Here is a 52110-nt window from a genome sequence, read left to right as displayed (position 1 = left end):
TATTTTCAACGCCCTGCATAGAGTTAAGATATTCGCGCTTATTAACGGGAATGCTGTAGGTAAGCTCTGCATCCTGAGGGATCGCTAGAGCAATCCCGTTGATAGCAAAGTTGGAAATGCCAACTGATGTAGGTGAAGCCATTTATATTTCTCCTTAAAATGTTTTACTTAGAAAACTGAATGCCAACAGTGATCTGACGTAGAACGCCTGCGATCTTTGCTGGGTAGTAGACTTCAACAACGCCCGTACGAACGATTCTTGCCGAAGCTGTTTTGAGGAATGTCGCAAGGTCCTGACACAACAGATTGTCCACGTTCTCGCTGTAGTCAGCGATGATCTCGGACAAGATGATATTCGGGTTAACAGCGTTGCTTCCCGGATAAATCATCGTGTCATTGTCAACGAGCTTCTTGGAGTTTTCACCGAAGAAGCGTGAGTTCAAGCGTGCCTGTAGCTTCGTACGAACATACGCAAGAATGTTGAGCGCTTCGATGTCCTGATAACTGTCGTCAGCCGTGCCTTCTGCGTTCGTCTGATAGGTCATACGAGGACGTTCTAGGTAAACATTACCGGCAGTATCCTGCTTGGTAATACCGATACCAGCGTTAAAGATTGCTTCTCTTGCGCTCTGGCTGAATGCGTTTCCTAGTGGAGCGGCTGCTACGGCTAGGGCGATGCCCTGAATAGGATTTGCAGGGTCTGCACTCGCCTTCACGGCAACGGCTGCACCGACTGCTGCGGCAAGTTCAATGTCAGAATCTGTTCCGCCTGGAGCAAAACCTTCAACGCTCGAATATGGGCTGTTTACCGTGGAGCCAAGGGCAACGAGGTTAGCCATACTGTCTGCAATGGCTGTCACATGGATACCGTCTAGGCCGTTGTTGTAAGCCCAACGTGAAGCCAAGAAAGTATCAAAGGCTTTTACGGCGTCGCTTGTCGCAAACGGAGTGATGAAGAGGTTTGCAGGAATGTCACCGAGACTTGTTAGAGCGGCAGTGATGTCGGTTGCTGAGTCGGATGCTGCGTTTACGAGATAAACAGGCGTCACGGTGTCAACGGAACGATAGCGGGCATAACCCTTATAGATGTCCGAAGTTGAACCGAACGCTGATGCTACGTCCGCAAGCGATCCAGCGAGAACAGGCGTGTTCGTGTTGCCTGTCGAAGATGTTGCAACGAGAACGACCTGATAGGTCGTTGACGCTACACCACCTGTTGATGAAATCGTAATCCATGTCCCCGGTAGCGGAAAGGACTCTGGAATATTTGATATACTCATATGGAATATCTCCTTAAATGATCATAAAAGATGAATGGGTTTAACCTCTTTTATTTAGTTGGATTAATGATGTTGGGGAAAATGGTAGTAGATCCGTTATTGGGCATGGTTGTATCTATTTCGATAAGGTCAGTGCTGCCTTCTTGATATCCGTCTTCTTCTGTAATCGTGTATGTGAGAGTAAAATCGAATGAGTAGACAGCGCGCGAGTTTGAGCTATCGAGAGAACCAACGATCGAGCCGCTTTCAAACTGCATGGGATAGCCATTGCTTCGATCGGGTGTCGGGTCCCAACCCATCAGGCATTTGCGAAGGTCTGTTCTAGCTAGGTCATATGCGTCACTGGCAGACTGATAACCCGTATCGTCGCTTTCCATATTGAGGACGACAACACACTGAAACGTGGTTGTCTCAAGTGCTAGGTATCCCGGCATGTTCTGATTTTCAGTAGCCGTGACGTTCGGTATCCACACGCCGCAAAATGGCATGTCACTCTGTTTAATGTTCTGTTGGTTCATCATTCGGCTGATGTCGCCGATACCAGATACCTTCGTGAAATATCGCGTGTCTGTTCTGATCTGCTTGATAACGTCAACGCATCTTAGGATTGGGTTCATTTATCCACCTTTGTAAGTTTCAGGGCATTTTCTAGGCGCTTCTCGATTTCGGGTTTCATTTGTTCAAAGACGGTCGATAGGTAAGGGCGGGCCTCAAGTTTTGACCCGTTGTTCAGGGCTGCTCCGGCTTCCAGTGCTTTCGCTTGTCGTGCCGTGTCGATGAGTGTGACCCTGTTCCCTTTAATCCTGACCTTGAGCAACAAAGCGAGGCTTCCAGTCCAGCTTGCAGGTGCCTGACCAGGCTTGCTGGCGACGTGTGGGCTCGTGCTCGCATTGGCTAAAATGAGGGCTTGTGTCTTCTTCTTGATATCGTTTCCGATGGCACGAAGCTCTTTCTTGAGAGCTTTCTGATCGACTTGCAGTTGTCCAGGATTGCTTATCTGGAAGGATATCGTGGGCATTATCTCACCGTATCTTGTTTACTTAGGAAACATTCTAAATATCGGTTTTCCTGTTCCACCATCATCAGCCTCACCACCTGATATCGAACAGTGATCACCGAACGATCTGGCTGGCGAACTTCCTGCGTGACGTACTGGAATGAGTTGAGGTCCGGTCTATAACGAGTTCTCAAGATGCTCGTGTAATCCGTCATATTCTCCTGAACGCCGTTCACAACCATGAATGGGTTCACATCGAATAACTGACCATATTCGTAGCGAGCGTTGGTCATCTGGTACGAGTTGCCCCGACCGTCTTCCGTTTCCGTCTGCTCCCAGTCCCAGAAGGTGATCTTCTGGATGAACTGCGTCTCATCTATGCGGCTACTGCTCATGGGCGGCCACCGAAGTTGAATCTCTGATGCGGGGAAATGAGGCTGTCGATAAAGCTATTCGTTAGCTTTATCTCATCAGCACCTCTGTTCTTGTACATGCGCTTCGTCATTTCCTTAATCGCAAGGACCAAGCTAGTCGGAACGCTTGCTGCGTCCGCTGCGATGCCGCCTGTGTACTGAACGACCATATGGGAATGGTTTCGGTAGAGATCGTTGAGGTTGTAAGAGAATGAAAGCTGAATACGAGCAGGATCAGTCGTGAGATCGGGGAAGTAGTCTTGGTTCTCAACAAGAGCCACTTCGCCCTGGCCCCAGAAGGCTGCTGTTACGCTCTCGATACTCTGTGCGCCTGTTGGCAGATTGATCCACTGACCGCCGCCAGAGCCATAGCCAAAGCTACCTGAGCCGTTCGACAGGAAAGAGCGGAAGTAGAAATCATTCTGGGACATTTCATCTTTTGCCATGACCCATGTGATCGGTGTTGCGACGAGGTAGTCACCGATAATGTCTTGGATATAATCTTGAGCCGTCTGGGCGAGGGCTTGAATGAGGCTTGTCTGTGAGGGGTCGAGGACCATGCAATAGTCCATAAGGTCATCAACATCGACTACGAGGTCAGGCTTGTTGCCTCTGAGGTTTGATATCATGCGTCACCTCATTTCGTGATCTTGTCGGGTACTGGCCCGCAAGCGTCGATGAGTTCTGCATATCCTTGTTCAACGAGAAGCAATCCGACATGAGGGCGAACCACGCATGTCATGCCTTCGACGAACTTTGGATTATAGGTTTTGATGATTTTGATCTTCATTAGATACCTCAAATGGTTGTTTGAGGTATTTATTGAAGTTTAATCTCAATGATTATTGGGATTATGTGCTAGGGATTAGTTGGCGCGATTGATAAAAGTATCGAGACCTATTGACTGCCTCTATCCCTTATCCCATCGTACTTTTTTATCATCATTAGAGGTTACAATGATACTCGATATTCTCAAGGTATATGGATATGATGAGCCGTCTTACATGACAGAGACGGATCAGAATGTATATTGGTTTAGTCTAGACCAGTTCTGGGTCATAGACACCTCCGTTGCCCCGGTATTTAGACTTGTAGGTCCCTTTTCTTCCATTGAAGAGGCGCAAAAATGTGCAAAGCGGATCGAGGTGGAATATCAGAAACTTATCAGAAAAGAGATTGATCTTGCTGCCTTCAAGGCTTTTCTGGAGCAGGAAAATACCGAGAGAGAATGCGTGATGCGTGCGAGCCGTCAGGCCGATCTTGCAAGTTATACGCCCACAGCGAGCCCCCAAAAGAAGAGTACTCTTGAACCCTGAGTACACCATATAGCGCCGTCTCTCTGGGGCAGCACACAATGCACCACAGAGACATTATACCGCACTGTACGGGGCTATTAAATAATAGAAAACCCGGCTTGTTGGCCGGGTTTTCTATGTCCATCTTACTCTGCGACTAAGATGGGCCACGCACGCAAGCCATACGCTTTCGCATAGAGCTTATCGCCGGTGATGGGACATGTGCGCCAAGGGCGAAACACATACCGATAACCGGCTGGTGCGGGCGGAAAGGATTTCTTGGACATCCTCTTACTCCCACTAGGGTGGTGTGAGGCATTGAACAATACATGGGGATGTCGTAACGTAGCGGCGTTGAAACACACTGCGCTGGACTACCCGGTGCATTTGACAGCCATGCCTAACATAGTGGCTGCCCCGCAAAACGAGATAGGCCTGCTTTCGACTGGTACTCGAGGGCAGGCCTTTTTCATTTTTAAGGCCGAGATCAGATGTCTCATACTCCCTGATTGATTGCAAGCCTTCATATTCGCGGATTAAGATTTTTATTTGTTCCCGTATTTGTAGGTGCTATTGCTTTTTGTGGAGTGCGTTTGGCGCTTCAAAGGGGGTAAGTATGGCTGAAAATCCGCTTGTGATAGCGATGGAGAATATTGCAAATCGAAGAAGAAAGCTTCAAGCTGAAATGGCTGAGTTGGATAAGATGCTATACGATTTATCTAAGTATAGTGAAGTTTCCATAGAAACTATTTTCAAATATCTTGATGATATATATAATAACGAAATCGATGAAACGCCGTCTGATGGGTTGCAAAGGATTAGCGAAAAAGAACTAGAAGCTTTTGTTATACATTTTATTCAAATGAATGGCCCTATGGATGTTGATAGCATACTGCATTTACTAAGGATTCATGGCTATGATGCTGGTGGGGCTGACAAAAGAAAAAATCTAAATACCAGATTGTGGAGGATAACTAAAGAAAATAATCCTATAAGCAAAAGAGATGATGGGTTCTACATAGTAAATATGCCTAATGGAAATGGTATGATATGATATATAAAATATCATGTAGAATAAAAACCAAGTAATACTATGGTTTGTGGGGTATCCTATTTCATGTTTCTTGTTTGATTTGGTAGGAACCCCTTTTACGTCCCTTCATCGCTGCTACACGATTAGCCTTGCGTTCTTCACTCCAAGGGGCCTTAGGTCTGCGAAGTTTCGCCTTAGCTTTTTCGGTCTTCTTCTCACCTTGCTTCAAGCGGCAATCCCTCTTGGATTCCTCTGCTGATCTGATCCATGCTGTCTTGATGTTCATAGGTGATCCCGTTCTTACGAACTCAGGCTTCCATGTGAGGCAGTATGGGAGTTTGATTGTTTTGTTGATTCGATGTTCGACAGCATAAATGACCGCATTATTCAAATGGGTCAGGGCATCAACGTTCTTGATCCAGAGCTTCTTGTAATCTTCAAAGGTAAGATCGAACTGGATGTTCATTTTGCGTTGGTATGCTTGTGCGGATTGGAACTTCTTCTTCAGAAGTTCAACTGTGTTTTCATGTAAAATCATTGGTTAGTCCTTTCTAAATGCGCAGAACCCCTGATGAGGGGACCAACCACGGACTCATCAGGGGTTCTTTTAGAAAGAAGGTTTAGTGAACTAGGTCTGATGAGAACCAATGCGCGATGGCATTGGTTGGTCCCATCAGCTTTTGTTCTTATGTGTATTTATACTTTGATGCATCTTTGGACGTCATTATTCATCTGGCCCGGTTTACCTGCGCTCAGCGCGAGCGATTAATGCGGCTGCGCCGCAAGCCTTACGGAGCGCAGAGCGTAAGCGAGCGCCCGTAGAGCGACTACACGCCGAAGGCGTCCGTCTTTTAAAGAGCGAAAGCGAATAACCCGGATGACGCGACGCGTCTTTGAGCAAAGCGAAAAGACGTGGGCGTCAAGCCCGGTTTAGATTTGTCGTTATTCATCTAGGGGTGTTTACCGGGCTCTGTTACTACTTACAGTAGTAATAGTGTCTATTAAATATCTCTAGGTGAGTACCGACGGCTCTCCTTATATAATGGCCGAACATCAACCAGCAGAGACATCAAGGCTCAACTGAACCCTCATATGGCGATTGCCCTGATCGACTGACTGACACGACACCACACGGAAGTTCTCACGAATAATCGAGCGATCAGGACACCTAATCATCCGATGACATTTCATATTAGATGAGACAGGTACCCATAGCATGATTACCTGATGCCTAGCTCGACGGTAGATGTGCCATTGACCTTTTGGATTGTATTTTTACATTGCCCACTGATGTTACGGAGAAACCATCTGCTATGAACCGAGACCAAATGGAAAAAAATATCGTTATTATAGCTGCTATCTGCACAGCATCATTTGTTGGGATTTATATATGGCTTTCGATGGGAACTGAGGAAGTGCCTGATCTTATCAAGACAGTATCTCCCCTTATAGTCGTAGCAGTAACGGGATATTTTGCATGGTGTCAGTTAAAGATATCTCGAGCCCAGAAAGAGCTGAGCGAGCGACAAGCGAGCACCGCTCACACTAAGCTAAAGCTGGATCTATTTGATAAAAGATACGAGGCTTATCAAAATATCATTGAGCATTTTGTCTATTGTTATGACCTTCCTATGGGGATCATGGCCTATTACCGTTTAACAGAAGAAGAGAATATAGAATATCATAGGCTTCGTACATTTAGCAGAAGCGGAGACGATAAGATTAGATTTATAAGACCAATCAGGGAACGGGCTCTCGAGAAAATAGATAGTATTTCCGTTTATAATGTTGAAAGCAAAAAGAAGAGAGAACTTGATCTTGAGAGGGTTAGGTTCCTATATAGCGATGACGTTTATCATGTACTCTTTGATTTTTCAAAAGAGTGTCATGAACTTCTAGGGCATCAGCACCGGACTCTGATCGTGTGCTTGAACAGAGAAGTTGATTCCTTTCTCGGTATTCCGGCACTTGCTAATCCCAATATGGCTGATATCGAGAGTAAGAAATCAAAACTTGCAATCGAGTTTAAGACCAATATAGTTGATACTATGCGACCTTACCTGCATGTGCCGGAGAAATAAAAAAATGTTCTCCAACTGCGTTGTAGAGAGCTGGAACTACACAAAAGAGCCCCCTAGCTGATGCTACAGGGCTCTCATGGTATCCGAGTTAGCGACCCAGACGCTTCGATATTTCCTGCGACATCTTGATCAAGATATCATCGAACTCACCAGAATGAGCACTCTCGCGGACCTTTTCATAGAAGGCCAAGAGATTGTCATACCCCGTTCCAATGTTGATCGTCTGAGAGGCCGTCATACCGGGAAGAGCAATGGTCTTGCTACCATAACGCAAGTCGGTTGTGATATTTCCAGCGAAGTCCACTTTGAACCAAAGGCGGGTGGCCTTGCGACCCTTGGGTAGTTCTTCGTTATCACGAAGAGCTTCTACTGCGCTGATCTGCTTATCCAAGGCGTTGATGAAGGCATCTCGCGGAGACTTCTGAACAGTCGTTTTCTTCGTGACGAACTTCACGTCTTTGAGGAATGAAAACTTAGCTGGTGCTCTTCCCATGATATTTGACCTTTGTTTAATGATGTCTTGTTTTACTCTAATATTCTTAACAGGTTCTTAGGGTGATGATACCCCTAAGAAGCCCGCTGAGGGTGGTCTAGTGACTTGCTGCTATGCAGTTGCCCCGGAGGACCGAACGCGCTCTACGGGCTTCATTGAGCTTCCAACATTGGAAATATCAACATGAACAAAATGTAACAAAACCCCACAACCCGAAATCGAAAACTGATGTATTGTACAACCTAAGCGAGCAACGAAAGAAGCTCGTCGTTCTTTGAAAATCCAATAAGTCATTAGATCGATGATGCGATCTTGCGCGGAATGGCCGTCTTTCGAGAAGTGAGTTCGAGTCTCACACGCGCATCTGAGACCGATCAAGTCTTGCGTTTCGTGGGTTTTCCCGAAATGAACTTCGAGTAGGTTACGATGGCTCAGTCATCTTCACTAAAAAATACGACAATGGATCTCAGCAATCCAATGTCGAGCATCATCGATCGTTCAGACATGGCGGCTGTTAAAGGTCAGCCCTACGATGAGCTTGTTGCTTACGGCGTCTCGGGTATTTCCGAGATGTACAAGGGCTTCGATACAACTCGTAGTGGTTGGCTCAAGACGGTTGCTGTCTGTCTGACCTTGTATTCCCGACAGGACGAACCTGAGGTTCGAAAAGGACTCCTCGCTCACCAGAGCGAAGCGTTCGATAAAAGCCTCACCGATGTCCCTAACCGTCAACTAGATGTTGCTCACGTGATCGTTGCTCTCAACGGTCATGCGGCAGCCATTGGGGGGGCTGCAATCAGCGGTGCTGCGAAGACACGTCTCAAGCAGGGTGTGGAGTATCTCTGCAAACTGGGCGACACGCTGGAAGAGCGGATCAATGAACTCGGCGAGTTCGAGTCATTCAATGCGTTGATCAAGAAGGTTCGAGAAGACGAGGCTGGTCGCGTCACAAAACCCGTCGCTGTCCCAGCGCAGGCCGACAATCTCCTTAATGGAGAGCGTAAGTTTGCGGAGCGTTTCTACAAGGCTACTGCGCCTGCAAAGGCAAGGTTCGAAGTGGAAGATGTTAATGGGAGCAGTCCGATTGACGGACTGTGGGTTGCTCTTTGTCGGTCTTCGGGATCGGGGTTCGAGGTTGTTCGTCTGTCTCGGCAGAAGAACCTCATCGAACCGATGATCTCGGAGGCTCAGGAGCAGGATCGCCTGTTGCGTGATGAACTGGCTGCTCAAGCTACTGTTTCAAAAGAGGCAGCGGCGTGATGGTCATAAGGTCGCCGAGCGGGTGGGGGGATATCATTCCCCCACATTCAACCGCAAGAAGAGCAGGGGATGCCTTTGTAAGCGGGAGCCTTGACCGGCTCCTGCTTGAAGGTCCCCCGGGAAGCGGAAAGACTTCAGCGGCTTATGCCATGTTGTTTAGCCGTATCCCCGATCTACATAAGACGCAGAACGACATCTCTTATCTCAATGCGGCAGACTGTCGCACGGAAAGTGATGTTTTGCGCACAATAGAAGGTATGCGGATGTATGGGCAGAACTCAACAGGTCAGAGGTTTCTGATTATTGATGAGGTAGACTGCTTCGCGTCCGTTGCAGCTTCGACCTTGAAAGGCAAGTTGGACGGTCTCGAGACTAATGTTCCTGTGATCCTGACAACGAACCACATCTCAAGGTTGGACCCTGCTCTAGTGAGCCGTTTCAAAGCAGTTCACTGGAATCGCCTCAGTGTGGACCAGATGACTTCTTGGATTAAAGGTCAGTGTGCGAAGGCTGGTTACAGCCTGAAAGACACTGATCTTGCAACCATACTCGCTGATGGGACGGATTATCGTAAGGTGGTCCAGAACTTGGCTATGTTATGAGAAAAGGGGGAGCATTCCTGCTCCCCTTTTTTTGTTTTAAGTTTGCTTAAAAAGCCCCGCAAGGTATTGCCGTGTGCATCGTTGAAGGGGACTACAGGATCTATTCTTTCTTGTGCTGCAAAGTATAAAGGGGAGGCCGGAGAGCCCTGTACGGGCTTGACAGGGGCTCTCACGCTAAGTAGATGCGGGCTTGGGCCGGCGTAGCACAGCTGATAGTGCAGTCGATTTGTAATCGAAAGGTCGGGGGTTTGAATCCCTCCGCCGGCACCATTCAATCTTCCAGTTCAGCACCAAGGCGTTCAGCAAGAACCTTCCACTGGGGTTGAAGCTGATGGGCAAGATGTTCGCTTGTCGCATCCACATAAAAACTCTGGAGCATTTCGGGACTTGTTCCCATGTTCGCAGCCAGTGAATAGAACGGCACACCTGCGATAATCATCTGCGTGGCGAAAAAGTGCCGAAACGAATAAGCCGACCTTTTCGCTCCGGTGTAATCGTAAAGAAGGTCAGCTTCTTCCAACAAAGCATTCAGGCCATTCCTAAACGATGTCTGCACATTCCCGCGGCTGTTGATGAACGGGCTTTCGCTGGGTTCCGGGTCTCTTCCCAGTTCCTCACGACAAAGACCCCATAGCTGATTGATCGACCAATATATCTCGGGCATTGCGACGATAGGCCGCTTCTTCCCTTTTCCATGCACATGAAGTCGGATTGCCTTGCCGCAAGCCAGTCTGGCTTCGTCGTCGTAGCCGTCGATATCGGGCTTGAAGTGATGGATGTCCTGCCATTTTAGATTGGCTGCTTCTGGTGGTCTCATTCCCGAGAACGCCATCAGTTCGATATAAGCCCGAAGCCTCAACCGATCCCGCATGATCCTCGGATGAATGTCGGGGTCACCTAATGCACGCCGTGTCGATATGACGTTCAGCTTGCCAAACTCTTCCATCGTAAAACCGGGACGGGGATTAGGTTTCACCTTCTGCGACTCGACTTCGATGACCTCCTTCGTATGACCTTCTTTTCGGAGCCATGTGAAGAACGCCCGAAGAGCCTGTGCCTCTGTAGCTCTCGTTGAACTGCTAGGCGCTTTGCGTGATCGAGGGCTGATAGGCATTCGAACCTGTTTGCCATCGCGCTCATATTCTAAGTGAGTGACGGACTTGCCTGGCCCATCTGTCCAGTAGGCGTTCCGCCAGTCCCAGTACCTAGTGACCTTGTTTGAGGTCAGGTGTGCAACGCTTTCCTGCCGGAAGAACTCCCGAGCATATCGGTCGAGAATCGCATAGAAGCGTTTGAACTGTTCAGCTTTGATCACGCCTTGTTCTGTTCTGCGTTCAAGCTGCCGCAGAAACATATTCATGTACTCGTCAAAGCTCTTCGTTTTCGCTTTGAGGCCGAGTTTGGTGTTGTGCTTGGCTTCTGCATAGAACTCGAATGCGAGTCGTTTGGCTTCGTGTTCGTCTTTCGTTTTCAGTGAATGACGGACTTGTCCTTGCCCTTCAATCGAGAAGCGCATGTGCCAACTACTGCCTCGCTTAAACAGCGTGTAGGGCGCTTTGCTATCGTAATGCACCGGCATATTTTAGGTGTCCCGTATGTGCTTAACTCGTGCTAGCTTAATGTCGCGGTTTATCGTAGAGCAAGAGCTAATAAAACCGCTATTTTGTGCGGTTTTAAGGGGATTTTGCGCTCGTAAGTGCTAAACTTACAAAACCGCTGCACTACCACTGTGCTAACCCGGCATCGGCAGTGCGGCTTTTTCCATGTCCGGGGCTGTCAGGTCAAGCGCTGGAGAACGATTCTCTGGTTTCGCCCCGTAATTTAGTGCGGGATGGGCGTGATCAGGTCTGCGGGCGGCGGAAGATGCTGCGAGTCTTTCGTAAAGCCATAGCCGTCGGAAGAAAGACCCTGATGCGTCACCGCATGGGAGCAGCCAGCCAGTGTAAGGCCTGCTCCTGTCAGGCAGGCGCCGATAAGAAGAATACGGATCATGACGGCTCTTTCGTGCTGTGTTCGGAAGACAGGGAACGGGCCACACCCTGCGCAAGCCGTGTATAGGCCTGAGCTGCTTCGCTGTCGGGTGCGGAAAGGATGATCGGAGTCCCGTCATCGCCACTTGCGCGGATATCGGCGAGCAGCGGGATCTCCGCGAGGAACGGAACGCCCATCTTTTCGGCTTCGGCCTTTGCGCCGCCGTGGCCGAACAGTTCCGTTCGGTGGTTGCAGTTCGGGCAGCAGAAATAGGACATGTTCTCGACGACACCGAGGATCGGGGTTTCCATCCGCTCGAACATGGCCACGCCGCGTCTTGCGTCCAGCAGCGCGATATCCTGCGGCGTGGAGACGATGATCGCGCCGCCAGTGGCAAGCTTGGGACCGAGTTTCTGGGCCAGCGTCAACTGCGCGTCGCCGGTGCCGGGGGGCATGTCGATCACGAGAACGTCGAGTTCCCCCCATTCGACTTCGCCCAGAAACTGCGTCAGCGCACCCATGACCATCGGGCCACGCCAGATCATGGCCTGATTTTCGTCCACCAGATAGCCGATGGACATGCTCTTCAGGCCCCAGGCTTCGATCGGCAGAATCGTTCCGTCCACGACGTCCGGCCGCGCGTTGCGTCCCAGCATGCGGGGAAGAGAGGGGCCGTAGATATCCGCATCCAGAAGCCCGGTCTTCAGGCCCTCCCGTGCAAGTCCGACCGCAAGATTGACGGCTGTGGTGGATTTGCCGACACCGCCCTTGCCCGACGCGACCGCAATAACGGCCTTCACACCCGGCAGCAGCGTTTCGGGAGCATGTCGGCTCGCGGCGTTGCGGCGTTTGTCGCCCAGATTGAAGGGGCGGTGCCCTCCGCCCTGTGCGGGCGCGTTGGCGGCGGCCGGCGTTGCGGGGCGATGGGACGTGAAGGACAGGGTGGCGCCCGTGATGCCCGGCAGGCTCGCTATCGCTGCTTCGACACGCGGCCGCAGGGGCTCCACGCGCGAGGCGTTGTCCCGTGACGTCGCCAGAGAGACATGCGCATGTCCGTTTTGAACCGAGACGCTCTCAAGCGCTGCGAAGGACAGGACGTTTGAGCCCTGACTGTCCTGCTCGGATTTCAGGATATCGGTAATGCGGGTTTCGGCGCTGGAGGCGTCCGTCCCGGGGGAGGCGGGCGGCATGTCGTTGGGGGGCGTGGTGTCAGTCATGCCGGGCTCTCATCAAGGAAATTATTGTATCGAAAAGGGGCATGAGCCTAGCATCAACGGTCTGAAAACGCATCCTGAATGGCGGGATGGTGACGAACGGCCATGTTCTGCGTTAGCGTGGGGGCATGAAAAACCCATCTGTCCGTCTTTCTGTTTCCGTTCTGGCGCTGTCCCTTTCCGCAGGCTGGGCGCTGAGCGCGGCTCCGGCGCTGGCTCAGGATGCTGCGCCGGTGGCAGGTCAGCCGTCTTCCGTACCGACTCCTGCGCCGCGTTCGGTGCCGTCGAGCTTTGCGGATCTGGCAAACAGGCTCCTGCCGTCGGTCGTGAACGTCTCGACCTCCGCTGTGCTCAAGCCTGCGAAGACGGATGACAAGGGGCCGGATTCCAGCGATCCGGACGGCCCGCAGGTGCCCCCGTTCCAGCAGGGCTCACCGTTGGAAAAATTCTTCCATGATTATCTGAAGCACAAACCGGCCCCGAACCATCCGCCCCGCCGTCAGCAGGCGCTGGGTTCGGGCTTCATCATTGATGCGTCCGGTATCATCGTGACGAACAATCATGTGATCGAAGGGGCAGATCAGGTCAGCGTCACGCTTCAGGACGGGACCGAGATGCCGGCGCGGATCGTGGGACGGGACAGTCAGGTCGATCTGGCCGTGCTGGAGGTCAAGCCCAAGCGTCCGCTTCCGACAGTCCCGCTGGGCCGGAGCGACAAAGCGCGGATCGGGGATTGGGTTCTGGCGATCGGCAACCCGTTCGGGCTGAACGGAACAGTGACGGCAGGCATCATCTCCTCGCGCGGACGAAACGTCGAACACGGTCTGTATGACGACTATATCCAGACGGATGCCGCCATCAATCGCGGCAATTCCGGCGGTCCGCTGTTCAATCTTTCCGGCGAAGTCATTGGTATCAACACGCTGATCTATGGCGGCTCGGGCGGCGATTCCATCGGGATCGGTTTTGCCATTCCGGCGGATGATGCGCGAGGGATCATCGACCAGCTTCGCCGCACCGGGCATGTCTCGCGCGGCTGGATGGGGCTGAAATTCCAGGATGTGACGAACGACATTGCCGAGACGCTCGATTTCCGCAAGCCGGACGGCTCTAACGGCAAGGGAACGCTGATTTCTGAAATCGATCCGAAAGGCCCGGCTGCAAAAGCGGGTCTTGAGGTTGGCGACATCATCACCCGCGTCAATGATCAGGACGTGACCGGCCAGACCATGCCGCGCATCATTGCCTCCATTCTACCGGGAACGCAGGCGCAGCTGACAGTCTGGCACAAGGGGGCCCTCAAAACGCTGCCGATCACGCTTGCGCAGTCTCCCACGCCGCCGGATATGCCGCCGTCCGACACACATCAGCCGGAGCACCGTCATGCGGCTTTGGGTGAACTCGGGGTGACAGTCAGTGCGATCGACGCAGACGCACGCACGCAATATGCGCTGTCTGACGATCAGCGCGGTGTTCTGGTTTCACGTGTCGAAGCCGGAAGCCCTGCTGCATCGCGGGGAATTGTTGAGGGAAATGTGATCACACAGGTCGGACAGGACCAGATCAACACGCCGGACGATTTCGCCAAGGCCGTGCAAGGTCTGCACGAGCGCAAGAAGACGGAAGCCCTGCTGCTGGTGCAGGATGACGATGGGCTGCGCTGGGTTCCGGTGCCCTTTCTGGGGAACTGATTTTCACCTGAACTGAAATGTGAGCATGAATGTTCTGATACGTCTGGGCCGGGCTTGGCTGCCTGCGCCGCCTCGGAACAGCAGCTGGCGCGAAGTCATGCGTCCCGCAATACGCCAGACCATCCGGGTTCTGGTGTCGGTGGTCGTGGCGTGGATCATCGGGTCGCTCATGCATCTGCAGGAAACGATCTGGGCGCTGGTCACGGCCCTGATCGTGACGCAGTCCAGCATCAGCCAGACCATGGCCACGGCCCGCGACCAGATCAGCGGAACGGTGATCGGGGCGCTGGCGGGCGGGTGTGCGGTCGTGCTGGAAATTACGACGGGTCTGCGCTGGATTCCGTTCTGGATCATGCTGACGCCGTTGGTGTTCCTGACGGCCATTCAGCCGACGCTGCGTTTCGCCTGCATCACCCTGATGATCGTGTATCTGTTTCCCAGTCAGGGCAGCCCGTTTTTGCCGCTGGTCACGCGGCTTCTGGCCATTGTCATGGGCGTTGCGGTGTCGATCGTCGTATCGTTTCTCATTCTGCACAGCAGTGCGCGCAAGCAGGCATTCCATACGGCAGGGCGTCTGTTACGGCGCATGGACCAGCTTCTCAAAAGCGCGCTCGACCAGAATACGGGATGGACGGCCATCGAGCAGCAGAACGATGACTGTGTGGCTCTGCTGATGGAGCTTGAGGATGCCGTCACCGAAGCGCGGCGCGAACGGCTGAAGGAACTGGAACAACGTGATCCGGTTCTGGCCGCTCTGCCCCGGCTCATGCGGCGCCTGCTGAATGACACGATGCTGGTCGCGCGGGCCATTGCGACGGGGCGCGCGGCGGGAAATACCGGCCTGATGCCGTTGTACAAGGGGCTGAGCCATGCGCTCCGGGCGCTGGCACATAGTTGTGAAGAACAACTGACCGCGAAGAACAGCCGGCATCCGCGACAGGCGCAGGATGAAGAAATTCTGCATCTCCTGCCACGTCTGGAAGAACAGACCCGGCCGGAGATGCGCTTTGTGATGTCCCTTTTCCGGGAAGATCTGGAAAGAGCTGTCGGCGTGGTCATGCGCGAAGATGTGAGTGGCATGAAAGGGCTCTGATGCCTTTTTCCGAGGTCTTTGCGGCGGACGGTTCCGGGGGCTGTTGAAACCGTTATTCGGCTTTTGCGTTGTTCGGAGGCTATGATGGCACATGCCCGGCCTTGTCGGTCCCCGTCAGCGACCGGCCCGAAACCACGGAGAAGTCCATGATTACGCGCGAAACTCTCAAGTCTCTTCCTGCCAATGTCCAGGCGCCCCCTTACGACATTGACGGCGTGAAACCGGGGATCGTGCATTTCGGTGTCGGCAACTTTTTCCGGGCGCATGAAGCGTTCTATGTGGAGCAGATCCTTGAACACGCGCCCGACTGGGCGATCATTGGCGTTGGTCTGACGGGCAGTGACCGCTCGAAGAAGAAGGCCGAGGAATTCAAAAAACAGGATTGCCTGTATTCCCTGACCGAGACGGCCCCTTCCGGCAAAAGCACGGTGCGCGTCATGGGGGCGCTGCGCGATTATCTTCTCGCCCCGGCAGATCCTGAAGCCGTGCTGAAGCATCTGGCCGATCCGGCGATCCGCATCGTGTCCATGACGATCACGGAAGGCGGCTATAACATCAACGAGACGACCGGTGCGTTTGATCTGGAAAATGCGGCGGTGAAAGCCGATCTGCAGAACCCGGAAAAGCCGTCTACGGTCTTCGGTTATGTCGTCGAGGCCCTGCGCCGTCGCCGGGATGCCGGACACAAGGCGTTTACGGTTATGTCCTGCGACAACCTGCGCCATAACGGCAATGTCGCCCGCAAGGCTTTCCTCGGCTATGCGAAAGCGCGCGATCCGGAGCTGGCAAAATGGATCGAGGAGAACGCGACCTTCCCGAACGGAATGGTTGATCGCATCACCCCGACCGTTTCAACGGCCATTGCGAAGAAACTGAACACGGCCAGCGGGCTGGATGACGACCTGCCGTTGGTGGCTGAGGATTTCCACCAGTGGGTTCTGGAAGACCAGTTCGCCGATGGTCGCCCGCCGCTTGAAAAAGCCGGTGTGCAGATGGTCGGAGACGTGACGGACTGGGAGCACGTCAAGATCCGGATGCTCAATGCCGGGCACGTCACGCTCTGTTTCCCGGGCATTCTGGTTGGCTATGAGAATGTGGATGACGCCATTGAAGACGGCGAACTCCTTGGCAATTTGAAGAACTACCTCAACAAGGATGTCATCCCGACCCTGAAGGCGCCGTCAGGCATGACGCTCGAAGGCTACCGGGACAGCGTCATCAGCCGTTTCTCCAACAAGGCGATGTCGGACCAGACGCTCCGGATTGCCAGCGATGGCTGTTCCAAGGTTCAGGTGTTCTGGACGGAAACCGTGCGCCGGGCGATCGAAGGTAAGCGTGATCTGTCACGCATTGCGTTCGGAGTTGCGTCCTATCTCGAAATGCTGCGTGGACGGGACGAGAAGGGCGGGACGTATGAATCGTCCGAGCCGACTTATGGCGATGCCGAATGGAAGCTGGCCAAGGCGGACGATTTTGAGAGTTCTCTGAAGCTCCCGGCGTTCGACGGGTGGCGCGATCTGGACACGTCCGAACTGGATCAGAAGGTCATCGCGCTGCGGAAGATCATTCGCGAAAAGGGTGTGAAGGCCGCCATTCCGGCCTAAGTTCGACTTTTCGGGAATAAAAAACCGCGCTCTGTAAGGAGCGCGGTTTTTTTATGCTCAGATCTGTCCCAGCAGAACAAGAATCACGACGATGACCACGATCAGGCCCAGTCCGCTGGACGGGTAGTAGCCCCATTTTGAACTGTACGGCCATGACGGCAGCGCACCGATCAGCAGGAGAATCAGGATTACAAGAAGGATCAGTCCCATGGCACATCTCTCTTGCCGGTTGAGACTGCTTTACGCGCGTTGGTGAAAGAAAGTTTCCGCAATATTGCGAAAGATCAAAGCTGCCGATCGCGCTTGATGCGGTCCCAGGCGGCGTTGATGCGGGCGACTTTGTCCTGCGCCCGGCGGCGCTCGGCTTCGGACATGGGTTTTTGCGCCAGAACGTCCGGATGGTGTTCGCGGATCAGGGTCCGCCAGCGGATACGCACTTCGGTATCGGTGGCGGTGCGCGTGATGCCGAGAATGCGATAGGCATCCGGTTCGTTCGAACTGGCGGCGCGGTTGTTGCCGCTTTCTGCCCGATCCCACGCCCCCGCGGGAAGGCCGAAAGCCCGGTGGACGCGCTGGAGAAAGTCGACTTCCTTGGGGTGCAGCTTGCGGTCCGGTCCGGCATCGGCGCGGGCGATGCGGAACAGGGCCGTCATGAGGTTTTCAAGCGGTGCCGTGTTGTCGGCATAGGCCGCGCCCATCTCACGGGCATACATCTCGAAGTCGTCCGTTCGGTCCCGAGCGCGGTCGAACAGCATGCCAACTTCCTTGACGTTATCAGACGGGAACTGGAAGCAGGTTTTGAAAGCGTTGATTTCGTGCCGGTTGACCGGGCCGTCGATCTTGGCGAGCTTCGCACACAGCGCAACAAGCCCGATGGCATAAAGCTGATCCCGCTTGCCCAGCGCCGCCGCGATCTTGGCCGCTCCGAAAAAGGCTGCGCTGTTGGGATCAGGCCGACCATTTGCAGGAAAACGCTCGCTCCATCCTCCTGTCGAGGGTTTGAGCAGGGAGCCGCTATCGGCGGCATGCCCCAGAGCAGCGCCCATCAGCGCTCCGAAAGGACCACCAACCGCGAAACCCGCGACACCACCGAACATCTTGCCCCAGATAGCCATGAGTTCAGCCTAGCACGCCCATCCTCGGCGGCAAATGACAGATCGTACAGCCGCACATCACGCGGTCTGAAAGCTTTTGTGTGAGGCGTGCTATGAAAGCGGAATGACGAACCCGGCCCCTCTTCAGGCTTTGTGCTGTCAGAGTTTCAGACTGTTTGACGGATATTTGCATGACTTCTTCGCTGCCCCCTCGTACTGACGACGAACTGATGGAGCTTTTGATCCGCCGGTTGCCCGAGAAGTTGCAGACGGTGCTGAACTGGCTGCGGGAGCCGTCGCATAAATGGGTACGGATTCCGGCGGGAGTGCTGTTCATGCTGGGGGGAGTCCTGTCGATCCTGCCGGTTCTCGGATTGTGGATGCTGCCGGTTGGCATCATGCTCCTGTCACAGGATATTGCTTTGTTCCGCCGTTTGCAGGGCTGTGTCCTGCGCTGGATCGAGCGCAGACATCCGGACTGGCTGGGGCTGACAGCCGAAAAAGCTTAGCCTGAGGTTTCAAGCCGTTTTTGCAGATGCAGAAGTGCGGCAACCCGAAGCGCTGACGCCAGTGGACGTTCGGGCGGCCGTGTTGCATCCAGCGAAGCGACGAGTGAGGCAAAGCTCTGCTGGCGCGTCATGGCGATCATGTCCAGAACCGTCCAGAATTCGGGTTCGAGTGCCACGGACGTCCGATGTCCGGACAGGGACAGACTGCGTTTAACGAGATCGCTCATGCGGGGTGGTCCTCAAGCTGTTTGATGGCCCAGTCTGCCGTCTCGGCAATATCCGGGTCTGGATCTGTCAGCAGGCCGCGCGCGGAGGGGAGGAGCGACGGATCGGCGGAGTTGCCAATGGCGATCAGTACGTTGCGTACAAATCTGTTGCGTCCGATCCGCTTGATGGGCGAGCCGGAAAAGAATGTCCGGAAGGTCGCATCATCCAACCGGACCAGTTCATCAAGTTTCGGCGCCACCAGTTCAGGGCGGGCCTGAAGTTTGATATGCCGTGCGCTCTCTGCAAAGCGGTTCCACGGGCAGACGGACAGGCAGTCGTCGCAGCCATAGATGTGGTTGCCGATTTTCGCGCGCAGTTCGTGCGGGATTGGGCCTTTGTGCTCGATCGTCAGATACGAAATGCAGCGGCGCGCATCCATGCGGTAGGGCGCCGTGAAGGCATCGGTCGGGCAGGCGGTCAGGCAGCGCGTGCAGGAGCCGCAGCTTCCACCTTTTGGCGCAGAAGGCGCGAGTTCCAGCGTGGTGTAGATCTCGCCCAGAAGCAGCCAGGAGCCATGCTCCCGCGAGACGAGACAGGTGTGTTTTCCTGTCCAGCCGAGCTGCGCCTTCTCCGCCAGTGCGCGCTCCGAAACCGGCGCGGTATCGACGAACACCTTCACCTGCGTCTCCGGTCCACCCAGTTTGACGACATACTGTGCCAGATGCTTGAGCATGCCCTTGATGACATCGTGATAGTCGCGGTTCCGGGCATAGACGGAAATATTGCCGCATTCGGGATCGGTCGTTGGGCCTTCCGCCGGGGCGTAGGAGAGGCCCAGCGAAATCACACTCCGCACTTCGGGCCAGAGCGCCTGAGGATGGGCGCGCTCTTCGATGCGCGTCTCCATCCACTCCATTGTTCCATGATGACCCTGAGCGACGAATTCCCGCAGACCCTGCGCGACCTCCGGCCCAAGTTCGGCTTTGCAGAACCCGACCGCATCAAAACCCAGATGGCGCGCATGGTCCGCAATCCGGGTTTCAAGCCCTGTGGCGGGTGTCGGAAAATCAGGCATGAAAAGGGATTGGTCTCACCGGTGAACGGACATTCATTATGTCATCGGGTATACAAATGGACCAGCTTTTCCAGTGTTCGGAAGGCCCGTTTCAGACAGGGTTTGTCACGATTTGAAAATGGCTTGCCACGTCGGTGGCGGAGCGGCATCGTTGGGCCATGCGACATCCTTTCCGCTTCATTCTGCCCGCTGCTGTTCTGGGCATGACATCCGTTCTGGCACTGAATTCGGTCGCACAGGCTGCTCCGTCCGCCGCGCAGGTTTACGATCATGTCCGGAACGATCCGGTCCGGCTGAACATGTTCCTGCGGGATTTTCCCAAAGGGGCGGATCTGCACAATCATCTGGCTGGCGCGGTTTATGCCGAAAGCATGCTGGACTGGGCTGCGCGCGATGGGCTGTGCGTGTCCCTGACGGAAAAGCGCATTCTCGATCATGCGTGCACCCATCCGGGAGGCGGCGAATTTCCTGCTGCCGACCTGTCGCATCACGCAGGATCGGAAAATGCGCTGATTGATGCGCTGTCCATGCGCGATTTCGTGCCGTCGCCGGGGGATGCTTCCGGCCACGACCATTTCTTCGCGACTTTCGCCCGATTTACCGCCATCGCCGACGCGCACGAGGGCGAGATGCTGGCCGAAGCCCGCGACCGTGCGGCACGCGATCATGTGACGTATCTTGAACTGATGATCTCGCCCGGCATTGGCCCGATGATCGGGGCCGGTTTCCATCATCCGTTGCAGGGCGACGACCTCGCTGCTGCACATCAGGCGCTCGTTCCGGAAATTCCGGCACTGGTGCAGAAGGCCCGAGCCGAGACGGACCGGATGGAGGCTCAGGCGCGGGAGGTGCTGAAATGCGGAACGCCACAGGCCCATCCGGGCTGCGCGGTCACGGTGCGCTATCTGTTCCAGACCTTGCGAACGCTGCCGCCTCAGGCTGTTTATGCGCAGCTTGATGCCGGCTATGCGACTGTGAAAGCCGATCCGCGCTTCGTCGGGCTGAATATCGTCGCGCCCGAGGACGACGCGACCGCCATGCGCGACTATGACCTGCATATGCGGATGTTCCATTTCCTGAACGGCGTGTATCCGGGCGTGAAGCTGAGCCTGCATGCCGGGGAACTTACGACGGGCCTCGTCTCGACCGAGGGTCTGCGACACCATATCCGCGCAGCCGTTGAAGTGGCAGGAGCCAGCCGGATCGGGCATGGCGTGGATGTGGCGCTGGAGGACGACCCTGAAACGCTTCTGGCTGAGATGGCAAAGCGTCCTGTGATGGTGGAAATCAACCTGACCAGCAATGACGAGATCCTCGGCGTCAAAGGCGCGGCACATCCGTTTTCGCTCTATCGCCGGGCTGGGGTGCCGATGGCGTTGTCCACGGATGATGAAGGCGTCTCACGCGGGGATCTGACGCAGGAATATGTCCGCGCGGCCCAGACCTATGATCTGTCCTATGCCGATCTGAAAACACTGTCCCGCGCTGGGCTGGACTATGCATTCGTGCCGGGTGCAAGTCTCTGGGGCGATCATCAGCCGGGGCAGTTTGTTCCGGCCTGTCGGACATGGCCAGTCACTTCCGCATCCTGCACGGCGTTTTTGAAATCCAGCGAGAAAGCCCGTCTGCAATGGGCGCTTGAAGAGCGGTTCGTCACGTTCGAAGCCGCTGTCACACATGAGGGTCTCTATCAGTGAAATCTGTCTCAACCGTTTTCGGGGCCGCGCTCCTGTCCCTCTGTGCGTCTGGTCTGGCGTTGGCTCATGCCCCAATTCCCGTTCGCGTCGTCGTCGTCACGACGTTCGAGATCGGCAAAGATACGGGTGATACAGCGGGTGAATACCAGAACTGGATTGAAAAACTGCCCCTGCAGCAGACGATCCCGGCCCCCGGCACCGATCATGACGTGATGCACTACAATCCGGATCTGCATGTTCTGGGCATCGCAAGCGGCGAGGGGCCGGAGCACATGGCCTCGGCCATCACGGCCCTCGTGCTCGATCCGCGGTTCGATCTGCGACATGCCTATTTCGTGCTGGCAGGAATTGGTGGGATTGATCCCAATTTCGGGACCATCGGCTCGGCCGTCTGGGCACCGCGTGTTATCAATGGCGGTCTGTCCCATCTGGTGGACCCGCGTGAAATCCCCGCCTCCTGGCCGGACGGGTTTACGCCCGTGCAGGGCAGCACTCCGGATGAAAAGCCGCGTCCTGCGCTGCATTCCGGCATGGGAGACATGGAATACACGCTCGACCCGGCCCTCGTGCAGTGGGCTTATGGGCTGACGAAGGACATCGCGCTGCCCGACAATGACGGTTTGAAAGCATCGCGCCTGCGTTACACCGGCTTTGCCGCAGCTCAGAAACCGCCTTCCGTGCAGCTTGGCGACACGATTTCGGGCGAGACCTTCTGGGTCGGCGCGAAAATGAACCAGTGGGCCGAGCGCTGGGTGAAATACTGGACGGATGGACAGGGCGTGATGGCCACGACGGCGGAAGAAGATGTGGCGTTCTGTCAGGCTCTGGCGCTTCAGGGCAAGGCCGGGCGCGTTGACCCGAAGCGTGCGCTGATCCTGCGGACGGCCAGCAATTTCGACATGCCCCCGCCGGGCCAGAGTGCGGCGCAGCTTCTGTCAGATGAAGCGCATGAGACGGGTTTTTCAGGTTTTCAGGCGTCGGTGGATGCGGCCTATACGGTCGGGAGTGTGGTCGTGAAGGAACTGGCGACGCACTGGGACCGGTACGGCAAGGCCCTGCCGTCGGCGCAGTCGTCAGCGCCGTAATGGGTCCGGGGCAACGCCCCGGAGTACAGGGCCATTACAGGGCCAGATCAGGCATCGGCCATTCGTCCTCGGTCCAGTCGCCCTTGGCCCAGTCTTCGCGCAGCTTCACAGCCAGAGCATCAAGCGTGCCGTCCACGATGGCGGCGCGGATCTGGCGCATCAGGCGCTGGTAATACGCCAGATTGTGCCATGTCAGCAGCATCGGGCCGAGCATTTCATTGGCACGGAACAGATGATGCAGATAGGCACGGCTGTAACGTCCAGCGACGGGTGTGTCGTCATGGGGCGTCAGCGTGCGGGTGTCTTCGGCGAAACGGGCATTGCGCAGATTGATGGCGCCGCGCTCGGTATAGGCGCGGGCCGTGCGACCCGCGCGCGAGGGCATCACGCAGTCGAACATATCCACGCCGCGCATGACCGCACCCAGCAGATCGTCCGGCGTGCCGACGCCCATCAGATACCGCGCCTTGTCCTGCGGCAGCATCGGCGTGGTGAAGTCCAGCGTCGAGAACATCAGTTCCTGGCCTTCCCCCACGGCCAGACCGCCGATCGCATAGCCTTCAAAGCCGATCTCGGTTAGGGCCTTGATGGAATATTCCCGCAGATCCCGCTCGGTGCCGCCCTGTACGATACCGAACTGGCCATATCCCTCACGCGCGACAAACGCCTCGCGGGAGCGGGCGGCCCAGCGCATGGACATTTCCATGGATTTGCGCAGGGCTTCGGGCGTGGCAGGCAGGGCCGGACATTCATCGAACGCCATGGTGATGGTCGCATCGAGCTTGAACTGGATGTCGGTCGAGATTTCTGGCGTCAGGCGGTGCTTGCTGCCGTCGATATGTGAGCGGAACGTCACGCCGTCTTCGTCGAGTTTACGCAGCGCACCAAGGGACATGACCTGAAATCCGCCTGAATCGGTCAGGATCGGGCCGGGCCAGTCCATCATTCTATGCAGGCCGCCCAGCTTCTGCACGCGGTCCGCCGTAGGGCGCAGCATCAGATGATAGGTGTTGCCCAGAACAATGCCCGCACCCGTGGAGCGCACGGCGTCCATCGTCATGCCCTTGACCGTGCCCACGGTGCCGACCGGCATGAAGGTTGGGGTCGGGACTGTGCCGTGGCGGGTGTGCAGATGGCCCGCGCGCGCCATGCCGCAGCTCGCTTCAGGCACCCAGGTCATTTTGGTGGCGTGATCGGTTTTGTGGTCGCTCATGGTGCGCGCTCCAGCAGGCAGGCATCGCCATACGAATAGAACCGCAATCCGTTGGCGATGGCGTAGGCATAGGCCTCACGCATGGTCTCGGTGCCGCTGAACGCGCAGACGAGCATGAACAGCGTCGAACGCGGCAGATGGAAATTGGTCATCAGGACGTCCACCGCTTTGAAGCGGTATCCGGGCTTGATGAAAATGGAGGTCTCGCCACGCCACGGAGCGACGGTCCCGTCCTCGCGGGCCGCGCTTTCCAGCAGGCGAAGCGAGGTTGTGCCGACGGCCACGATCCGGCCACCACGGGCTCGGGTCTCGTTGATGGCGGCAGCGGTTTCGGCGTCGATCTCACCCCATTCCGCATGCATCTTATGCTCGGCAATGGTGGAGCGGACGGGCAGGAACGTGCCCGCGCCGACATGCAGCGTCAGGGTCCGGCGCTGGATGCCTTTTGCGTCCAGTGCTGCGAGCACTTCAGGCGTGAAATGCAGACCCGCCGTTGGCGCTGCGACCGCACCGCGATACTGCGAGAAAATGGTGCGGTAATCCGAATCGTCCTGCTTTGTCGGGCCGAAGGGGCGTTCGATATAAGGGGGAAGGGCCAGTGCGCCGACACGTTCCAGAAATGCGTCGAAATCGTCTCCCTCGACAGAGAAGCAGATGCTGGCCGCGCCATCGCCTTCATTTTCGACAACGGTGGCCGTGACGGGATCGTCTCCGAAATGCAGGATATCCTGTGGCTTCAGTTTGCGCGAATTGCGCGCCAAGGCATGCCAGCTTCCGTCCGACAGAATACGGTCGAGCGTCAGGCCGATCTTGGCCTCTCCGCGCGTAGCGGCAAGCTGGGCGCGGATAACGGCCGTGTTGTTGGCAATCAGAAGATCGCCTTCTTGCAGGAGGTCCGGCAGGTCGCGGATCACGCGCGGATCGGGTGCCAAGCCGGACCGGACATGCAGCAATGTTGCGCTGTCACGCGGGCGTGCAGGTTCCGTCGCGATGTGATCGCGGGGGAGTTCGAAATCGAATGGGGCGAGATCGTCCGTCATGGGAGTGTTCTCTAGCAGGTTCGGCCCACATGAAAACGTCAGACCTGCAAGTCTGACGTATCTTTTTGAGTGAAAGGCGACACGAAGGGGGCTGAAAAGATCCCAGCTCCTTCACGACGACAAGATAAGAAATAGCCTCATGAAAAATTATCAAAATCTGATGGTTTCTTTGAAATCTCTATGAGACTCAAAGGAGCAAACAGATGATCCAACGTTAAAAGAGCAACGAGTGCGAAGGCGAATTTTATTCTTTTACTTGCATATGAATGCAGATTTTAGTATAGTATGTCATAATTGCTTATTGAAATATCTCGTTCAATAAATCGCAAGATTATCTCTGAATATATTTATTCAAGTAAATCGATTTATTTTCCATAAAAATTGAGAAATTCAATGTTGAAAAAACATATTTTATTTGGTGTTTTGCTGTCCGGATCTGCTCTGGCATCAACTACCGTCCCTCAAACATATCGTTCTTCGGACAATCAGTATCATGCAGTAAAAATTACGTCCGGTCTGAATGCTTCCGGAAATCCTGTGGTCAACGCTTACAAGGGGAATGACGGACAGTGGCACCCGACCACTGTACAGGTTCAGGCTTGTGGTCTGGATGCAGACGGTCATCCTACAATTTGTTCAGATAGTGTGACGAGTTCGCTTCTGGCGAATTACATCCCAATAACGGAAATAGGATCTGTAAACGGAGTTGCAGGTCTGGATTCTGTGGGACAGCTCACATCTCCCATCAGCACGACTTCCGGGCTGTGGAATAATCCAGCTTCCGTTGACTCCATCGTTCGTATTCAGCCCACCGTGGTTAACAGTGGACGATGGGCTATTGATCCGGATGGCATTCAGGTCGGGGGAGACTTTGTAGCAGACGTCAAGGGTCAGGGTGCTCCAAACGGTGCACGTGGTTCTCTGGGTTCAGAACGAATCAACTGTCATCCTTATGGCAATTACGATGCGGGAGCCTGTTTGGTTATCGCGGATACCGCTCAGGGGCGTGAAAATGCCCGGATGGGAATTGGAGCGGCACTGGAGCAATCGACGTCACTTCTGGCCAATTATGAGGATTTTGAAAACGTCGGTATCGGGGTGAACATGGCCTCTGCCGCCGCTCGTCTGGTTTTGTCGGGGGTTTCGTACGACGCAACACATGTCTGGATGCCGGGATGTGGTCCTACAGATACGAGTGGTAAGTCATGCGTGCCTCTGACGAAAGCACAGGTTGCCCAGCTTCGTGATGGTATGACCATCACTACGAACAGCTACGATCCGACAATTACGCGAGTAGCTCCAGGTTCGTCCAAAACGCTGCCCGTCAACGGGCTTTACCATGCCTTTGTTTCCGACTGGGACAAAACACAGGCTGATGGGAGTTCAAAGTATATCATTATTGGCCCAGGCTGGATTGCTTATGGTGGTGCGAGTTCGGCCGCACAGCAGATTCCCGACACGACAAAGCTTGACACTTACTGGACGGCTTACAGCACCCCCACAGTCCTGCTGGGTGCTGAAAATAAAGACTTCGGGCAGGTCGAGCAGATAGAATACAATCCGGCTTTGGACGCCAGTGGTGTTCCAACGAGTTCGTTGGCGCACAAGCTCGAATATAACGAAGTCAATATGGTGAACTACGCCTTGCAGGATTACATGGTGTCGGTTCACGGACTGACCATGGCTTATTCGGCGCCCAATAGTAAAAAGCCAACTTCAGATAGTTACGGTGTGTTTGTTGCGGGTGGATTTGGAGGAAGTGGAGGGTCACTGTTGCGTTTGACCGGCGATGGCGGTGAAGCTGAAATTAACGCTAACGGGCTCAAGCTATTTGCGCCTTATTCAGTGGGTTCTGATGCTGGGAATAATGCTGAAATTGCAGAATTTATCGGGCAGGCTGATGGTAATCACATTCGTATGGTTTCCTGGTTGAATCGCGAAAATGCTGGGGCAAACGGTTGGACCAACACCTCCCTGAATCTCGGTGGCTGGATTGACGGTACAATCGAAAATACCAAGGCCGGCACCGCGTTGGGGGGATCGCCTCTCGCGCGTATCAGCTGGGATTATGGAACCAATCTCGGTGGGATGGATCTAATCGCCAATAATGGCACAGATATCCTGAGTCTGAAGGGAGATGGATCCACAAATGCGCTTGGAGCACTTAATGCGGCGGGCCAACTCTCTGCAAATGCCAATTTTGTCATGCGCGGAACGCAGTATTTTCAGACTTCTGATGGGACCAATCAGTTTTCCGCCAGCCCGGCAGCAAATGGAAATCTGGTTTTCAACCCCCTGCAGAGTGGCGGACAGTTCACAATAAATGCACAGACATCTGTAGGAAATTCTCTGACCGTTTCAGGGCAGATCACGACCGGATCTTATGCCCTGAGCAGTCTGCCAACGGGTATGGCAGATGGTTCGCATGTCTGGTGTAACAGTTGTGTCCTGAATGGCATTAAAGGTGTAGAAGCCTATTGGCATTCATCTGCAAATAAATGGACGGATGGCCAAAATAATTCTATTTCAGAATAAAATCGAATATTTTTTCTGCGGCTACGGATTGGTGCTTTGAGAGCATCAATCCGCTTTCCCGAGTGTTTTTTTTGGGGTTGTGTCGGCGAAATTTTCGTTTGAGGATTCGCCTTTTATTTTAAAGTAGAGCGGTGTGTTTTAACAAAACATCATTTCATGCCGGGAAGTGTCTTCGCTTCCTGCCAGAGTGCTTCCATGGTCGGCAGGTCCTGCTCGGCCATGGTCTGCCCCCTCCGCGCGAGCATGGTTTCCATTGCCTCAAAGCGACGGGTGAATTTGGCATTGCTTCGGCGCAGGGCGGCTTCGGGGTCGATATCGAGCTTGCGGGCCAGGCTTGCGACGGTGAACAGAACGTCGCCCAGTTCGTCTTCGATGCGGTCCCGGTCCCCGCCGAGTTCTGCTTTCAGTTCGTCGATCTCTTCGTGAACCTTGTCGAGAATGCCGGTGGGGTCGTCCCAGTCGAAACCCACGCGGGCGGCGCGGCGGCTCAGTTTCGCGGCGCGCATCAGGGCGGGGAGGGGGAGGGCAACACCGGCCAGTGCGCCATATTCGGCCTTGCGCTGGCGTTCGGCGTCTTTTTCCCGCTCCCAGGAATCGTCATCCAGAACCGCATCGCCGAAAACATGCGGGTGACGGCGCACGAGTTTATCGGCGATCAGTCCTGCCACGGTCTCGAAATCGAAATGACCCGCCTCCTGTGCCATCTGGGCCTGAAAAACGACCTGAAGCAGAAGGTCCCCGAGTTCGTCGGGGATGGCCTCGCGGTCGTCACGGGCGATGGCGTCCATGACTTCATAGGCTTCCTCGATCGCGAAGGGAGCGATCGTGGCTGGGGTCTGTTCTACGTCCCAGGGGCAGCCGCCTTGCGGGTCGCGCAGGCGCTTCATGATGTCCAGCAGGCGGTCGATCTGCCGTGGGGACGGCTGGGAGGACGGCCGGTAGGACTGGGGCATGGGAAGATCCTGCTGTTATCTTGCTCAGAGGTTCATAGCCGTGCCGCCCGGTGGATGAAAGCGCCGGATGTGGCCTGTGCGTGACAGCCTGACATTCCCGACGTAAAACGTCTGCCGGAACGGATTTGCAGACGGGGTCTCTGGCGCATGGCACGCATTTTCATTGATGGAGAAGCAGGCACGACGGGTCTGGGAATCCGCCAGCGGATCGAGGCACTTCCGGCGTCCTATGGTCTGGAAATCCTGTCGATTGCGCCGGAACTGCGTAAAGACAAGGCCGCCCGTCGTTCCATGCTCGAGAAGGCCGATGTCGCCATCCTGTGTCTGCCGGATGAAGCCGCCTGCGAAACCGTGGCGCTGGCCGAGGGGCTGGATGTCCGGATTCTGGATGCCAGCACCGCACACCGGATCGCGGATGGCTGGATTTACGGCTTTCCTGAAATGGATGCGGAACAGGCGACGGCGGTCAAGGGCGCGCGATTTGTTGCCAATCCCGGCTGCTATCCGACGGGCGCCATTGCCCTGATGCGCCCTCTGGTCCGGGCAGGATTGCTCCCGGCCGATCATTCCGTCTCGATCAACGCTGTCTCGGGCTATAGCGGCGCGGGGCGCGTGGCGATCGAGGAGCATGAAAAGAACGGCGGTCCGGCGTTTTTCCTGTATGGGCTGAACCTAAAGCACAAGCATCTGCCGGAAATCCGGCATTACTCCGGCCTGACGCGCCAGCCGATTTTCGTGCCGTCGGTCGGGCATTTCCCGCAGGGCATGATCGTCTCTATCCCGCTGCATCTGAAGGATCTGCCGGGTCAGCCATCGGCGGCCGAGATCGAAGCCGTGCTTCAGGAGGCTTATGCCGGATGCGCCCATGTGCGTGTTGTGTCTGCTGAGACGCAGCTTGTGGCGGACACTCTGGCTCATACCGACGATATGGAACTGCGGGTGCATCATAACGGCGAACAGGTCGTTCTGACCGCGCGGCTAGACAATCTGGGCAAGGGGGCTTCGGGCGCGGCCATCCAGAACCTGCTGTTGATGCTGGGCCTGTAAGGCACGTTATTTCACACGGCCCGGATTTTGCACTCTGGCCCTTTTGCGGGGAATGCATTAGGGTCCGAGCTGCCCGCGCGAGAGTGGCGGAACGGTAGACGCAGTCGGCTCAAAATCGACCGCCGAAAGGCATAGGGGTTCGAGTCCCCTCTCTCGCACCATGAACGGTCATTTTCTGCCGGAATGACCTCAGGACCGATCAGCCCGGAACGTGCATGTCCAAGCCGACTGTCAAACCCTCTCGCCCGTTCTTCTCTTCAGGTCCCTGCGCCAAGCGTCCCGGATGGACTCTGACCGGTCTGGATCAAGCCCTGCTGGGTCGCTCGCATCGCGCGCCCGAAGGTCGTGTGCGCCTTAAAGAGGTCATCACCCGCTCCAAAGACCTGCTCGGTATTCCGTCGGACTGGCGCGTGGGGATCGTTCCGGCCTCCGATACGGGTGCCGTGGAAATGATCCTGTGGGCCCTCGCTGGTGAGCGCGGGATCGACGTCCTGTCCTTCGAGAGCTTCTCCGGGACCTGGGCGCAGGATCTGCGCGACGTTCTGAAAATCGAAGATCTGCGCGTTCTGGACGCGCCTTATGGCGAACTGCCGAATCTGGCGGCCGTGGACTGGAACCGCGATGTCGTTCTGACATGGAACGGCACAACGTCGGGTGTCTGCATTCCCGATGCGAGCGCCATTCCGGCCGAGCACGAAGGTCTGGTCATCTGTGACGCGACCTCCGCCGCGTTTGCGATGGATCTACCCTGGGATCGGCTCGATATCGTGACATGGTCCTGGCAGAAAGCATTGGGGGGCGAAGCCGCGCATGGCATGGTGGCGCTCAGTCCGCGTGCCGCTGCCCGCCTGTCGCAACCCTCCCCGCGTCCGCTGCCCAAGATTTTCCGTCTGGCCAATAAAAAGGGCCTGATCGAAGCCATTTTCGAAGGCGATACGATCAACACGCCGTCCATGCTCTGCGTCGAGGACGCGCTGGACGGTCTGCGCTGGGCCGAACAGATCGGCGGTCTTTCCGCCCTGAAAGCCCGCTCGCAGCAAAATCTGGCGGCTGTTGCCCAATGGATCGAAACGGCGGACTGGGTGTCGTTCCTCTCTGTCCGGGAAGAGACCCGGTCCAGCACGTCCATCTGTCTGAAAATCACGGCGCCGTGGTTTGAAAGCCTGTCTGACGAGGCGAAGGGCAAGGCGGTCAAGCATCTGACCGGACTCGTTGCAAAGGAAGATGCCGGTTACGATCTGGCAGCCTATCGTGATGCACCCGCTGGTCTGCGGATTTGGGGTGGGGCTACGGTCGAGACGGCTGATATTGAAGCGCTGTTGCCTTGGCTTGACTGGGCCCATGAACAGACGCGTCTGGAGTTTTCGGCATGAGTCTGTATTCCGAAAGCCCAAGCGCCGCCCTGCTGCCGTCCGGTTTTGCCGACCTGCTGCCCGGTGAGGCCGAAGCCGAAGCCCGTGGCATTGCCAGCGTGATGGAAGCGTTTTCCCGTCACGGCTATCAGCGCGTTCGCCCGCCCTTGCTGGAGTTTGAAAGCTCTCTGCTGGGTGGTTCGGGGGAATCTCTCGCTCCCCAGACCTTTCGTCTGATGGACCCGAATTCGCACCGCATGATGGCGCTGCGTCCGGACATGACGACGCAGATTGCCCGGATCGCGAGCATCCGTCTTCAGGACGCGCCGCGCCCCCTGCGCCTGTCCTATTCGGGAAGCTGCATCGTGGTCGGCACGCCCGGTCGCGAGGCTGACCGTCAGGTCTCGCAGGCTGGCATCGAACTGATCGGCCCCGATAGTGCGCAGGCGGATGCGGAAGTTATTGCGCTCGGCGCAAAGGCGCTCGCGGAACTGGGGATCGAGGGCGTGTCGTTCGATCTATCCATGCCCGCTCTGGCGCTTGGCCTGATTGAAGGCGTTATCCCAAAAGCTGATCGCGAGCCCCTGCTGCATGCGCTGGACCGCAAGGATGCGAGTGCGGTGGCGGAACTGGGTGGCCCGATTGCGGAGATGCTGGCCGTCATGCTGCGCGCCGCCGGTCCCGCCGATCGTGCGCTGGATCTGCTGGCAGAACTGGATTATCCCGAGGACATTGCCGGACATTTCGAACGTCTCGCAGCCTCCGTGGCAGCGATTCGCGAGCGCAGCCCCGATCTGCGCCTGACGATTGATCCTGTGGATTTCCGGGGCTGGCGCTATCATACCGGCCTCTGCGTGACAGTGTTTTCGACCGGTTCGCGCGAGGAACTGGGCCGTGGTGGACGCTATCTGGCTGGGCAGGAGCCTGCCTGCGGCCTGACGCTCCGCCCACAGGCCCTTTTGCGTGCAGCCCCGGTGTCTGCGTCGCGCCCGCGCTGTTATGTACCCGTCGATCTGGACGCATCCCGTCTTTCGGGCTTGCACAAGGCCGGTTATGCCACGGTGTCCGCCCTGTCTCATGACGAGGATACGCTCGCTCAGGCGCAGCATCTGCGCTGTACCCATGTCTGGAAGGACGAGGCGGCCCAGCCGCTCTGACCTGCCGGTCCCTTTCGTTTCCCCCGTCTCGTATTGTCAGTTCTAGGAAGTCAGCTCATGTCCAACGTCACCGTGATCGGAACCCAGTGGGGAGACGAGGGTAAAGGCAAAATCGTCGACTGGCTCGCCAGTCGCGCCGATATCGTTGTCCGCTTTCAAGGTGGCCACAACGCCGGTCACACGCTGGTCGTGGGCGATCAGGTCTACAAGCTGTCCTTGCTGCCGTCGGGTCTGGTGCGCGGTAAGATCGGCGTGATCGGCAATGGCGTCGTCGTGGACCCGAAGGCCCTGATGACCGAGATCGACCGCGTAACCGCACAGGGCCTCGTCGTGACGCCCGAGACGCTGTGGATTGCCGAGAACGCTCCGCTGATCCTGCCGGTTCATGGCGCGCTCGATCGTGCGCGTGAAGCTGCCCGGGGCGAGCACAAGATCGGCACGACCGGCCGTGGCATCGGCCCGGCCTATGAGGACAAGGTCGCCCGTCGCGCCATCCGTATCTGTGATCTGGCCGAGCCCGAGACGCTGGACTGGAAGCTGGACGAGCTGCTCCTGCACCACAACACGCTGCTCGCAGGTCTGGGTGCCGAGACGTTTACGAAGGAGCAGCTCAAGGACTTCCTGACCGAGATCACGCCGCGCCTTCTGCCGTTCTCCTGCCAGGTCTGGGACCGTCTGGACGAAGCCCGTCGCGCTGGTCGCCGCATCCTGTTCGAAGGTGCGCAGGCTGTCATGCTGGATGTCGATCACGGCACTTATCCGTATGTCACGAGCTCCAATACGGTTGCGGCTGTTGCAGCATCAGGTAGTGGTGTGAGCCCGTCTTCCGTCGGATTCGTGCTCGGAATTGCCAAGGCTTACACGACCCGCGTGGGCGAGGGACCGTTCCCGACCGAACTGCACGATCAGACGGGCCGGACTCTCGGTGAGCGCGGCCATGAATTCGGCACCGTCACAGGTCGTCCCCGTCGCTGTGGTTGGTTCGATGCAGTCCTGATCCGTCGCGCCGTCCGCGTTGGTGGCGTCAGCGGCATCGCCCTGACGAAGCTGGACGTTCTGGATGGTCTGGACGAGATTTCGATCTGCGTGGGCTACGAACTGGACGGACAGAAAACTGAAACGTTCCCGTCCGCTCCGGGCGCACAATCTCGCGTGAAGCCGGTTTACGAAACGATGCCGGGCTGGAAAGAAACAACCGCTGGCGCACGCTCCTGGGCCGAACTGCCCGCACAGGCCATCAAATATGTCCGCCGCATCGAGGAACTGATCGAAGCTCCGGTGACGCTGCTCTCCACCAGCCCGGAACGCGACGATACCATTCTGATGCGCGATCCGTTCGAAGACTGATCTCTGACTGCTGGAATCGCGTCCGGCATTAACGAAGTCTCAATCCCTGTCCGGCACAAAAGACCGGACAGGGAAACAACGGGATTTCGATGGCCGATACGCAGGCAGATAACAGCCAGGAACTGCTCATTGCCGAGCGGTATCTGATCAGCCTGGATCACAAACAGCCTGATTTCGGTGGCTGTGCGACATATGGCGCGCAGGATATGACGGCTTCTGGTGCGTCCTATCTTGCGCTGGCTCCCTTCGCGCCGTCGGCCCGTCTTTCAGAATTCATGTTCTTTCGCCATGAGAGCGTGATTCCGATCCAGACCCACGAATACTGCCAGGGTGCTTTGTGGCTGCTCTGCCCGCACCCTCCCGGTCCTTCGCTTGCGGAAAGTTTGGGCTTGTGGACTGAGAGTCAGTTGATTGACGGCGTCATCCGTCCCTTTGCCGGGCTTCTCCAGAAGCTGGAGGCAGCTAACCTGACATGCCGCAGCATCCGTCCGGATAACATGTTCGTCGGGCAAGGGCTGCACAAAGTCGTGCTCGGGCCGTTGGGCGTTACCGCGCCTGCTGAAAAACAGTCTGTTCTGTTCGAACCCCTGTCTTCGGCGGTCTGCCGTCCGTCTGCTCGGGGCGAGGGAACGACGGATTGCGACATCTTCTCGCTGGGTGTGATTATCCTTGCGCTTGCGATCGGAAAATTACCTCTTGAAGGACTGTCCGACGCGGATATCCTCAAACGGCGTTTCGAGATCGGTACGCCTGCGGCTTATATGCAGGACCAGAAAGTTCCTGTCGGGCTGCGCTCCCTCCTGACCGCCATGCTGGCGGATGATCCGCATAACCGTCCTTCTCCACGCGATCTGGTAACGATAGCGCCAAGTAAGGTTTTCACGGTCCGCCCGGTCATTCCCGCCCGCATTCCGCTCATGATCGGCGGAAACGCCGTGCATACGCCTCAAGCTCTGGCGTGGTATGCCGGACGCCATCCCGCTGAGTTTTCCTCACTGCTGCAAAGGAAAGTCGTCAGTAACTGGCTCCATGGGGAGCTTGAGCTCTCCGTGATGGCGAGCCTGATCGAACAGGCCAGTGCTTCGTTTCTTCCTGCGGGCGGGAGTAAGGCAGTCGATCCGGCGACAATGGTCATCACGCATGCGATTTCAGTCCTTGATCCTGCTGCGCCCATGTTCTGGGGAGGGATCTGGTTCTGGCCCGAGACATTGCCACAGATGATGGTGCAGGCAACCGTTCGGCCTGATAACCCGGACGATGAACGGACGGTTCGTAATATTCTGAGCTTCATGGCGGGGAATTCGGATGCTTTCCTGTCGGCCCATCTTCCGCAGAGGCAGAGGCAGCAGATCTCAGCGCTGTCGGGGGCTGCGCGACGCATGGCCCTAAAAGGGGCAGAACTGGTCAGGCGTTTTCCCTATGAAGAGAACAGCTTTCTTTCCTGTCTTTCAAAAAAATGTCTGGATGCGCGGATTTCCGTACCGGAAGGCCTGTTGCAATGGCTGAACCGCCATGTGGGCATTGAAGACCTGCCGGATGACATGCTGGCACGAAGCGGTTTTCTGGATGAGCAGATGCGTTCGTTTCTTGAGATGCATTGTGCGCGTCAAGGAATTATCCCTCTGTCGCAATCACAGAAAGCCGGGTTGCCGGGTTGGCTTGCGGACCTGAGCCTGCTTGCCGCTGTCCAGAGGAAATTTGATTCCGCACCGCTCAGTTTTCTGGCGCAGCGTGCTCTGCCTCTGCTTGAGGCGGAACTGTGCCAGTGGCGGAGCAAGAGCTCGCGCGCCCGTCGCCGCGTGCGTCTGGGAAAGGCAGCGGAAAACGGAAATCTGGGCGTCTTTCTGGCAACGGTCAACGATCCGACGGGTCTGCGGCTGGATCAGAGGCAGGCTCAGGAAGCCGAGGCCGAAATCAGCAATCTGATGCGTGTTCTCGATGAAGCGCCTGAGCGGAAAGCCGCGAATGATCGTGAGGCGCGAAATTCTGGCGAATTCTTTTCCCTTCTGACGGGAATCGCAGTTGCAATGGCAAGTATCTGGCTGGAATTCTGCCAGTGAGGAAGATCTATGGCGTCCGTTAGGCAGGCAGAAGCGGGAACGCTCCGTGCTCCGGGATTTCGATGGTGGCACGGAATCATTTTCGGCCTGATGCTGTCCTATGTTCCGGGAAGCCTGCTTGTCGCTGGTGTATTGCTGCTTCCTATGGTGGCTCTGAGGCTGTTTGATCCGAACGCTGATGGTCAGCGTCTCATGATCGTTCTGTTTTATGTTGGCGCGGTCATGGTGCATCCCCTGCACGAAGCCTGGGCGGCCAACGGCGATTGGGAGACCTGTATTGCGCAGATTACCCAACCCGTAACACTGGCGCTGGACTGGCTGGCAGCGGGTGCGGCGTGGCTTGTGGCGGAGGCTTCAGCCATTGGTGGTCGGCTCTGGAATGCGGAGGTCGCGCGGCGCGAGCGCAAATCCATTGAAAAACGGATTGCCTATCTTCAGGACGAGTGGATGTCGTCGGACGAAGGTGCCCCTGCGAGCTAAGATTTCTCGCAGATCGCAAAGCCTGACGTCTTATTCGACGGCTGACGTATCTTCGAACGGGGTTTCCATCAGTCTTGAGGCCAGATCATTCGAGCCGCCGACCAGACCTTTGGCATAGTCCTGAGCCGAGAAGGGACGGAGGTCTTCAGCCTGTTCCCCGACGCCGACCATATGAACCGGCAGCTTGAACTGTTCGGCAAGGGCTACGACGATGCCACCGCGGGCGGAGCCATCCAGCTTGGTCACGATCAGCCCGGTCACGTTGACCAGTTCCCGGAACACGCGAACCTGTTCGACGGCATTCTGACCCGTCGTGGCATCCAGCACCAGCAGGACGGAATGCGGCGCCGTTTCGTCAAATTTCCGCATGACGCGGATGACCTTGGCCAGCTCCTCCATCAGCGCGCCCTTGTTGTGCAGGCGTCCGGCTGTGTCGATTAGAAGCAGGTCGGTTCCGACTTCCGTTGCGCGCTTGAGGCCGTCATAGGCCAGTCCCGCTGCATCGGCGCCGTGCTTTCCGGCAATGACCGGCACATTGGCGCGTTTACCCCAGACTTCGAGCTGTTCGACAGCGGCGGCGCGGAAGGTATCTCCCGCCACCAGCATCACGGACTTGCCTTCTTCGGTGTACAGGCGGGCCATCTTGCCGATGGTCGTGGTTTTGCCGACGCCATTGACCCCGACCACCAGAACGACATGGGGCTTTTTCGCCGGATCGGGCTCGAAAGGAACTGCAACCGGCTCCAGAACACGGGCGATTTCGGTCGCAAGGGTTTCGCGGATTTCGTCGCTGGTCACGTCCTTGCCGAAGCGCGTGCTCCGGAAGCTTTCGATCACGCGTTCGGCGACAGTGGGACCGAGGTCTGCCGCGATCAGTTCGTCCTCGAGTTCCTCAAGAGCCGTTTCGTCCAGCTTGCGATGGGTGAAGACGGCACCGAGACGCGAACTCGAGCGTGAAAGACCCTGTTTGAGTCGTGAGAAAAATCCAGCCATGCATGGGAGTTCGGACAGGTCGGGCCGGACGTCAAGGGTGCAGGGAGGTCTGAACGCGTTTCAGGTGCGGATTTCTGCCAGAAGTGTTCCGTTTTCCAGCCCGGTAGCCCGGACGGGAACGAAACTGCCCCGCACTGGCGCGGGTGCGTCGCCGACGAGGCGGATGGCGGCGAATTCCGGGGAATGGCCACGATCGGGCGTTTCGGCGAGAATATCGAATTCCGTGCCGATGAGGCGTTCGAGAAAACGATCGCGGTTTCTGTCTCCGACATTGCGGAGTCGGGCTGCGCGTTGCTGGCGTTCGGCGTTGGGAACGGCGGGCATCCGTGCTGCAGGGGTGCCGGGGCGTTCGCTGTAGGGAAAGACATGCAGGAAAGGGATCTTCTGCTCTTCGATGAAGGCGCGGGTCTCTTCGAACAGAGCCTCCGTTTCCGTGGGAAACCCCGCGATCAGATCAGCGCCCACACCTGTTTCAGGACGCATGGAGCGGACGCGACGCAGCGTGGCTGCGACCCCTGCGGTATCGTGGCGGCGTTTCATGCGCTTGAGAATGAGGTCCGATCCGGCCTGTAAGGATAGGTGTAGATGCGGCATCAGGCGGGGTTCGTTTTCCAGCAGCCACCACAGATCCGCATCGCCCGTCTTTACATCCAGAAGAACAGGGTCGATGGACGACAGGCGCAGACGCCGGACACCTTCAACACGATGCAGTAGTTCGCGGCATAATGCACCCAGCCCCTTGCCTTCAGTGCCTTGCCAGGAGGCAATGTCTACCCCGGTCAGGACAATTTCCTGATGCCCGGCTTCGACAAGGGCCTCGGCGCGCGCGATGGCATCCTCAATGGGTGTGGAGCGGGAATCGCCGCGACCATAGGGGATGATGCAGAAGGTGCAGCGATGATCGCAGCCCTGCTGGACCTGAAGAAGGGCGCGGGCATGACGTGACGGCGGTAGGTCGGGGCCGTTATCCCCCCAGATGGCGGGTTTGAGCTTGTCTTCGTTGGGGACGACGCGAACCACGCCCGGCAGTTCGGCCCAGCGATCCGGTGCGATGTCGGAAGCGCAGCCGGTCACGACGATTTTGGCATCCGGATTTTCGCGATGCGCCCGACGAATGGCCTGTCGCGCCTGCCGCTCGGCGGTGGTTGTCACGGCGCAGGTGTTGACGATGATGGTGTCGGTCTGGTCGCGCGCATGATGGGCCATGCCGTCGCTTTCATGCGCGTTCAGGCGGCAGCCGAAGGTCAGGACGGAGGCTGTCACGCCGTTGTTCCGTGGAAAACCGTGACGGCGGGGCCTGTCATGAGGACATGGCCGTCCGCGCGCCAGGTGATTTGCAGGTCGCCGCCGTCCATGGTGACGGTGCAGGTGCGCTCCGTGCGACCGCGACGCACGGCATTCACGACGGCCGCGCAGGCGCCGGACCCGCAGGCGAGCGTCAGACCGGCCCCGCGTTCCCAGACGCGCAGGCGCATATGGGTCGGGGAGAGGATCTGTGCGAAACCGATATTGGCGCGTTCGGGGAACAGCGCGTCCTGTTCGAGGTCGGCTCCCAGTGCTTCCGCGCGGGAGGCATCGCCAAAGATCGTGGCATGCGGATTGCCCATCGAGCAGGCCGCGGCATCATGCAGGGGGAGATGCAGCGTGTCGCAGGCCTGCGAAAGCGGTACGTCCTGCCAGTCCAGACGGGGTACACCCATATCGATCATGAAAAGATCGCCGTCGCGTGCTGTGGGAAGAAGACCGGCGGCAGTCTGGAGTGTGGGCGTGCCACCGACGAATTTTGCCACGCAGCGGGACGCATTGCCGCAGGCTCCGGCTTCAGAGCCGTCGGGATTGAAGAATCGGACATGCACGTCCGCACCGTCCAGCGTTGGGACAGTTAGGAAAACAAGCTGGTCGCAGCCGATTCCGAAGCGCCGATCGCACAGATGGCGGATGGTGGCGGTGTCGAGCGCGGGATCGTTCTGGCGGGCATCGATGACGACGAAATCGTTGCCCAGACCGTGCATTTTCGTGAAGGAGAGGCTCATGGTGGCCCCTCTCATAAAGCATCACGCGGGTTGACGCACGGGGAACATGCCCTCATGTCCGCTGCTGGATCAGAAGGAGTGGATATGAGCGGCCCGGAACAGCTTGAAGGAATGCACGTCGCGGCATTCACGCGTGCCAACGACGAGCCTGACACGATCTTCCATGCACAGCGCATCCCGGATTCGCTGATGGACATGGGTGCGCAGACAGCCGTGACGGCCCTGTATCAGACCGCTCTGCCGGTTGGGGGCGCCGTGCTGGATCTGATGGCTGGAGCGCTGAGTCACTATCCGAAGGAAGCGCAGTTTCAGCGCGTGGTCGGGCTTGGCGTTGCGAAAGCGGCTCTGGAGGCCAATCCGGTTCTGAGCGAACGGGTCGTGCAGGATCTCAACGACGAGCCGACCCTGCCTTTTGAAGATGACAGCTTCGATGCCGTGACGCTGTGTGACGGGTTGGCTTATCTGACGCAGCCTTTGGCTGTGCTGATGGAAATCGTGCGTGTGCTCAAGCCCGGTGCGCCGCTGATCCTGACATTTTCCGACCAGTTTCATGCGGCGAAGGCCGTTGCGATCTGGCAGGCGCTGGAGCCTGCGGACCGCGTGCGGCTGGTCAGTGTTCTCATGTCTCGCACCGGTCTGGCGGAGCTGGATACGGGCGAGGTCGTTCCCCCGGAAGACCTGACAGCATGGCGCGATACGGTTCATGCCGTGATTGGCCGCAAGCCCAGAACCTGAGCTGCAAACACAAGAAAAACCTCGGCATACGTTCTTTCTGGTATTTTGAAGCGGAAGTCTTTATGCAGCGGCATTCCAGCCGCCGCATCCTGTCGTCGGCGTGACGTTTGCCGAGTGTTCATAAAATATGCCTTTTCCCGATACCCATCCTGCCCTCAAGCGCGCCCTTGAGGCACGTGGCTACGAACAGCTGACTCCTGTTCAGGAAGCCGTTCTGCAGCCGGGGCTGGACGAGCGCGACCTGCTGGTTTCCGCGCAGACGGGGTCGGGCAAGACCGTCGCCTTCGGCCTGGCCATCGCTCCGACCCTGCTCGGAGACGCAGATCGCCTTCCGCCGTCCCCTCAGCCCATGGCGCTCGTGATCGCGCCGACGCGTGAGTTGGCGCTTCAGGTCCAGTCCGAACTCAAGTGGCTTTATGCCGAAACTGGTGCCCGCATTGCGAGCTGCATTGGCGGCACTGATGCCCGTAGCGAAGCCCGCGAACTGAGCCGTGGCGTTCATATCGTTGTCGGTACGCCGGGCCGTCTGTGCGACCATCTGTCGCGCGGCTCCCTCGACCTGTCCGCTCTGCGCTGCGTCATTCTCGACGAAGCCGACGAGATGCTGGACATGGGCTTCCGCGAAGAGCTGGAACAGCTTCTCGATGCGGCTCCGGCCGAGCGTCGCACCCTGCTGTTCTCCGCAACGATCGCCCGCGAAATCGCGTCGCTCGCACGCCGCTACCAGAAGAATGCCGAGCGCATCGATACGGTGTCGGGTGCGAAGCAGCATTCCGACATCACCTATCGCTGTGTTGTCACGCCGCCGCAGGAAATCGAGCGCTCGCTCGTCAATGTGCTTCGTTTCTACGAAAGCCCGACGGCGATGGTGTTCTGCAACACTCGCATGATGGTCAATCAGGTTCAGGCAACGCTGCTTGAGCGTGGTTTTGCTTCCGTCGCCATTTCCGGCGAGATGGGACAGAACGAGCGCAGCCGTGCGATCGAGAGCCTGCGTTCCGGTCAGGCGCGTGTCTGCGTTGCAACCGACGTTGCAGCCCGTGGTATTGACGTCCCGGCCCTGAACCTCGTGATCCATGCCAGCATCCCGACCGCTGCCGAGACCCTGCTGCACCGTTCGGGCCGGACGGGCCGTGCGGGCCGTAAGGGCACCAGCGTGCTGATGGTTCCGGTGAGTCAGCGTCGCAAGGCCGAACGTCTGCTTCATATGGCCAAGATTCAGGCGGAATGGGAAGCTGTGCCGACCGCTGCGGCGATTGCCGAGCAGGACAAGACCCGTCTGATGGACGATCCGATCCTGACGAATGCCGTGGACGATATGTCCGATGAACTGGTCAACCAGCTCGCCGAGAAATACGACGCCACGAAGCTCGCGGCTGCGCTGGTGGGTCTGTACCGCGCGCGTCTTCCGAAGGTCGAGCAAATCCGCCCGATGTCCGTCGAAGCCCCGCGTCACACAGAGCGCGGCGAGCGTGGTGAGCGCGCGCCGCGTGAAGAGCACGTCATGGCGGGCGAGTGGTTCAAGATGAGCGTCGGCCGGACCGAGCGCGCCGATCCGAAATGGCTGATCCCGCTGATCTGCCGTCTGGGTGGTGTGCAGAAGCGCGAAATCGGCAGCATCCGTATCGATCAGGAACAGACTTATTTCCAGATCGCCGATGAGAGCGTTGCGCGCTTCAAGTCCTGCCTCGCCGGTGCGGACGCTGATGAAGTGACGATCGAGCCGTCTGAAGCGCCTGCTGGCGGCATGGGGCCCCGCGGTCGTAACCCCGGTGAAGGCAAGCGTTTTGGCGGCGGTGGCCGTTCGGGCGCTGGTTTCAAGGGCGGCCCGCGCGGTGGTGCTGGCGGTGGAAGCGGCTACAAGGGACGCGGCGGTTCCGGTTTTAGCCGTCAGAAGCCTGCAGGCGGCGACGGCCCGCGTGGCGATGGTTCGAGCCGTAAGCGCCGTTCCTGATCCTTCTTTCAGGATCTGAGTGACGTAAAACCCCGCCGAAGCAGGTCTTCGGCGGGGTTTTGTTTTTAGGTCTGGGGCAGGCGGGCGGTCAGATCCCGGACTCGATCGAGGATGTCTGCGACGGGCAGCGGGATTGAAGCATTGTCTGTATGGTTTTCCTGTGTGGCACCCGTCTGAAAAATATCGGCCCAGTAGCGCAGGCCACCCTGTGTCGCCATCGCGGCGAAGCATGGATTGACGTGATGGGACGGAACGAGTTCGTAAACGAGGGTTCCCGGCTGACACCAGGCGATATTGGCCATCCCGGCGCCGAGCATGCCCATAACCATTTCGGCTTCGCTGAACAGACGGATCTGTTCGATCAGAGTCATGGTTTCGGGGCGGACGCGCTCAAAACCGAGTTGCTCCAGCCCTTCCGCCATTTCGGATTCGTTGGGAACATGCCGGTTGGCCGAAGCTCCGCGTTCGATATACAGCCGCCGTCTCGCAGGTTTGGCTGAGGCTCCCGCTAGTTGGCGGAGGTGGGCATAGGCGGCACGTGAGAGATCCGAGATGGCAAAATCCGCGCTGCCATTGACGAAGGTGATGTAATCCAGCGTCTTGAACGCGTACTGGTGCCCTTGTTGCAGGCGGATATGGGCGTCGGACGTCAGGCCGAAGAGCTCCAGCGTCTCGAACTGCCAGGGATGCATGTGTTCGGGCAGGACAAGGCGAACAGATTTGTTCTGTAGGAACAGGACATGAAGGGTCGGGATCGTATGGGCGACCCAGTGATAGTAGTTCGAAGCCCAGTGATCGACGCAGCTTGCCGTAAGACCCTTGAAAGACCCGCAGCTTATCATGTCGGCCGGGCGCAGCGTCAGGGCGCGAACGGCATCCGGGGGCTGAACATAGGCTGTTGCGGAGACGGGGTGGCCTGCATGCAGCAGGGTCATCAGGGGTTGGTCCAGCACGATATTGCGTAGGGCATAGTGCTGGACCGTGACCGGCATGCTCTCCCAGTCCCGGAACGGATTTCGCCCCGGATGGGGAAGGTCGGACAGGCCCGATGAAGAGACGCACTTCGCCGGGCAGGTTTCGAGCATGGTCACGCTTCGGGCAATCTCCACCAGATCGGAGGGTCCGGCTGGTGGAGACAGGAAGCGCCTGAGACGGGAGAAAATCGGCATGGTCTGGCTCAGACGGTTTTGGCTGCACCTTTGAGCAAGGCCTGTTGGGCATCGCGGAGGGAATCGGAGAGTTTCTGTTCCGGTTCCTTCAGATGCAGGCTTTCGAGTGTGTCCAGCAGCGCTTCGGCCACGAGCACGCGGGCAAGCCATTTATGGTCCGATGGAATGACGATCCACGGGGCTTCAGGCGTTGAGGTCGCGCGGATGGCCTCTTCGTAAGCGGCGGTATAATGCGGCCAGAACTCACGCTCTTTGATATCGGACGGGCTGAATTTCCACCGTTTTTCCGGATGGTCCAGCCGTTTGAGCAGGCGCAGACGCTGCTCTTCCGGCGAAATATGGAGAAACAGCTTGAGGACGATGATGTTCTGCCGACGCAGATAGCTTTCGAAGTTTTTCAGATCCGTCAGACGGTGGTCCCAGAAATCCGGAAGGTCCGGATTGAGCCCGCGGGCCCGGACCATGTCCGGATGAACGCGCTCCACCAGAACGTCTTCATAATGGCTGCGGTTGAAAATGCCGATCTCGCCGCGTGATGGAATGGCAAGATGGATGCGCCACAGATCGTCATGGCGTGTCGAAATTCCGGCAGGGGCCTTGAAGGACGTAACATGCACGCCCTGCGGGTTCAGGCCCGAAAAAGCGTGCCGGATTGCGCCGTCCTTGCCAGCAGTGTCCATGCCCTGCAGCACGACGAGGATTCCATGCGTCGCATAGGCCGCAAGTCTCTGCTGGAGAATGGACATCTGATCTACGCAGTCGCGGATGCGGGTGCGGGACTCGTTCTTTTGACGACCCAGCGTGTCGTTCGTGGCGATGGAGGACAGACGGAATTTTTTCCCGTCCGTGATGCGAAGTTGTGGGGGGAGGCCAATCTCAACCGACATGACGGTTCACCGCAAGACCGCCCGAGGCCTGACAGACCGGCATCATTTCCAGATAATTGACATTCACATGCCACGGCAGACCAATGAGCCAGGAGACTGTTTCGGCAATGTCTTCCGGTGTCAGCGGTGTTGTGTCCTTGTAAACGGCTGCTGCCTTGGCGTCGTCACCCAGACGTACATTGCTGAATTCGCTGCCCCCACACAGGCCGGGTTCGATATTGGTCACGCGAATGCGGGTGCCGAGCAGATCTGTCCGCAGGTTCTGGGTGAACTGGTGTACGAAAGCCTTGGTCGCGCCATAGACGTTCCCGCCAGTATAAGGATAGGTCCCGGCCGTGCTGCCCAGGGCGATGATGTAGCCCGTATTGCGCTGGACCATGCTCGGCAGAAGCGCACGGGTCAGTTCGACAACGCCCGAAACATTCGTAGCGATCATCGATTCCCAGTTGTCGGGTTCGGCGTCCTGTGCAGGGTCCATGCCAAGGGCGAGGCCGGCATTGTTCACCAGAACGTCGATATCCTGCCAGTCCTCGGGCAGTGCGGCGGGCAGGGCGCGCAGGGCGTCACGGTTGGTCATGTCGAGTGTGAAGGGTAGAACGCTCTCGCCCAGCTCGTCTTTGAGGGCTTCGAGCCGCTCCTTGCGGCGCCCGGTGGCGATGACGCGATGGCCTTCGCGGACAAGCCGTGTTGCAATGGCATGGCCGAAACCTGCGGTGGCGCCGGTGACGAGGACGGTGAGAGGCATGACAATCTCCAGACGGACAGTCCGCACCCGGCAGGGGCGGTTCGTGGGCATACGGGGCTCAGGTCAGTGACATTGGATGTCATTAACACTCCTGAAGGCAAACGCTTGCAATACAGGAAGGGATGCACCCATGTTGGCAGGCATGAAAAAAACACTCGATGGACGCAATGACAACCTGACGGACCCTGCTGTGACAGCGATGGGCAAAGAGGCAGGCCTTACGGGACAACTGCTCGTGGCGGCGCCTGCGCTGGCGGAGACGTTTTTTGAGCGGACCGTGATCTATCTCTGCGCTCATTCAGAGCAGGACGGGGCGATGGGGCTGATCGTCAACAAGCGTCTCGCGCAGCCGGGGCTGGACGATCTGTTCGCGCAGCTTGGAATCGACCCCAATCCCCCCGAACGCCGGATCGGCGTGTGTATAGGCGGTCCGGTCGAGCATTCACGCGGTTTTGTCCTGCACTCGGCGGACTGGGCAGGGGAGGGCAGTCTGGCCGTTGATGGGCACACGACTCTGACCGCCAGTCTGGATATCCTGCGTGAAATCGCCGCCGGACGCGGACCGAAACAGGCGATGATGGCGCTCGGACATGCGGCTTGGGCGCCGGGCCAGCTTGAACAGGAAATCCTGCGGGACAGTTCGTGGTTTGTGGCACCGGCAAGCAATGAGATCGTGTTTGGCGCCGACCATACAAAGAAATGGCGACAGGCGCTGGACGCCATCGAGATCGACCCGCTTCTTTTTTCTTCATCAGTCGGAGAAGCCTGAGAAGGCACCCGTCAGGCACAGGAAGGCAGCATGAGCGCACCCTATATCCTCTATATTTATGAGCACTGCCCGTTTTGCACGAAGGCGCGGATGATCTTCGGGTTCAAAAAGATCCCTTATGAGAAGCGCATCCTGTTGAATGATGATGTGGACGGTCCGGTCCGCATGGTGGGTCGTAAGGTCGTTCCCATCCTTGAAGAAAACGGACATTTCATGCCTGAAAGCATGGATATTGTTACGCATATCGATGGGATCGGAACGTCCGTTCTGACGGGAGACACGCGTCCGGAGATTACGGCCTGGCTCCAGAAGGCCGCCGCGCCTCTTTATCGCCTGTTCCTTCCCCGCGCTGCCGCCGCCCCGCTGCCGGAGTTCGGCACCACCTCAGCACGCGCCGGCTTCATCCGCCGCAAGGAGCCCTCCGTCGGGGCTTTCAGCGCACTGCTGGAAGAGAAGACCGAAGAGCTGACGCAGCTCAATGCACTGCTGAAAGATCTGGCGCCGCTGATCCGTTCGCCCGAGGCCGTAAATGGCGAGCTTTCCACGGACGATATCCATCTGTTCGCGCATCTGCACAGCCTCTCGCTGATCCGTGGGATGGTTTATCCCCCTGAGATCGAGGCCTACCGACAGGCCATGGCGGTGCGGTGCGGTGTGGAATTGTTCGACGACATTGCCGTCTGAGCGCAGCGATATTTCCAAAAAAGGGCCGGATCGCGTGATCCGGCCCTTTTTCATGTCGTGATTATTTTCCGGGCTGAAGAACCGTGTGCAGGAATTGCTCGCGTCGCTGGGCTACGCGGGCGCGAATGACAGGATCGGGCAGCATATGCGTGCCCGGTAGCAGCAGCAGGTCATAGGGCTTGCCTGCATGGAGCAGGGCCTGCGTCAGCTTCATGGTGTTCTCGAAATAGACGTTGTCGTCCGTGATGCCGTGCATGAGCAGAAGCGGCTGTTTAAGCGTATTGGCGTAGGTCAGGACGTTGCTTTTGCGATAGCCTTCCGGATCATTTTGCGGGGTGCCGAGATAACGCTCGGTATAGGCCGTGTCGTAATCCGCGAAATCGACCGGTGGTGCGCCCGCCACGCCGACCTTGAACACATCGGGACGGCGGATGGTCGCCATGGCGGTGAAATAGCCGCCAAAAGACCAGCCATGCACACCGACGCGGGACAGATCCATTTCATGATGACGCTTGCCGAGCGCCTTAAGACCATCAATCTGATCCTGAAGCGGCAGGTCGATCAGGTTGCCCTTGATGGCCCGCTCGAAATCATGATCGCGTCCCGGCGTCCCACGTCCGTCGAGCGTGACGACAATATAGCCCTGATTGGCGAGGCACTGGTCATCAAGATAGGACGTCGGTGTGTCGTGCACCATCTTGGAGCCCGGCCCTGCATAGACGGACAGTACGACCGGATAGCGTTTTGAGGCGCTGAAATTCTCCGGCCGGATGATGGCGGCGTCCAGATCCCGCGTCCCTGCGGTCGTGAACTCGACATGAACCGGAAGTTTCGGTGTCTGCGCTACACTTGGGAGTGTCGCCACGACATGACCCGCCGTATCCCGCACCAAAGTCTGGCGCGTACCGGCGGCACTGGCGAACGTGTCCACCATGGCCGTATGCGTGCCGTTGGTGACATGGATATTGTGGATGCCACGCTCCGTCACGAATGGTGTGACGGCTCCGGTTTTCAGATCGATATGCACGACCTCGTTGTCCAGCCGGTTGGCGCGGACGGTGACCGTGAGGGTGTTGTGTTCGGCGTCGTAATCGTTGAGGGCGATATAGGACAGGCCGGGCGGCGTCAGGACGCGCTCGAGCTTTCCGTCCGGGGTATGGAGTTCAAGCTGCCAGTCTTTGCCCCGGTCTGCGGCCCAGAGAAATCCGGCATTATTATCAAGAAAGACGGGAAGGTTGTGGCCGCCGGACGCGGCGCGCGGGTCCAGTTCGATCCATGCCGGGTCGGACTGCTCCAGAAGGAGATGAGTGGCGCCGGTTGCGGGGTCGATCGTGAGAAGCTGTTCTTTCGTCTGTTCGCGGTTGAGCAGGACGATGGCGAGGGGGGCATTCTTCCGCCAGACGACGCGACCGAGATAGGGCCATGCCGCATGGTCCCATGAAATCCAGCGGATCGGGCCACCTTTGGCGTCCACGAGGCCGAAGCGCGTCTTGGCGTTGTTCGTGCCCGCGCGGGGATAGCGGAAGATGACGGGTTCGGCCTGCGGGGTTTCGGGGTTGGTGATGTAGTGCTTTTCGACGTCGCTGTTATCGGCTTCCTCGAACAGGATGGTTTTGCTGTCCGGCGACCACCAGGCACCGTCCGCGCGTTCCAGTTCCTCGGCGGCGGCGAATTCGGCGAGGCCGTGGCTTAGCGTGTCGCTGCCGCCGGTTGTCAGGCGCGTTTCACGTCCGCTGACCAGATCGACACTATAAAGGTCATTATCCCGCACGGCGGCGAGGCTCAGTCCGTCCGGAGACAGGCGGGGGGCGATCCACTGACCCTCGACAGGCGTGACGCGGCCGTCATCCGTGGCGATGCGTTCGAGCTGCCCACCCTGTGAGGCGAGAACTGTGCCGCCGTCCTCGCTCATCTGGTAATCGGTAATGCCGGACATGCTCTGGCGCGCCCGTTCGCGCCGGGCTTTCTCCTCGACCGACAGATGTTCCGGCCCCGATGCAGGTGCGGCCAGTTCATGAATCGCATGATCCGACAGGTCGTAGCGATAGAGATGCAGATGTGTGTCGAACGGTCCCGAGCGCAGGAACAGGACGGAGTGACCGTCCGGCGTGACTTCCGCGTGGTTCGGCAGGCCAAGCGTTCCGTTCCGGGTCTTGGCGAGATCGAGCATGCAGGCTGCGGGATCGGCGGCATTGGCAATCCCGGCGGACAGCACTGGAGAGATGAGGGCGCAGGCCATAAGGGCGCGACGAAGGGGATTTGAGGGCATTGCATCTCCAAAAGAATGACGGCGGACGGGATTTTGACGTCGATCATGGACCGGGGCGTCGTTTGTGAACAGGGTTTGCGGAAGGGATCTGCGCAACCCTCTCACGTTTTCGAGAGCAGGGGCGATTTTACCGGGACCGATCCCGGGTTCGTGTGTTCTGCATTGCACTACGTCTCAGCAAGAAGGAGCCTGATGGATATGCAGTATCGTCAGCTTGGTCGCTCGGGCCTCAAGATTTCAGCACTCAATTTCGGATCGGTCACATTCGGCGGGCAGGGCAATTTTGCCGCCACCGGTAAGGTCGATGTGGCCGAGGCCACGCGGATGGTGGACATCTGCGTCGAGCATGGTGTGAACATGTTCGACACGGCGGATGCCTATTCCGGCGGTGAGGCGGAGGAAATTCTGGGTCGTGTTCTTCAGGGACGTAGCCGCGAACTGCTCGTGACCTCCAAGGTGCGTTTTCCGACGGGGAAGGGGCCGAACGAACAGGGCCTGTCGCGCCATCACATTCTTAATGCCTGTGACGACAGTCTGCGTCGTCTGGGGCGCGATCATATCGACCTCTATTATCTGCATGAATGGGACGGCCTAACGCCGGTCGAGGAGACGCTTGAGGCGCTCCAGACTCTGCGCGATCAGGGCAAGATCAGGTATGCGGGGATTTCCAATTTTGCAGGCTGGCAGGCGATGAAGCTGCTGGGTGCCGCGGAGCGAGATCGTCTGATCGCCCCCGTTAGCCAGCAGCTCTATTATTCCCTTGAAGCGCGCGATGCCGAATATGAGCTTCTGCCCCTTGCCGTGGATCAGGGCTTGGGCGTTCAGGTCTGGAGCCCGCTCGCCTGTGGTCTGCTGACGGGGAAGTACCGTCGCGGCAAGACGGCGCCGGAAGATTCCCGCCGGATTTCCGGCTGGCCGGAGCCGGAAGTCCGGGATCTGAAAAAGCTCTACGATACGGTCGAGGTTCTGGTGCAGATTGCGGAAGAGCACAGCGTTTCCGCGGCCCGCGTGGCGCTGGCCTGGACGCTGCACAAGCCGGGAATCACGTCGCTGGTTCTGGGGGCGCGTAAGGAAAGCCAGCTTCTGGACAATCTCGCTGCCGCGTCGCTCCGTCTGACGCAGGAGCAGGTTCGCAGACTGGACGACGTGAGTGCGCCGGATCTGATCTATCCGTACTGGCATCAGAACCGCAATGCGTTCGATCGTCTTTCGAAAGCGGATCTCGTGTTGCAGGGGCCGGCAAAACGTCTCCGTGAGGCTCTTGAAACGAAAAAATGACTGCCTAAATATTCATCACAGGCCGCTGCCTCCGGGGGCGGTCAAGAACATCAATGTCGCCGCAACGGGGCATACGAGGACTTTAAGATTATGGACATTCAGAATTTTACCGAACGCAGCCAGGGCTTTCTTCAGGCCGCACAGACGATTGCGCTTCGGGATTACAACCAGCAGCTGACGCCGGAGCATCTGCTCAAGGCCCTGCTGGACGATGAACAGGGCGCGGCCTCCGGCCTGATCCGCGCTGCGGGGGGCGATCCGAAGGTGGTTCAGACCGCTAACGATGCCGCTTTAGCGAAACTGCCGAAAGTGCAGGGTGCTGGTGCCGGTCAGCCCCAGATGACGCCTGATCTTGCCCGTCTGCTGGATGGTGCGGAATCCGCTGCGAAAGTCGCTGGCGACAGTCATGTGGCGCAGGATCGTCTGCTCGTAGCGATTGCCGCCAGCAATACGGCTGCGGGCAAGGCACTTGTAGAGGGCAAGGCCAGCGCCGGGGCTCTCGAGCGTGCTGTTGCAGAAATCCGCAAGGGACGCACCGTCACGAGCGCATCTGCGGAAAATACGTTCGACGCCCTGAAGAAATACGCCCGTGACGTCACGGCTGTGGCTCAGGCCGGCAAGCTCGATCCGGTTATTGGCCGTGATGAGGAAATCCGCCGGACCATTCAGGTTCTGGCCCGTCGCAGCAAGAATAATCCGGTTCTTATCGGTGAGCCGGGTGTGGGTAAGACGGCGATTGTTGAAGGTCTCGCGCAGCGGATCGTCAATGGTGACGTGCCCGAGGCCCTGCGCAACAAGAAGCTGATGTCGCTCGACATGGGCGCGCTGATTGCCGGTGCGAAATATCGCGGTGAGTTCGAGGAGCGTCTGAAGGCTGTTCTCAAGGAAATCGAGACGGCTGAAGGCGAGATTATTCTCTTCATTGACGAAATGCACACCCTTGTCGGCGCTGGTCGCTCCGATGGGGCGATGGATGCGTCCAACCTCATCAAGCCAGAACTGGCGCGTGGAACGCTGCATTGCGTGGGTGCGACGACGCTCGACGAATACCGCAAATATATTGAGAAAGACGCGGCTCTGGCCCGTCGTTTCCAGCCGGTTTTCGTGGGTGAGCCGTCCGTTGCCGACACGATCTCGATCCTGCGTGGCATCAAGGAGAAGTACGAACTGCATCATGGCGTCCGCATTACGGACAACGCCATCGTTGCGGCTGCAACCCTCTCCAATCGCTACATCACGGATCGTTTCTTGCCGGATAAGGCGATCGATCTGATTGACGAGGCAGCCAGCCGTCTGCGGATGCAGATCGACAGCAAGCCGGAAGCTCTGGACGAACTCGACCGTCGCATCATCCAGCTTAAGATTGAGCGGGAGGCCATCCGCAAGGAAGACGATACCGCGTCGAAGGATCGTCTGGTCGCGCTGGAAGCAGAGCTTGCCGATCTGGAAGAGCAGTCCGATGCGATGGGCGCTGAATGGCATGCCGAGAAAGATCGGGTGAATGCGATCCAGAAGCTGAAGGAACAGCTTGATACCGCGCGCTCCGATGTGGAGGTCGCGCAGCGTCAGGGCAATCTCGGTAAGGCGTCTGAGTTGATGTACGGCCTGATTCCGAACCTTGAGGCCCAGATCGCCAAGGCTCAGGAAGAAGAGGACGCCTCGTCGAAAAGCGGGCTGTTCGCTGATACCGTGACAGATCAGGGCGTGGCCTCGGTCGTGTCCCGCTGGACGGGGGTGCCGGTGGACCGGATGCTCGAAGGCGAGCGCGCCAAGCTGATTCGCATGGAAGACACGCTGCGTGATCGTGTCGTTGGGCAGGAGCAGGCTCTTGTGGCCGTGTCGAACGCCGTCCGCCGGGCCCGTGCCGGTCTTCAGGATCCCAACCGCCCGATTGGTTCGTTCCTGTTCCTTGGTCCGACGGGTGTTGGCAAAACCGAACTGACGAAGGCTCTGGCGCAATTCCTGTTCGATGACGAGAAGGCCCTGCTGCGGATCGACATGAGTGAGTTCATGGAGAAGCACGCAGTCTCCCGTCTGATCGGCGCCCCTCCGGGGTATGTCGGTTATGACGAGGGCGGTGTGCTGACCGAGGCTGTGCGCCGTCGTCCGTATCAGGTGATCCTGTTCGATGAGGTGGAGAAGGCCCATGAGGACATCTTCAACATTCTGCTTCAGGTTCTCGATGATGGACGCCTGACGGACGGGCAGGGACGTGTGGTGGACTTCCGCAACACGATCATTGTTCTGACCAGTAACCTTGGCTCCGAAGTTCTGGCCAATCTGCCGGATGGTGAATCGGTGGATGAAGTTCGTCCGCAGGTGATGCAGGTCGTACGGAATCACTTCCGGCCGGAATTCCTGAACCGTCTGGACGAAATCATCCTGTTCTCTCGTCTGCAGCGGAAGGACATGGACCGGATCGTCAAAATTCAGACCAGCCGTCTCCAGAAGCTGCTGGAAGATCGCAAGATCGACCTGGAACTGGACGAGAAGGGAACCGAATGGCTGGCCGCAGAAGGATACGATCCTGTCTATGGGGCCCGCCCACTCAAACGCGTCATCCAGCGCAGCCTGCAAAACCCGCTGGCCAGCCTGCTGCTTGAGGGAAGCATTCATGATGGCGAAGCCGTGAAGGTTTCGGCCACTGACAAGGCCCTCACGATCGATGGAAAGCCCGTTTCGGCGGGCTGACCACGATAAAAGCGGGTTGGAACCC

The 52110-nt window shown here is 57.6% G+C and carries 49 protein-coding genes and 2 tRNA genes; 26 read left to right on the top strand and 25 right to left on the bottom strand.

The features are described 5' to 3' along the window. Positions 1-164: 164 nt before the first annotated feature. From GKO01_RS12160 to GKO01_RS16010, 6 genes are read right to left on the bottom strand one after another with little or no spacing between them, the layout of a single operon-like run. Complete coding sequence (locus GKO01_RS12160; RefSeq protein WP_099287264.1) at positions 165-1280, bottom strand: hypothetical protein; 1116 nt, start codon at positions 1278-1280, stop codon at positions 165-167. Positions 1281-1330: 50 nt separating this feature from the next. Next, positions 1331-1897, bottom strand: a complete 567-nt coding sequence (locus GKO01_RS12155) for a phage tail terminator protein (RefSeq protein WP_099287263.1) — start codon at positions 1895-1897, stop codon at positions 1331-1333. Then, positions 1894-2298 carry a hypothetical protein gene (locus GKO01_RS12150; protein ID WP_099287262.1) on the bottom strand — a complete coding sequence of 135 codons (405 nt, stop codon included), beginning with the start codon at positions 2296-2298 and terminating at the stop codon, positions 1894-1896. The genes GKO01_RS12155 and GKO01_RS12150 overlap by 4 nt, the downstream gene beginning before the upstream one ends. Next, the gene (locus tag GKO01_RS12145) at positions 2298-2672 is read right to left on the bottom strand and encodes a hypothetical protein (RefSeq protein ID WP_099287261.1); all 375 of its coding nucleotides are present in this window, start codon (positions 2670-2672) and stop codon (positions 2298-2300) included. Before GKO01_RS12145 ends, GKO01_RS12150 begins: the two co-directional genes overlap by 1 nt. Further along, entirely contained in the window at positions 2669-3319 is a 651-nt protein-coding gene (locus GKO01_RS12140) for a hypothetical protein (protein ID WP_099287260.1), read from the bottom strand. The genes GKO01_RS12145 and GKO01_RS12140 overlap by 4 nt, the downstream gene beginning before the upstream one ends. An 8-nt stretch (positions 3320-3327) precedes the next feature. Continuing rightward, complete coding sequence (locus tag GKO01_RS16010; RefSeq protein WP_167383477.1) at positions 3328-3480, bottom strand: hypothetical protein; 153 nt, start codon at positions 3478-3480, stop codon at positions 3328-3330. A 166-nt stretch (positions 3481-3646) separates the two neighbouring features. On the opposite strand from GKO01_RS16010, the gene GKO01_RS12135 reads away from it, so the two are divergent. Then, positions 3647-4006 (top strand): hypothetical protein, encoded by a 360-nt coding sequence (locus tag GKO01_RS12135; protein WP_099287259.1) that lies wholly within the window; start codon positions 3647-3649, stop codon positions 4004-4006. A gap of 595 nt (positions 4007-4601) precedes the next feature. Continuing rightward, on the top strand, positions 4602-5039 hold the full coding sequence (locus tag GKO01_RS12130) for a hypothetical protein (RefSeq protein WP_099287258.1): 438 nt from the start codon (positions 4602-4604) through the stop codon (positions 5037-5039). A gap of 61 nt (positions 5040-5100) precedes the next feature. Here GKO01_RS12130 and GKO01_RS12125 read toward each other — a convergent pair whose 3' ends face one another. Continuing rightward, positions 5101-5556: a hypothetical protein gene (locus tag GKO01_RS12125; RefSeq protein WP_099287257.1), complete on the bottom strand. Its 456-nt coding sequence runs from the start codon at positions 5554-5556 to the stop codon at positions 5101-5103. Positions 5557-6346: 790 nt separating this feature from the next. On the opposite strand from GKO01_RS12125, the gene GKO01_RS12120 reads away from it, so the two are divergent. Continuing rightward, a complete protein-coding gene (locus tag GKO01_RS12120; RefSeq protein WP_145994763.1) occupies positions 6347-7099 on the top strand; it encodes a hypothetical protein in 753 nt (250 codons plus the stop codon). 88 nt (positions 7100-7187) lie between these two features. On the opposite strand, the gene GKO01_RS12115 is transcribed toward GKO01_RS12120, so the two are convergent. Then, a complete protein-coding gene (locus GKO01_RS12115) occupies positions 7188-7592 on the bottom strand; it encodes a hypothetical protein (protein WP_099287255.1) in 405 nt (134 codons plus the stop codon). 426 nt (positions 7593-8018) lie between these two features. Between GKO01_RS12115 and GKO01_RS12110 the strand changes: the two genes are divergently transcribed. From GKO01_RS12110 to GKO01_RS12100, 3 genes are all read left to right on the top strand, one after another. After that, positions 8019-8852, top strand: a complete 834-nt coding sequence (locus GKO01_RS12110) for a hypothetical protein (RefSeq protein WP_145994762.1) — start codon at positions 8019-8021, stop codon at positions 8850-8852. Then, positions 8852-9454, top strand: a complete 603-nt coding sequence (locus tag GKO01_RS16555) for an AAA family ATPase (protein WP_099287253.1) — start codon at positions 8852-8854, stop codon at positions 9452-9454. Before GKO01_RS12110 ends, GKO01_RS16555 begins: the two co-directional genes overlap by 1 nt. Before the next feature lie 194 nt (positions 9455-9648). Then, positions 9649-9724, top strand: a tRNA-Thr gene (locus tag GKO01_RS12100). A 1-nt stretch (position 9725) separates the two neighbouring features. Here GKO01_RS12100 and GKO01_RS12095 read toward each other — a convergent pair. The 3 genes from GKO01_RS12095 to GKO01_RS12090 all read right to left on the bottom strand — a co-directional run bounded on the left by GKO01_RS12095 (position 9726) and on the right by GKO01_RS12090 (position 12642). After that, complete coding sequence (locus tag GKO01_RS12095; protein ID WP_099287252.1) at positions 9726-11033, bottom strand: site-specific integrase; 1308 nt, start codon at positions 11031-11033, stop codon at positions 9726-9728. Between the two features lie 242 nt (positions 11034-11275). Next, entirely contained in the window at positions 11276-11446 is a 171-nt protein-coding gene (locus GKO01_RS16005) for a hypothetical protein (protein ID WP_167383476.1), read from the bottom strand. After that, positions 11443-12642, bottom strand: coding sequence for an Mrp/NBP35 family ATP-binding protein (locus GKO01_RS12090; protein ID WP_099287251.1), 1200 nt, complete (start codon positions 12640-12642; stop codon positions 11443-11445). Before GKO01_RS12090 ends, GKO01_RS16005 begins: the two co-directional genes overlap by 4 nt. A 125-nt stretch (positions 12643-12767) precedes the next feature. Between GKO01_RS12090 and GKO01_RS12085 the strand changes: the two genes are divergently transcribed. The 3 genes from GKO01_RS12085 (at position 12768) to GKO01_RS12075 (ending at position 17027) form a co-directional block, all read left to right on the top strand. Continuing rightward, a complete protein-coding gene (locus GKO01_RS12085) occupies positions 12768-14330 on the top strand; it encodes a Do family serine endopeptidase (RefSeq protein ID WP_099287250.1) in 1563 nt (520 codons plus the stop codon). 25 nt (positions 14331-14355) lie between these two features. Beyond that, positions 14356-15423, top strand: a complete 1068-nt coding sequence (locus GKO01_RS12080) for an FUSC family protein (RefSeq protein ID WP_099287249.1) — start codon at positions 14356-14358, stop codon at positions 15421-15423. Positions 15424-15569: 146 nt separating this feature from the next. Continuing rightward, the gene (locus tag GKO01_RS12075) at positions 15570-17027 is read left to right on the top strand and encodes a mannitol dehydrogenase family protein (protein WP_099287248.1); all 1458 of its coding nucleotides are present in this window, start codon (positions 15570-15572) and stop codon (positions 17025-17027) included. 57 nt (positions 17028-17084) lie between these two features. Here the strand turns inward: GKO01_RS12075 and GKO01_RS12070 are convergent, their stop codons facing one another. Together GKO01_RS12070 and GKO01_RS12065 are read right to left on the bottom strand one after the other, a co-directional pair. After that, positions 17085-17237, bottom strand: a complete 153-nt coding sequence (locus tag GKO01_RS12070; RefSeq protein WP_082790651.1) for a DUF3309 family protein — start codon at positions 17235-17237, stop codon at positions 17085-17087. A 74-nt stretch (positions 17238-17311) separates the two neighbouring features. Then, positions 17312-18142, bottom strand: a complete 831-nt coding sequence (locus GKO01_RS12065; RefSeq protein ID WP_167383475.1) for a TerB family tellurite resistance protein — start codon at positions 18140-18142, stop codon at positions 17312-17314. A 170-nt stretch (positions 18143-18312) separates the two neighbouring features. Here GKO01_RS12065 and GKO01_RS12060 point away from each other — a divergent pair, with 170 nt between their 5' ends. Beyond that, positions 18313-18630 (top strand): hypothetical protein, encoded by a 318-nt coding sequence (locus tag GKO01_RS12060; RefSeq protein ID WP_099287247.1) that lies wholly within the window; start codon positions 18313-18315, stop codon positions 18628-18630. Here the strand turns inward: GKO01_RS12060 and GKO01_RS12055 are convergent. After that, positions 18627-18857: a ribbon-helix-helix domain-containing protein gene (locus GKO01_RS12055; RefSeq protein ID WP_099287246.1), complete on the bottom strand. Its 231-nt coding sequence runs from the start codon at positions 18855-18857 to the stop codon at positions 18627-18629. The genes GKO01_RS12060 and GKO01_RS12055 overlap by 4 nt on opposite strands. After that, positions 18854-19912 (bottom strand): tRNA epoxyqueuosine(34) reductase QueG, encoded by a 1059-nt coding sequence (queG, locus tag GKO01_RS12050; RefSeq protein ID WP_099287245.1) that lies wholly within the window; start codon positions 19910-19912, stop codon positions 18854-18856. The genes GKO01_RS12055 and queG overlap by 4 nt, the downstream gene beginning before the upstream one ends. A gap of 158 nt (positions 19913-20070) precedes the next feature. Here queG and GKO01_RS12045 point away from each other — a divergent pair, with 158 nt between their 5' ends. Together GKO01_RS12045 and GKO01_RS12040 are read left to right on the top strand one after the other, a co-directional pair. Next, positions 20071-21609 carry an adenosine deaminase family protein gene (locus tag GKO01_RS12045; RefSeq protein WP_099287244.1) on the top strand — a complete coding sequence of 513 codons (1539 nt, stop codon included), beginning with the start codon at positions 20071-20073 and terminating at the stop codon, positions 21607-21609. Continuing rightward, positions 21606-22694 (top strand): purine nucleoside permease, encoded by a 1089-nt coding sequence (locus tag GKO01_RS12040; RefSeq protein WP_099287243.1) that lies wholly within the window; start codon positions 21606-21608, stop codon positions 22692-22694. Before GKO01_RS12045 ends, GKO01_RS12040 begins: the two co-directional genes overlap by 4 nt. A 34-nt stretch (positions 22695-22728) precedes the next feature. Here the strand turns inward: GKO01_RS12040 and tgt are convergent, their stop codons facing one another. Both tgt and queA read right to left on the bottom strand, forming a co-directional pair. Continuing rightward, complete coding sequence (tgt, locus tag GKO01_RS12035; RefSeq protein WP_099287268.1) at positions 22729-23874, bottom strand: tRNA guanosine(34) transglycosylase Tgt; 1146 nt, start codon at positions 23872-23874, stop codon at positions 22729-22731. Between the two features lie 29 nt (positions 23875-23903). Continuing rightward, positions 23904-24947 carry a tRNA preQ1(34) S-adenosylmethionine ribosyltransferase-isomerase QueA gene (queA, locus tag GKO01_RS12030; RefSeq protein WP_099287242.1) on the bottom strand — a complete coding sequence of 348 codons (1044 nt, stop codon included), beginning with the start codon at positions 24945-24947 and terminating at the stop codon, positions 23904-23906. Positions 24948-25340: 393 nt separating this feature from the next. On the opposite strand from queA, the gene GKO01_RS12025 reads away from it, so the two are divergent. Further along, complete coding sequence (locus GKO01_RS12025; RefSeq protein ID WP_145994760.1) at positions 25341-27482, top strand: hypothetical protein; 2142 nt, start codon at positions 25341-25343, stop codon at positions 27480-27482. Between the two features lie 149 nt (positions 27483-27631). Here GKO01_RS12025 and mazG read toward each other — a convergent pair whose 3' ends face one another. Then, positions 27632-28435, bottom strand: a complete 804-nt coding sequence (gene mazG / locus GKO01_RS12020; protein ID WP_099287240.1) for a nucleoside triphosphate pyrophosphohydrolase — start codon at positions 28433-28435, stop codon at positions 27632-27634. A gap of 147 nt (positions 28436-28582) precedes the next feature. On the opposite strand from mazG, the gene argC reads away from it, so the two are divergent. The 7 genes from argC (at position 28583) to GKO01_RS11985 (ending at position 35878) form a co-directional block, all read left to right on the top strand. Then, entirely contained in the window at positions 28583-29482 is a 900-nt protein-coding gene (gene argC / locus GKO01_RS12015; protein ID WP_099287239.1) for an N-acetyl-gamma-glutamyl-phosphate reductase, read from the top strand. A 77-nt stretch (positions 29483-29559) separates the two neighbouring features. After that, positions 29560-29643, top strand: a tRNA-Leu gene (locus tag GKO01_RS12010). A 54-nt stretch (positions 29644-29697) separates the two neighbouring features. Continuing rightward, positions 29698-30855 carry a phosphoserine transaminase gene (locus GKO01_RS12005; protein WP_099287238.1) on the top strand — a complete coding sequence of 386 codons (1158 nt, stop codon included), beginning with the start codon at positions 29698-29700 and terminating at the stop codon, positions 30853-30855. After that, on the top strand, positions 30852-31991 hold the full coding sequence (locus GKO01_RS12000; RefSeq protein ID WP_099287237.1) for an ATP phosphoribosyltransferase regulatory subunit: 1140 nt from the start codon (positions 30852-30854) through the stop codon (positions 31989-31991). Before GKO01_RS12005 ends, GKO01_RS12000 begins: the two co-directional genes overlap by 4 nt. A gap of 57 nt (positions 31992-32048) precedes the next feature. Beyond that, a complete protein-coding gene (locus tag GKO01_RS11995; protein WP_062027974.1) occupies positions 32049-33338 on the top strand; it encodes an adenylosuccinate synthase in 1290 nt (429 codons plus the stop codon). A gap of 89 nt (positions 33339-33427) precedes the next feature. Further along, on the top strand, positions 33428-35398 hold the full coding sequence (locus tag GKO01_RS11990; protein ID WP_099287236.1) for a serine/threonine-protein kinase: 1971 nt from the start codon (positions 33428-33430) through the stop codon (positions 35396-35398). A 9-nt stretch (positions 35399-35407) separates the two neighbouring features. Continuing rightward, positions 35408-35878, top strand: a complete 471-nt coding sequence (locus GKO01_RS11985) for a hypothetical protein (RefSeq protein WP_099287235.1) — start codon at positions 35408-35410, stop codon at positions 35876-35878. Between the two features lie 30 nt (positions 35879-35908). Here GKO01_RS11985 and ftsY read toward each other — a convergent pair whose 3' ends face one another. Genes ftsY through dapF form a run of 3 tightly spaced genes read right to left on the bottom strand, consistent with a single transcriptional unit; the run spans position 35909 to position 38904 of the window. Continuing rightward, complete coding sequence (gene ftsY / locus GKO01_RS11980) at positions 35909-36871, bottom strand: signal recognition particle-docking protein FtsY (protein ID WP_099287234.1); 963 nt, start codon at positions 36869-36871, stop codon at positions 35909-35911. Positions 36872-36931: 60 nt separating this feature from the next. Further along, on the bottom strand, positions 36932-38134 hold the full coding sequence (locus tag GKO01_RS11975) for a MiaB/RimO family radical SAM methylthiotransferase (protein ID WP_099287233.1): 1203 nt from the start codon (positions 38132-38134) through the stop codon (positions 36932-36934). Next, positions 38131-38904 carry a diaminopimelate epimerase gene (gene dapF, locus GKO01_RS11970; protein ID WP_099287232.1) on the bottom strand — a complete coding sequence of 258 codons (774 nt, stop codon included), beginning with the start codon at positions 38902-38904 and terminating at the stop codon, positions 38131-38133. Before dapF ends, GKO01_RS11975 begins: the two co-directional genes overlap by 4 nt. Positions 38905-38988: 84 nt before the next feature. Here dapF and GKO01_RS11965 point away from each other — a divergent pair, with 84 nt between their 5' ends. After that, positions 38989-39639, top strand: a complete 651-nt coding sequence (locus tag GKO01_RS11965; RefSeq protein ID WP_174694291.1) for a class I SAM-dependent methyltransferase — start codon at positions 38989-38991, stop codon at positions 39637-39639. A 127-nt stretch (positions 39640-39766) separates the two neighbouring features. Next, a complete protein-coding gene (locus GKO01_RS11960) occupies positions 39767-41593 on the top strand; it encodes a DEAD/DEAH box helicase (protein ID WP_099287230.1) in 1827 nt (608 codons plus the stop codon). A gap of 65 nt (positions 41594-41658) precedes the next feature. Here GKO01_RS11960 and GKO01_RS11955 read toward each other — a convergent pair whose 3' ends face one another. The 3 genes from GKO01_RS11955 to GKO01_RS11945 are packed head-to-tail and all read right to left on the bottom strand — an operon-like array spanning position 41659 to position 44394. Then, positions 41659-42762 (bottom strand): glycosyltransferase family 61 protein, encoded by a 1104-nt coding sequence (locus GKO01_RS11955; protein ID WP_099287229.1) that lies wholly within the window; start codon positions 42760-42762, stop codon positions 41659-41661. An 8-nt stretch (positions 42763-42770) separates the two neighbouring features. Continuing rightward, positions 42771-43649 (bottom strand): polyphosphate kinase 2 family protein, encoded by an 879-nt coding sequence (locus GKO01_RS11950; RefSeq protein WP_099287228.1) that lies wholly within the window; start codon positions 43647-43649, stop codon positions 42771-42773. Beyond that, positions 43639-44394: an SDR family NAD(P)-dependent oxidoreductase gene (locus GKO01_RS11945; protein ID WP_099287267.1), complete on the bottom strand. Its 756-nt coding sequence runs from the start codon at positions 44392-44394 to the stop codon at positions 43639-43641. Before GKO01_RS11945 ends, GKO01_RS11950 begins: the two co-directional genes overlap by 11 nt. A gap of 142 nt (positions 44395-44536) precedes the next feature. Here GKO01_RS11945 and GKO01_RS11940 point away from each other — a divergent pair, with 142 nt between their 5' ends. Beyond that, positions 44537-45163 carry a YqgE/AlgH family protein gene (locus tag GKO01_RS11940; RefSeq protein ID WP_099287266.1) on the top strand — a complete coding sequence of 209 codons (627 nt, stop codon included), beginning with the start codon at positions 44537-44539 and terminating at the stop codon, positions 45161-45163. Positions 45164-45193: 30 nt separating this feature from the next. Continuing rightward, positions 45194-45847, top strand: a complete 654-nt coding sequence (gene grxB, locus GKO01_RS11935; RefSeq protein WP_099287227.1) for a glutaredoxin 2 — start codon at positions 45194-45196, stop codon at positions 45845-45847. 61 nt (positions 45848-45908) lie between these two features. On the opposite strand, the gene GKO01_RS11930 is transcribed toward grxB, so the two are convergent. Continuing rightward, entirely contained in the window at positions 45909-48116 is a 2208-nt protein-coding gene (locus GKO01_RS11930; RefSeq protein WP_099287226.1) for a S9 family peptidase, read from the bottom strand. Between the two features lie 198 nt (positions 48117-48314). Here GKO01_RS11930 and GKO01_RS11925 point away from each other — a divergent pair, with 198 nt between their 5' ends. After that, positions 48315-49394, top strand: coding sequence for an aldo/keto reductase (locus GKO01_RS11925; RefSeq protein ID WP_099287265.1), 1080 nt, complete (start codon positions 48315-48317; stop codon positions 49392-49394). Positions 49395-49484: 90 nt separating this feature from the next. Next, entirely contained in the window at positions 49485-52085 is a 2601-nt protein-coding gene (clpB, locus tag GKO01_RS11920; RefSeq protein WP_099287225.1) for an ATP-dependent chaperone ClpB, read from the top strand. Positions 52086-52110: the final 25 nt, after the last annotated feature.

Source organism: Gluconobacter kondonii, assembly GCF_002723995.1.
Taxonomy (GTDB): Bacteria; Pseudomonadota; Alphaproteobacteria; order Acetobacterales; family Acetobacteraceae; genus Gluconobacter; species Gluconobacter kondonii.
This window is presented reverse-complemented; position numbering and strand designations above follow the sequence as displayed.

What these genes read in the sequence shown, in the direction of transcription:
- GKO01_RS16555 (WP_099287253.1), top strand. Translation starts at nt 8,852, where the DNA reads ATGGTCATAAGGTCGCCGAGCGGGTGGGGGGATATCATTCCCCCACAT.
- GKO01_RS11945 (WP_099287267.1), bottom strand. Translation starts at nt 44,394, where the DNA reads ATGCCTCTCACCGTCCTCGTCACCGGCGCCACCGCAGGTTTCGGCCAT.
- queG (WP_099287245.1), bottom strand. Translation starts at nt 19,912, where the DNA reads ATGCCTGATTTTCCGACACCCGCCACAGGGCTTGAAACCCGGATTGCG.
- GKO01_RS12140 (WP_099287260.1), bottom strand. Translation starts at nt 3,319, where the DNA reads ATGATATCAAACCTCAGAGGCAACAAGCCTGACCTCGTAGTCGATGTT.
- GKO01_RS12125 (WP_099287257.1), bottom strand. Translation starts at nt 5,556, where the DNA reads ATGATTTTACATGAAAACACAGTTGAACTTCTGAAGAAGAAGTTCCAA.
- GKO01_RS12155 (WP_099287263.1), bottom strand. Translation starts at nt 1,897, where the DNA reads ATGAACCCAATCCTAAGATGCGTTGACGTTATCAAGCAGATCAGAACA.
- GKO01_RS12110 (WP_145994762.1), top strand. Translation starts at nt 8,019, where the DNA reads ATGGCTCAGTCATCTTCACTAAAAAATACGACAATGGATCTCAGCAAT.
- GKO01_RS11965 (WP_174694291.1), top strand. Translation starts at nt 38,989, where the DNA reads ATGAGCGGCCCGGAACAGCTTGAAGGAATGCACGTCGCGGCATTCACG.
- GKO01_RS12000 (WP_099287237.1), top strand. Translation starts at nt 30,852, where the DNA reads ATGAGTCTGTATTCCGAAAGCCCAAGCGCCGCCCTGCTGCCGTCCGGT.
- GKO01_RS11995 (WP_062027974.1), top strand. Translation starts at nt 32,049, where the DNA reads ATGTCCAACGTCACCGTGATCGGAACCCAGTGGGGAGACGAGGGTAAA.
- GKO01_RS11930 (WP_099287226.1), bottom strand. Translation starts at nt 48,116, where the DNA reads ATGCCCTCAAATCCCCTTCGTCGCGCCCTTATGGCCTGCGCCCTCATC.
- GKO01_RS12070 (WP_082790651.1), bottom strand. Translation starts at nt 17,237, where the DNA reads ATGGGACTGATCCTTCTTGTAATCCTGATTCTCCTGCTGATCGGTGCG.
- mazG (WP_099287240.1), bottom strand. Translation starts at nt 28,435, where the DNA reads ATGCCCCAGTCCTACCGGCCGTCCTCCCAGCCGTCCCCACGGCAGATC.
- GKO01_RS16010 (WP_167383477.1), bottom strand. Translation starts at nt 3,480, where the DNA reads ATGAAGATCAAAATCATCAAAACCTATAATCCAAAGTTCGTCGAAGGC.
- clpB (WP_099287225.1), top strand. Translation starts at nt 49,485, where the DNA reads ATGGACATTCAGAATTTTACCGAACGCAGCCAGGGCTTTCTTCAGGCC.
- GKO01_RS11955 (WP_099287229.1), bottom strand. Translation starts at nt 42,762, where the DNA reads ATGCCGATTTTCTCCCGTCTCAGGCGCTTCCTGTCTCCACCAGCCGGA.
- GKO01_RS12135 (WP_099287259.1), top strand. Translation starts at nt 3,647, where the DNA reads ATGATACTCGATATTCTCAAGGTATATGGATATGATGAGCCGTCTTAC.
- GKO01_RS11950 (WP_099287228.1), bottom strand. Translation starts at nt 43,649, where the DNA reads ATGTCGGTTGAGATTGGCCTCCCCCCACAACTTCGCATCACGGACGGG.
- ftsY (WP_099287234.1), bottom strand. Translation starts at nt 36,871, where the DNA reads ATGGCTGGATTTTTCTCACGACTCAAACAGGGTCTTTCACGCTCGAGT.
- GKO01_RS12090 (WP_099287251.1), bottom strand. Translation starts at nt 12,642, where the DNA reads ATGACTGACACCACGCCCCCCAACGACATGCCGCCCGCCTCCCCCGGG.
- GKO01_RS12045 (WP_099287244.1), top strand. Translation starts at nt 20,071, where the DNA reads ATGCGACATCCTTTCCGCTTCATTCTGCCCGCTGCTGTTCTGGGCATG.
- GKO01_RS12130 (WP_099287258.1), top strand. Translation starts at nt 4,602, where the DNA reads ATGGCTGAAAATCCGCTTGTGATAGCGATGGAGAATATTGCAAATCGA.
- GKO01_RS12005 (WP_099287238.1), top strand. Translation starts at nt 29,698, where the DNA reads ATGTCCAAGCCGACTGTCAAACCCTCTCGCCCGTTCTTCTCTTCAGGT.
- GKO01_RS12150 (WP_099287262.1), bottom strand. Translation starts at nt 2,298, where the DNA reads ATGCCCACGATATCCTTCCAGATAAGCAATCCTGGACAACTGCAAGTC.
- GKO01_RS12145 (WP_099287261.1), bottom strand. Translation starts at nt 2,672, where the DNA reads ATGAGCAGTAGCCGCATAGATGAGACGCAGTTCATCCAGAAGATCACC.
- queA (WP_099287242.1), bottom strand. Translation starts at nt 24,947, where the DNA reads ATGACGGACGATCTCGCCCCATTCGATTTCGAACTCCCCCGCGATCAC.
- tgt (WP_099287268.1), bottom strand. Translation starts at nt 23,874, where the DNA reads ATGACCTGGGTGCCTGAAGCGAGCTGCGGCATGGCGCGCGCGGGCCAT.
- GKO01_RS12120 (WP_145994763.1), top strand. Translation starts at nt 6,347, where the DNA reads ATGGAAAAAAATATCGTTATTATAGCTGCTATCTGCACAGCATCATTT.
- GKO01_RS12080 (WP_099287249.1), top strand. Translation starts at nt 14,356, where the DNA reads ATGAATGTTCTGATACGTCTGGGCCGGGCTTGGCTGCCTGCGCCGCCT.
- GKO01_RS11940 (WP_099287266.1), top strand. Translation starts at nt 44,537, where the DNA reads ATGAAAAAAACACTCGATGGACGCAATGACAACCTGACGGACCCTGCT.
- GKO01_RS11960 (WP_099287230.1), top strand. Translation starts at nt 39,767, where the DNA reads ATGCCTTTTCCCGATACCCATCCTGCCCTCAAGCGCGCCCTTGAGGCA.
- grxB (WP_099287227.1), top strand. Translation starts at nt 45,194, where the DNA reads ATGAGCGCACCCTATATCCTCTATATTTATGAGCACTGCCCGTTTTGC.
- GKO01_RS12095 (WP_099287252.1), bottom strand. Translation starts at nt 11,033, where the DNA reads ATGCCGGTGCATTACGATAGCAAAGCGCCCTACACGCTGTTTAAGCGA.
- GKO01_RS12085 (WP_099287250.1), top strand. Translation starts at nt 12,768, where the DNA reads ATGAAAAACCCATCTGTCCGTCTTTCTGTTTCCGTTCTGGCGCTGTCC.
- GKO01_RS16005 (WP_167383476.1), bottom strand. Translation starts at nt 11,446, where the DNA reads ATGATCCGTATTCTTCTTATCGGCGCCTGCCTGACAGGAGCAGGCCTT.
- dapF (WP_099287232.1), bottom strand. Translation starts at nt 38,904, where the DNA reads ATGAGCCTCTCCTTCACGAAAATGCACGGTCTGGGCAACGATTTCGTC.
- GKO01_RS12025 (WP_145994760.1), top strand. Translation starts at nt 25,341, where the DNA reads ATGTTGAAAAAACATATTTTATTTGGTGTTTTGCTGTCCGGATCTGCT.
- argC (WP_099287239.1), top strand. Translation starts at nt 28,583, where the DNA reads ATGGCACGCATTTTCATTGATGGAGAAGCAGGCACGACGGGTCTGGGA.
- GKO01_RS12060 (WP_099287247.1), top strand. Translation starts at nt 18,313, where the DNA reads ATGACTTCTTCGCTGCCCCCTCGTACTGACGACGAACTGATGGAGCTT.
- GKO01_RS12065 (WP_167383475.1), bottom strand. Translation starts at nt 18,142, where the DNA reads ATGGCTATCTGGGGCAAGATGTTCGGTGGTGTCGCGGGTTTCGCGGTT.
- GKO01_RS11985 (WP_099287235.1), top strand. Translation starts at nt 35,408, where the DNA reads ATGGCGTCCGTTAGGCAGGCAGAAGCGGGAACGCTCCGTGCTCCGGGA.
- GKO01_RS11925 (WP_099287265.1), top strand. Translation starts at nt 48,315, where the DNA reads ATGCAGTATCGTCAGCTTGGTCGCTCGGGCCTCAAGATTTCAGCACTC.
- GKO01_RS12075 (WP_099287248.1), top strand. Translation starts at nt 15,570, where the DNA reads ATGATTACGCGCGAAACTCTCAAGTCTCTTCCTGCCAATGTCCAGGCG.
- GKO01_RS12055 (WP_099287246.1), bottom strand. Translation starts at nt 18,857, where the DNA reads ATGAGCGATCTCGTTAAACGCAGTCTGTCCCTGTCCGGACATCGGACG.
- GKO01_RS12160 (WP_099287264.1), bottom strand. Translation starts at nt 1,280, where the DNA reads ATGAGTATATCAAATATTCCAGAGTCCTTTCCGCTACCGGGGACATGG.
- GKO01_RS11990 (WP_099287236.1), top strand. Translation starts at nt 33,428, where the DNA reads ATGGCCGATACGCAGGCAGATAACAGCCAGGAACTGCTCATTGCCGAG.
- GKO01_RS12115 (WP_099287255.1), bottom strand. Translation starts at nt 7,592, where the DNA reads ATGGGAAGAGCACCAGCTAAGTTTTCATTCCTCAAAGACGTGAAGTTC.